Genomic DNA, 55,940 nt, shown 5'->3' on the forward strand with positions numbered 1-55,940 from the left:
TCACGGCTCTGCCCGTTCGGCAGTTCCTTGTCGATCCACGGGATCAGGCTGCCGGCCAGCGGCACGCCGAAGTTCTCGGTCGGGTAGGCTTCGCTGCGCATGGCTTCGGCAACCTTGCGATCGATGTCGAGGATCGCGCTGGCCGGGTTGGCCAGATCGTCGGCCACCGCGGCATGGGTCGCCCCCATCTGCTTGATCAGCTCGCGCATGTTCTGCGCACCAGCACCGGAGGCCGCCTGGTAAGTCATGGCGCTCATCCACTCGACCAGGCCGGCTTCGAACAGCCCGCCCAGGCCCATCAGCATCAGGCTGACGGTGCAGTTGCCGCCGATATAGTTCTTGGTGCCAGCGTCCAGCTGCTGGTCGATGACCCTGCGGTTGACCGGGTCGAGGATGATGACCGCATCATCCTGCATGCGCAGGGACGAGGCGGCGTCGATCCAGTACCCCTGCCAGCCGGCTTCGCGCAGCTTGGGGAAGACCTCGTTGGTGTAGTCGCCGCCCTGGCAAGTCAGGATCACGTCGAGGGTCTTGAGCTCTTCGATCGAATAAGCGTCCTTGAGCGGAGCAATATCCTTGCCCACGTTCGGGCCTTGGCCACCCACGTTGGAGGTGGTGAAGAACACCGGCTCGATAAGGTCGAAGTCCTGCTCCTCCAGCATCCGCTGCATGAGCACGGAACCGACCATACCGCGCCAACCGATCAGACCTACACGTTTCATCGCAACTACACCTTTGCTAAAAAGTGGGCCGCCATCGAAGGGAAACGATGGCGGGCCAGAGAGATTACAGATTCCGCAGCGCTGCGACTACTGCGTCGCCCATTTCCTGCGTACCGACCTTGGTGCAACCGGCCGACCAGATGTCGCCGGTACGCAGCCCCTGATCCAGCACCCGGCTCACAGCCTGCTCGATCGCCTCGGCAGCGGCCTGCTGGTTAAAGCTGTAACGCAGCATCATCGACACCGAGAGGATGGTCGCCAGCGGGTTGGCGATGCCCTGGCCTGCGATGTCAGGCGCCGAGCCGTGGCATGGCTCGTACATGCCCTTGTTGTCGGCATCCAGCGAAGCAGAAGGCAGCATGCCGATGGAACCGGTCAGCATGGAAGCCTCATCCGACAGAATGTCACCGAACATGTTGTCGGTCACCACCACGTCGAACTGCTTGGGTGCTCGCACCAGCTGCATCGCGGCGTTGTCGACATACATGTGGCTCAGTTCGACGTCCGGGTAGTCCTTGGCCACGTCTTCGACCACTTCACGCCACAGCTGGCTGGAAGCCAGGACGTTGGCCTTGTCCACCGAGCACAGTTTCTTGCCGCGCACGCGAGCCATGTCGAAGCCCACACGGGCGATGCGGCGCACTTCACTCTCGCTGTAGGGCAGGGTGTCATAGGCCTGGCGCTCGCCGCCTTCGAGTTCGCGCTGGCCGCGCGGAGCACCGAAGTAGATGCCACCGGTCAGTTCGCGGACGATGAGGATGTCCAGCCCGGAGACGATCTCGGGCTTGAGCGACGAAGCGTCAGCCAGTTGCGGATAGAGGATCGCCGGACGCAGGTTGGCAAACAGGCCCAGTTGCGAACGAATCTTCAGCAGACCGCGCTCAGGACGGATATCACGCTCGATCTTGTCCCACTTCGGCCCGCCGACGGCGCCGAGCAGCACGGCATCGGCCTTGCGCGCGCGCTCCAGGGTTTCGTCAGCCAGCGGTACGCCGTGCTTGTCGATGGCCGCACCACCGATCACGTCGTGCTCCAGGGCGAAGCCCAGGCCGAACTTGTCGTTGGCCAGTTCCAGCACCTTGACCGCCTCGGCCATGATTTCCGGACCGATGCCATCACCTGGGAGAATCAGAATCTGCTTGCTCATGCTTTCCTCTATTCATTCAAACAGCGCGGCCCGTTCAGCCACGCCGAAAACTCTATCGCTCGGCCCACAGCACCAGGACATCGGTGCTGAAGGAGCCATCGGCTTCGATCTGGTAATACTGTCGCACTTCCTCGCCCATCGCCTGCTGCAACTGGCGAATGGCCACACGCATCGGTTCTGGGGTTCGCATGCGCTCCACCCAGGATGCGAACTCCAGACGCAGGCGCTGACGGCTATGGCTGCGCGTGAACAGCCCTGCCTCACTGACCTGGCGCTGCCACTGGGCGGCAGAATAATCACGCACGTGGCTGGTGTCGCGCAGCACCTCGACGCTTTGCAGGTAGGTGTCGAGCAATGGGCTGCCCGGCGACATGACATCGACGAATGCCGCCACGCCACCGGGCTTGAGCACCCGTCGCACTTCACGCAGGGCCAGGCCCAGGTCGCTCCAGTGATGTGCCGAATAGCGGCTGAAGACGAAGTCGAACGATGCGTCGGCGAACGGCAGACGCTCGGCGGCGCCGCGCTCGGTGACGATATTGCCCAGCCCACGCTCGCTGGCGGCCTTGGCAACCACGTCAAGCATCGACTGGGAAAGATCGTATGCCACCACTTCGGCCACCAGTGGGGCCACGTGAAAACTGACATGACCAGCGCCACAGCCCAAGTCCAGCACGCGAGCAGCGCCCTGCCCTTGCAGCTCGGCCTGCAGCAGGGCGAACTCGCTGCCCTGGGCATGCACGGTGCTGCTGAGGTAGGCGCTGGCCTGCTCGCCGAACTGGCGCTGGACTACTTCGGTGTGGCTGGTACCCGTCATGATTGAATCCTTTTGGTTTTATTGCCTGTACCGGCCTCTTCGCGGGCAAGCCCGCTCCCACTAATACAGCATTGCCTCAGGCCTTGTGATATCTGTAGGAGCGGGCTTGCCCGCGAAGAGGCCGGTACTGTCACCTACCTGCTTCAGGCATCCCGGAACAGCCAGGGCTGCGCGGCGCGGTGCTTGCCTTCGAAGGCCTTGATCGCGTCGCTGTCCTGCAAGGTCAGACCGATGTCGTCCAGGCCGTTGAGCAGGCAGTGCTTGCGGAACGCATCGATCTCGAAGTGCAGCACCTTGCCATCTGGACGGGTGACAGCCTGCGCCTGCAAGTCGATGGTCAGCTGGTAGCCCGGGTTGGCTTCGACCTGCTTGAACAACTCATCCACTTCCTCATCGCTGAGGATGATCGGCAGCAGGCCGTTCTTGAAGCTGTTGTTGAAGAAGATGTCGGCAAAGCTCGGCGCAATGATGCTGCGGAAACCGTACTCGTCCAGCGCCCAAGGTGCGTGCTCGCGGCTGGAGCCGCAACCGAAGTTCTCCCGCGCCAGCAACACGCTGGCACCTTGGTAGCGTTCGTGGTTGAGCACGAACTCCTTGTTCACCGGGCGCTTGCTGTTGTCTTGGTAGGGCTGGCCCACGTCCAGGTAGCGCCACTCGTCGAACAGGTTGGGGCCGAAGCCGGTACGCTTGATCGACTTGAGAAACTGCTTGGGGATGATCTGGTCGGTGTCGACGTTGGCACGATCCAACGGCGCGACGAGGCCGGTGTGCTGGGTAAAGGCTTTCATGCTGCGCTCCCTTGGATCAACTCGCGGACATCGATGAAGTGGCCAGTTACCGCAGCGGCGGCGGCCATGGCCGGGCTGACCAGGTGGGTACGACCACCGGCACCCTGACGGCCTTCGAAGTTGCGATTGGACGTCGAGGCGCAATGCTCGCCGCTTTCCAGGCGGTCCGGGTTCATCGCCAGGCACATGGAGCAACCTGGTTCACGCCACTCGAAGCCCGCCTCGAGGAAGATCTTGTCCAAGCCCTCACGCTCGGCCTGGGCCTTGACCAGACCCGAGCCCGGCACGACGATGGCCTGCTTGACGGTAGCGGCAACCTTGCGGCCCTTGGCGATGTCCGCCGCAGCGCGCAGGTCTTCGATCCGCGAGTTGGTGCAGGAGCCGATGAACACGCGGTCCAGCTGGATATCAGTGATCGCCTGGTTGGCAGTAAGGCCCATGTACTTGAGCGCGCGCTCGATCGAACCACGCTTGATCAGATCGGCCTCGGCGGCCGGATCCGGCACGCGCTGGTCGACGGCGAGCACCATTTCCGGGGAAGTGCCCCAGCTGACCTGCGGCTTGATCTGTGCAGCGTCGAGTTCGACCACGGTGTCGAACACGGCATCATCGTCGGAGACCAGGTCTTTCCAGGCTTCGACGGCACGTTTCCAGTCCTCGCCCTTGGGCGCATACGGACGGCCCTCGACATAGGCAACGGTGGTCGCATCGGTAGCCACCAGCCCGACACGGGCCCCGGCTTCGATGGACATGTTGCAGATGGTCATGCGGCCTTCCATCGACAGCTCGCGGATGGCGCTGCCGGCGAACTCCATGGCGTGGCCATTGCCACCGGCAGTACCGATCTTGCCGATGACGGCAAGCACGATATCCTTCGCGGTGACGCCGACCGGCAACTGGCCTTCGACGCGTACCAACATGTTCTTCATCTTCTTGGCAACCAGGCACTGGGTGGCGAGCACGTGCTCGACCTCGGAGGTGCCGATGCCATGGGCCAAGGCCCCGAAGGCGCCGTGGGTCGAGGTGTGCGAGTCACCGCAGACTACGGTCATGCCCGGCAAGGTGGCGCCCTGCTCCGGGCTGATGACGTGGACGATGCCCTGGCGCTCGTCGTTCATCTTGAATTCGACGATGCCGTATTCGTCACAGTTCTCGTCCAGGGTCTGCACCTGCAGGCGCGACACTTGGTCGACGATGGCCTCGATACCGCCCTTGCGCTCTGGCGTGGTCGGCACGTTGTGGTCGGGCGTGGCGATGTTGGCGTCGATGCGCCATGGCTTGCGATTGGCCAGGCGCAGGCCTTCGAAAGCTTGCGGCGAAGTCACTTCATGGATGATGTGACGATCGATATAGATCAAGGACGAGCCATCGTCGCGCCGTTTGACTTCGTGCGCATCCCAGAGTTTGTCGTAGAGCGTTTTGCCAGCCATCAGACTGTTCCTCATCAGCGTCTTTCTATGCCAATAACCCCTTGGCTTGTACGGACGATGCTATGGGGTTAGATTGAATAACTCAAATTCATAATTTTTATACTTTGGATAACCAATAGGAATCCGAGCACATGGATCTCGCCAACCTCAGCGCCTTCATCGCCATCGCCGAAACCGGAAGTTTTTCCGGCGCCGGTGAGCGCCTCCACCTGACCCAGCCTGCCGTCAGCAAACGCATCGCCGGCCTGGAGCAGCAACTGGATGTACGCCTGTTCGATCGCCTGGGCCGTGAGGTCACCTTGACCGAAGCCGGCCGAGCTCTGCTGCCTCGCGCCTATCAGATCCTCAATGTACTGGATGATACGCGCCGCGCCCTGACCAATTTGACAGGAGAAGTTACCGGGCGCCTGACCCTGGCCACCAGCCATCATATCGGCCTGCACCGCCTGCCCCCGCTGCTGAGGGCTTTCACCCGACAGTACCCTTCCGTGGCACTGGATATTCAGTTCCTAGATTCAGAAACGGCCTACGACGAAGTTCTCCATGGCCGCGCGGAAATCGCAGTGATCACCCTGGCCCCCGAGCCCCATCACCTGGTCCGGGCCGTTCCAGTGTGGGATGACGCCCTGGATTTCGTAGCGGCCCCGGAGCACGCCCTGGCCCTTGATGGAGATGTCAGCTTGGCCGATATCGCCCGCCACCCCGCCGTGTTCCCCGGCGGCAACACCTTTACCCATCACATCGTGCAGCGCTTGTTCGAGAGTCAGGGCCTGACGCCGAACATCGCCATGAGCACCAACTACCTGGAGACCATCAAGATGATGGTTTCCATCGGCCTCGCGTGGAGCGTGCTGCCACGTACTATGCTCGATGAACAGGTTGCACCCATCGCCTTGCCCGGCATACAGCTGTCGCGCCAGCTAGGCTACATTTTGCATACGGAACGAACGCTGTCGAATGCGGCAAAGGCGTTCATGGCATTGCTCGACAGCCACTCAGGGTCCGCCTGACCGTCCATCAGCCAGGCATTTCACTTACAAGGACGCTTCATCCGCCAAAGGTCTGGTACCGATGCCCAAATCAGCAAACCGCTTTCCGCGCCTGCCGCGCATTCCTGCGGTCGACCCCCAGGAGTCCGAGCAGGCCTGGCAGAATGCTCCGCAATTGCTGGCGGCGCTGAATGGCGCACGCCTGGGCGCCTGGCTGTGGGATATCGAAACCGGCCGGGTGAGTTGGTCGCGAGGCACGCAGGCGTTGTTCGGTTTCGACCCCTTGCGCCCGCTACCCGCGGACATCGACTACCTGGACCTGTTGCCGGAGGAAGATCGCACCCGCACCCGCCAGTTGTTCCACGCCGTGGTCAATGGCGAGCCCGTGGAGCAGGCCATGCGTCATCGCATCCGCTGGCCGGACGGCAGCCTGCACTGGCTGGAAATCAATGGCAGCCTCACCCATGATCGCCATGGCCGTCCGCAGATGATCGGGGTGATCCGCGAGATCACTCGCCAGCGTGATCGCGAAACCGCATTGATCAACTCGGAAAAGCGTTTTGCCACCCTCTTCCACCTCAGCCCCAATGCCATCCTGCTGACCCGCCGCAACGATGGCATGATCTTCGAGGTCAACCAGCACTTCGAGGACATGTTCGGCTGGCCCGGCGCCCAGGTCGTCGGCAAGACCAGCGTGGAACTCGGCCTCTGGGTTCACCCCGAGCAGCGACAGCAAGTACTGGAGGCCACCCGCAGCAGTGGTAGCCCGGTGATCATGGAAGTCCAGTTCCGCGCCACCAGCGGCAACATCCACGATGGCATCCTCTGCACCCAGGGTATCGAGCTCGAAGGCATCACCTACCTGATCAGCACCTTTGTCGACACCACCGAGCGCAAGCGGGCCGAACAGGCACTCAAGGACAGCCAGGAGCGCCTGGACCTGGCCCTGGACTCGGCGCAGTTGGGTACCTGGGACTGGCACATTCCCAGCGGCATGCTCTATGGCTCCGCGCGCGCCGCGCAACTGCACGGCCTTGACCCGGTGCCCTTCCATGAGTCCTTCGACGCCTTCTTCGAAGGCGTGCCCGAGGAAGAACGCAGCGTCATGCGTCAAGCCTACCGTAGCCTGCGCGAAGGGCCGGCCGGCAACTACCAGATCACCTATCGCGTCCAGCTGGAGAACGGCGCATCGCGCTATATCGAAAGCCGTGCGCGGCTTTATCGCGACGAACATGGCAACCCACTGCGCATGGCCGGCACCTTGCTGGACATCACCGACCAGGTCGAGCGCGAGCAACGCCTGAGCGCCTCGGAAGAGAAGTTCGCCAGCCTGTTCCAGGTCAGCCCCGACCCGATCTGCGTCACTCACCAGGATACGGGCCAGTTCATCGAGATCAATCCAGCCTTCACCCAGACCTTCGGCTGGGAGGCCGAACAGGTCATCGGGCGCAGCGCCGAGCAGATCGGCCTGTGGGCCGAGTCGTCCGAGCGCGCCCAGCGTATCGAACGGGTGATCCGCGAGCAGGCCTTGAGCAATGTCGCGGTCGTGGTCAACCACCGCAATGGCTCACCGCTCACCTGCGTGATCTCCAGCCGTCTGATCACGGTAGACAGCCAACCCTGCAGCGTCACCACGCTACGTGACATCACCCAGCAACAGCGCGCCGAAGCGGCACTCAAGGCCAGCGAGGAGAAGTTCGCCAAAGCCTTCCACTCGAGCCCCGACGCCATCACCATCACCGAACGGCACAGTGGCCGCTATGTCGAGGTCAACGACGGCTTCTGCCGCCTGACCGGATACAGCAGCAGCGAGGTGGTGGGCCGCACCGTTTTCGAACTGGGCATCTGGGCCGACGACAAGCAACGAGCGGCCTTGCTTGCCGAACTCGGGGAGCGTGGCCGGGTACACCACCGGGAAATGCTCGGGCGCAACAAGCGCGGAGACATCCTGACCGTCGAGGTGTCCGTCGAGCCGATCAGCCTCAATGAAACCGACTGCCTGCTGCTGACCGCCCGCGATGTCAGCCAGTTGAAGAACGCACAGGCGCAGATCCGTCACCTGGCCTACCACGATCCGCTGACCAACCTGCCCAACCGTGCCCTGCTGATGGACCGGCTCAGCCAGCAGATCGCCCTGCTCAAGCGTCACAACTTGCGCGGCGCCCTGCTGTTCCTCGACCTGGACCACTTCAAGCACATCAACGACTCCCTGGGCCACCCCGTCGGCGACACGGTATTGAAGATCATCACTGCCCGCCTCGAAGCCAGCGTACGCCTGGAAGACACCGTGGCACGCCTGGGCGGCGACGAATTCGTGGTCCTGCTCAGCGGTCTCGAGGGAAGTCGCGAGCACGTCGAGGGCAAGGTTCGCGAGTTGGCCGACACCCTGCGCGAGCTGCTGGCCGAACCCATGTCGCTGGATGGCCAGCGCCTGCAGGTGACGCCCAGCATCGGCGTGGCACTGATTCCCGACCATGGCGCCACCCCGGCCGACTTGCTCAAGCGTGCAGACATCGCCCTTTACCGGGCCAAGGATTCCGGGCGCAATACCACCCAGCTGTTCCACACCACCATGCAGAAAGCGGCCAGCGAGCGCCTGCGCATGGAAAACGACCTGCGCCTGGCACTGGCGCGTGGCGAACTGGCCCTGCACTTCCAGCCCCAGGTGGACGCCCGCGACAACCGCATCGTCGGCGCCGAAGTGCTCTTGCGCTGGCACCATCCGCAACTTGGCCAGCAAGCGCCCTCACAGTTCATCCAGGTACTCGAGGAAAGCGGCCTGATACTCGAGGTGGGCAGCTGGATCCTCGACGAAGCCTGCGACGCCTGCGCGCGCATGCTCGAGGATGGGCTGATCAGTGCCGACGATTTCAGCCTCTGCGTGAATATCAGCCCCAGGCAATTCCGCCAGAATGATTTCGTCGAGCGGGTACTACGCAGCCTCGACGACTATCGCCTGCCCAGGCGCATGCTCAAACTGGAGATCACCGAGGGCATCGTCATCCAGAACCTGGAAGACACCATCAACAAGATGCGCGAACTCAAACGCTACGGGGTGAGCTTCGCCATGGATGATTTCGGCACGGGCTATTCGTCGCTGACCTACCTCAAGCGCCTGCCGGTGGATGCGCTGAAGATCGACCAGACCTTCGTGCGTGACGCGCCCAACGACCCCAATGATGCCGAGATCGTTCGCGCCATCGTGGCCATGGCGCGCAGCCTGGAACTGGCGGTGATCGCAGAAGGTGTCGAACTGACAGAGCAACTGGAGTTTCTCGAGCGCCAGGGCTGCTACCTGTACCAGGGCTACCTGCACAGCCGGCCGCTACCCTTGCCGGAGTTTCGCCAGATCTTGCAGGAAACCCCTGCAGACTATTGATAGCGCACGCCCCACAGGAGGGCGGTGTCACAGAAATGCGAAAGGGCACCCTAGGGTGCCCTTCCATTCACTTCACTGCATTCAATTCAGTGCAGCCTTTTCACCATTGATCGGAATACGCTTGGCCTTGGCTTCTTCCGGCACGACGCGCAGCAGGTCGATGCTGAGCAGGCCGTTAGCCAGACCGGCGGCTTTTACTTCGATGTGATCCGCCAGGCGGAACGACAGCTTGAAAGCACGCTGGGCGATACCCTGATGCAGATAGGTGACTTCGGCAGCGCCATTTTCGCGCTTGCCACCGGTAACGGTCAGGACGCCTTTTTCGACCTGAAGGTCGAGATCCTGCTCCTGGAAGCCGGCTGCAGCAACCACGATGCGATAGTGGTCATCGCCATGCTTTTCGACGTTGTAGGGCGGGTAGCTGCTACCGGCCTCATTACGTGCCGCGGATTCGAACAGGTCATTGAAACGATCGAAACCTACGGAATGGCGGAACAGTGGTGCGAGGGAGAAAGCGGTAGTCATGGTCATAAACTCCTGAGATTCAGCAAGTAAGTCACTACGCGACCCGACTTCGGCATCGCGTACTCAAGAGATAAGGTCAGGCAACGGACTTTCAAGGGCTCTCATGAAAAAATCTGCCCACCCCGCACGATGCAGCTGCCCATCAGGCGACGCACTCGGTGAAAGAGGCCGTTTTCACTGGCTCGACACCCAACAGCCGGCTGATGCGCGCGCAGTCATCCTCGCGCCGCAACTCGGCGAACAACAGTACAGCCTCCGGGTAGCTGCGGGTCAACATCGCCAACCACTGCTTCATCCGCCCGGGCGCATAGCGTGGCGACAATTTGGCCTGCGCCTGGCGCCAGAACTCGCGCAGCAGCGGTAACAGATCGCTCCATACCATCGGTTGGTAGTCCCGTCCCTCGCGCGCAGCGGCGATCTGCAAGCCCAGATCCGGCCGCGACACCAGTCCGCGCCCGAGCATGATGTTTTCGGCGCCGCTGACTTCGCGGCAGCGTCGCCAATCATCGACGGTCCAGATCTCGCCATTGGCAAAGACCGGCACCTTGACCACGTCCTGCACCCGCGCCACCCACTCCCAGTGAGCCGGCGGCTTGTAACCCTCTACCTTGGTTCGCGCATGCACCACCAGGTGCTGCGACCCACCCTCGGCCAGCGCGATGCCACACTCCAGCGCACCATCCGGACTGTCGAAGCCCAGACGCATCTTCGCCGTCACCGGGATCTGCGCCGGCACCGCCCGTCGAACCTCACGAACGATGGCATGCAGCAGCTCGGGCTCCTTGAGCAGCACAGCGCCCCCGCGAGACTTGTTCACGGTCTTGGCCGGGCAGCCGAAGTTAAGGTCGATTACCGGTGCCCCGAGTTCACAGGCCAGGGCGGCGTTGTCCGCCAGGCACAGCGGATCGGAGCCCAGCAACTGCACACGCATCGGCGTGCCGGCAGCCGTGCGCGCACCGTTGCGCAACTCGGGTGCCAACTTGTCGAACGACGAAGGTGGCAGCAAGCGATCACAGACACGGATGAACTCGGTGACACACCAGTCGATACCACCGACGCGGGTCAGCACGTCGCGCAGGATGTTGTCGACCAGCCCCTCCATTGGGGCCAGGGCAATTTGCATTTCAGGGTCTCGACGAGAAAAGGCGGCAGTTTAGCAAAAAATGCCCGTCGATCAGGCGCCGATCAGCGCCGGACCATAGCCTTCGAGGAACTCGGCCGGCATGCGTCTGGGCTTGCCGCTGGACAGCTCGATACAGGCAAAGGTGGTTTGCGCGCGCAACAGGGTGACCCCGTCACTCGGGCGCTTGAGCTGGAAACGACGGGTCATGCGCAGGCGCTGATCCCAGTCGATGATCCAGGTGGCCAATTGCAGCTCGTCGTCTTCGTACGCCGCTGCCAGATAATCGATCTCATGGCGGACCACGGCCATTGCCCGATCCAGACGACGATACTCGGCAAGGTCCAGCCCCAGGCGTTGTGAATGACGCCAGGCGCAGCGCTCCAGCCAGGTGACGTAGACCGCGTTGTTGGCGTGACCGAGGCCGTCGATATCCTCGGTGCCGACGCGAAGGTCGATGATGAATGGCGCTGCCAGATCCCAGCTCATGCCCGCTCCTGTAGTCAGTGAACGGGCAGAGTGTAACGGATGCTCAGGCGCTTTGCCGTGCCGGTTGGGTCGTACGTGCCAGCAACTCGAGCACAGCCTGGGTCAGACGCGGATCAGCCAGCACCCGTTGATGCCCACCCTCCTCCAGCAGCAACAGGCGACTGTCGAACCAGGCCTTGTGAATGACCTGAGCCTCACTGGCCGCAACCAGCGCATCGTCAGCCGCATGAACGACCAGCCCAGGCAACTCGAGCTGGTAGCCACTGACATCCAGCCGATCGATCTGCACGCCTACGTCGCGCTCGACCTGGCGAATGAAGGCTGCACGCGCCCGCCCAGGCATCCCCAGGCGCCGGGCAAAACCGCGCAACACCCCGAGCAATTGGGCAGGTGCAGCAATGCTCACCGCCGACTCGGCACGCAATCCCCACTGCAACGCCAACATGACGCTGGCGCCACCCATCGAATGACCGATCACCGCCCGTAAAGGCGGCAGCTCCGCCGCGGCCTCAAGCAGTGCCCGGGCGAACAGCACCACATGCGCCTGCTGCCCCGGCGAACGGCCATGGGCCGGCCCCTCGAGGGACACGACCGTATGCCCTGCCTGCACCAGGGCTTCGATCAGCGCGGCGAACTGAGTGGGCCGCCCCTCCCAGCCGTGCATCAGGAGCACCGTCGGCCCCTTGCCCCAGCGCAACGCCGAAAGACCGAAGCGCAGGGTGATCCGCTCGGCAGATGCCAATAACGGCAGTTCCCATTGCCGCGCAGGCAGGTTGCGCGGCGTCATGAAGGCGCGACGCATGCGCTCGGCGACATGCTCGGGGGCCAGATGGCCAAGGGTGCCGTTGACGCTGCGAATCCAGCTCAGGGTAGTCATCGCCTTGCTCCAGAGTTGAGGTTGCTCAGATAACCGCCGACTTGGCGGCGCGCAGAATACGGTCGGAAAGCTCGGAAGCGCCCAAGGCTCGGGCCAGGGCCAGGCCGCCGACCATCAGGGCGAGGTCGGCGAATGCCTTGTCGATATCCTCGGGACGATCGACCATCTGCGCCGTCATCAGCTCGAGGTGTTCAGCCAGCTTCTCGCGAAAGGCTTCGGGCAAACGCTGCATCTCACCCAGCGAATTAGGCAAGGGACAGGCGTGCTCATAGGCATCACGGTGCTTGCGCGACAGATAGAAAGCCGCTGCCAGCGCACGACGCTCGGCGCCAGACAGGCTGGGGTCGACTTGCGAGAGCAAGGCCCGTCGCTCACCGAGCAACTGGTCGAATGCCGCCAGCATCAACTCATCCTTGCTGTCGAAATGGGCGTAGAAACCTCCGACAGTGAGGCCTGCCGCAGCCATTACCTGGCCTACGCTGGGGTCGGCTGGCCCCTGCTGGATCAGGGCGCTACAGGCAGCATCGAGAATACGCTCGCGGGTCCTGGTCTTTTTATCGTTCATGGGCACCCCCAAATATGATGATCGAAATATTACGCATGTAATATTTTCTGGCAAGCGAAATCGCGTACCGCTGATCGGGCACTTGGAAGATGAAGGAGGTAGAAAAACAAAAGGCCCATTCAATAATCGAATGAGCCTTTGAAGTCCCGTAAAACACGGGTAAAAGTGGCGTCCCCTAGGGGACTCGAACCCCTGTTACCGCCGTGAAAGGGCGGTGTCCTAGGCCACTAGACGAAGGGGACGTAAACCTTCGCACCGATTCATTTTCACGAATCGTGGCAGATTGGTGGAGCTAAGCGGGATCGAACCGCTGACCTCCTGCATGCCATGCAGGCGCTCTCCCAGCTGAGCTATAGCCCCGAAACAAAACAAAAAGCTCACTCAACAGTCGAATGAGCCTTTCAACCCCGCAAAACGCGGGAAGAAATGGCGTCCCCTAGGGGACTCGAACCCCTGTTACCGCCGTGAAAGGGCGGTGTCCTAGGCCACTAGACGAAGGGGACGTAACCTTCGTGCCGATCCGCTTTCACGAACCGCGGCAAAATTGGTGGAGCTAAGCGGGATCGAACCGCTGACCTCCTGCATGCCATGCAGGCGCTCTCCCAGCTGAGCTATAGCCCCGGATTTCTAGCCTCTCGGCCCAGCGACATCATGAAATATCGCTTGTGCAATACTGGCGTCCCCTAGGGGACTCGAACCCCTGTTACCGCCGTGAAAGGGCGGTGTCCTAGGCCACTAGACGAAGGGGACGAACCTTCTTACCTTCAAGACATGGTTGCTGGACCAGTCTTTCTTCACGACCTTGATCATGAAGCGGAATTTGGTGGAGCTAAGCGGGATCGAACCGCTGACCTCCTGCATGCCATGCAGGCGCTCTCCCAGCTGAGCTATAGCCCCACAATGTCGCTTTGAACCGAACCACCGGCTGGGTGCCTGATGCTTCATTTTCGTTCATCGCTGTGGACGGGGCGCATATTAAGATCGGATTGCAGCACTGTCAAACGAATTCGTGAAAATATTCAAAATTTTTTTCACAGATAACAATCACTTACCGCCCTGCCCTGCTCCTGGGGAATGCCGGGTGCCGTGGCAGCGGGACAAGCCCGCTGCCACGGCATTGTGTGACAAGCCAATCAGGCAATGTTTGCCAGCAGCTTTTCCCACTCTTTGTTCTCTTTCTTCGACACACCGCCCAGCAGCTCCAGTGCCTGACGCAGACGGTAGCGGGTCAGGTCGGGGCCGAGAATCTCCATGGCATCGAGCACCGACACCGAGCTGGCTTGCCCCGAAATCGCGGCGAACATCAGCGGCATGGCGTCACGCAGCTTCAGCTCCAGGGCCTCGACCACCGCCTGGATGCAGCCGGTAATACGCTCCTTTTCCCACTGCCGCAGGCTTTCGAGCTTCCACAAGATCAACTGCATGACCTGACGCACCTGATCGGGCGACAGTTTCTTGTGCTCGAACAGCTTGGCATCGAGCTTGAGGGCGCCCTCGAAGAAGAACCCGCCCAGTGGCGCGATCTGGCTGAAGGTTTCGACACGCCCCTGTACATGCGGTGCGATCTTCATCATGTAGTCGCTGTTGAACGCCCACTTCTGCACACGCGCAGCAAACTCCTCGACCGGCAGGTCGCGCAGCCACTGGCCATTGAGCCAGGACAGCTTCTCGATGTCGAAGATCGGCCCGCCAAGGGAAATGCGCGACAGGTCGAAATGCTCGACCATTTCTGCCAGGGAGAACTTTTCACGCTCGTCCGGCATCGACCAGCCCATGCGCCCCAGGTAGTTGAGCATGGCCTCAGGCATGAAGCCCATACGCTCGTAGAACGTGACCGAAGTCGGGTTCTTGCGCTTGGACAGCTTGGATTTGTCCGGGTTACGCAGCAGCGGCATATAGCACAGCTTGGGCTGCTCCCAGCCAAAATACTCGTAGAGTTTGATCAGCTTCGGCGCCGACGGCAGCCATTCCTCGCCTCGCAGGACGTGGGTGATGCCCATCAGGTGGTCGTCGACCACGTTGGCCAGGAAGTACGTCGGCAGGCCGTCGTTCTTCATCAGCACCTGCATGTCCATGCGGTCCCACGGAATTTCGACATCGCCACGCAGCATGTCAGGCACCACGCAGATGCCCTCGCTCGGCACTTTCATGCGAATCACGTGAGGCTCGCCAGCGGCCAGTCGACGCTGCACTTCCTCGGCGCTCATTTTCAATGCGCGGCCGTCATAGCGCGGTGTTTCGCCGCGAGCCATCTGTTCGGCACGCATCTGATCCAGCTCTTCGGCGGTGCAGAAGCAATAGAACGCATGGCCGGCATCGACCAGTTGCTTGGCGTACTTGGCGTAGATCTCACCGCGCTCGCTCTGCCGGTAGGGGCCATGCGGGCCGCCAACGTCCGGACCTTCGTTCCATTCGATCCCGAGCCAGCGCAGGGCGTCGAAGATCTGCTGTTCCGACTCGCGGGTCGAACGCAACTGATCGGTGTCTTCGATACGCAGGATGAACTCGCCGCCGTGCTGCTTGGCAAAGCAGTAGTTGAACAGGGCGATGTAGGCGGTGCCGACGTGGGGGTCGCCAGTGGGCGATGGCGCGATACGCGTGCGAACGGTGGTCATGGACAGTCTCGGACGAAAGATGAAACAAAGGCGAGATGTTAGCAGGGTGCGGGCATCGGGCTCCAGCAATGGCGCTATCGTCACTTGTGGCGGTGCATTGCCGAGCTGTTAAATTTGCTTACATTTCTGGAACGATAGTCCCTATGCCTGCTCAACTCAAACGCCGCCTGCTGATCTTTCTCGCCTTGGTGGTGCTGATCGCCCTCGCCTTTCTCGCCCATTGGTACTTCAAGGGGCGCTTCTACGAAAGTACCGACAATGCCTATGTGCAGGGTGAGATCACACGCATTTCCAGCCAGCTTGGTGCGCGGGTCGACGAGGTTCTGGTAGAGGACAATCAACACGTCATGCGAGGCGACCTGCTGGTCCGCCTGGAGGTCGCCGACTTCCAGCTGGCGGTCGAGCGCGCCCGGGCGGCACTGGCGACGCGAGAAGCCGAGCGTGTCCAGGCGCAAAGCCGACTGATCCAGCAAGACAGCTTGATCGCCGCCGGTCGAGCCCAGGTTGCCGCCAACCAGGCCACTCTCGATCGCTCGCGCCTGGACCTCAATCGTGCCGAAGCCCTGCGCAAACCCGGGTTCGTCTCGGAAGAGCGAGTCACCACCCTGTCTGCAGAAAACCACGTCGCCCGCTCCCAGGTCGACAAGGCCCAGGCCGACCTGCAGAGCCAGCGCCAGCAGATAGATGCACTGACGGCCGAACTCAAGCGCCTCGATGCACAAATTGCCAACGCCCGAGCAGACCTGGCACAGGCAGAACTCAACCTTACCCGCTGTGAAATCCACGCCCCCATCAGTGGCACCATCGGTCAGCGCAGCGCCCGCAATGGCCAGGTGGTGCAGGCCGGCGCCTATCTGCTGTCGATCGTCCCGGACGAAGACATCTGGGTGCAGGCCAACTTCAAGGAGACCCAGATCGGCAACATGCATCGGGGCCTGCGTGCCGAACTGACCTTCGACAGTTATCCCGACACCCCGATCGAAGGCCGTGTCGATAGCCTGTTCGCTGCATCCGGGGCGCAATTCAGCCTGCTGCCACCGGACAATGCCACGGGTAACTTCACCAAGGTGGTACAACGCATTCCGGTCAAGCTGACCTTTGCCGCCAATAACCCCTTGCATGGCCGTATTCGCCCAGGCATGTCGGTAACCGCCACCGTCGACCTGCGCGACACGGCCGATCAGGCAGAGCGCGGCGAGCCCCACGATGGCCGGTGATCAACTGCTGCGACCGACCGCGGAGCCGAGCAGGCGCGACTGGATTGCGGTGATGAGCGTGATGCTCGGCGCATTCATGGCAGTGCTGGACATTCAGATCACCAACTCCTCGCTCAAGGATATCCAGGGGGCACTGTCTGCCACCCTGGAAGAGGGCTCGTGGATCTCGACCTCCTACCTGGTGGCGGAAATCATCATGATCCCGTTGACCGCCTGGCTTGTGCAGCTGCTTTCCGCCAGGCGCCTGGCGGTGTGGGTGTCGCTCGGTTTCCTGGCGTCCTCGTTGTTGTGCTCGATGGCCTGGAACCTGGAAAGCATGATCGTGTTTCGCGCCCTCCAGGGCTTTACCGGCGGCGCCCTGATTCCGCTGGCCTTCACCCTGACCCTGATCAAACTGCCCGAACACCATCGGGCCAAGGGCATGGCAATGTTCGCCATGACCGCGACCTTCGCGCCCTCCATCGGGCCGACCCTGGGCGGCTGGCTCACCGAAAACTGGGGGTGGGAATACATCTTCTACATCAACATCCCGCCGGGGCTGGTGATGATCGCGGGCCTGCTCTACGGGCTGGAGAAGAAACAGGCGCACTGGGAGCTGCTCAAGAGCACCGATTACGCCGGCATCGTCACCCTGGGGGTCGGCCTGGGTTGCCTGCAGGTGTTCCTGGAAGAAGGTCATCGCAAGGACTGGCTGGAGTCCAGCCTTATTGTCGGCCTGGGTACCATGGCCCTGCTCTGCCTGATCACCTTCGTCATCCTCCAGCTTTCCCGAGCCAATCCCCTGATCAACCTGCGCATCCTCGGCAACCGCAACTTCGGCCTGTCGAGCATCGCCAGCCTGGGCATGGGTGTGGGGCTTTATGGATCGATCTATCTGCTGCCGCTGTACCTGGCGCAGATCCAGGGCTACAACGCCCTGCAGATCGGCGAGGTGATCATGTGGATGGGTATTCCACAGCTGTTCCTGATTCCGCTGGTGCCGCAACTGATGAAGGTCATTGCACCCAAGCTGCTCTGTGCACTGGGGTTTTGCCTGTTCGGGGCTGCCAGCTTCGGCTCGGGAGTGCTCAACCCGGACTTCGCAGGGCCGCAGTTCAACCATATCCAGATCATTCGTGCACTTGGGCAGCCAATGATCATGGTCACCATCTCGCTGATCGCCACGGCTTACATTCAGCCTCAGGATGCGGGCTCGGCCTCAAGTCTGTTCAACATCCTGCGCAACCTGGGTGGCGCCATTGGTATCGCCTTGCTGGCCACCTTGCTGGATGCACGGACCAAAGTGTATTTCGACTACCTGCGCGAATCAGTGGTCCCGAGCAACCCGCAAGTGGCGGAGCGACTGGCCCAACTGGCCGAACGGCTAGGCAGTGACAGCGCAGCACTGGGGCGCTTGAGCGAAATCACCCACCAGCAGGCACTGATCATGGCCTACAACGATGCGTTCCACCTGGTAGGGATCGGTTTGGCAGTCAGCATGGTGGCAGTACTGCTGACACGCAAACTGCCACAGGGGCTGAAGGCCGGGGAGGCACATTGACCAGTATCTTGGCCGCTTCTGCACCGATGCGCGCGCTTAGCTGGCAATAAGCCGCTCACGCAACTGCCCGATCTCATCGCGCAACTGAGCGGCGGCCTCGAACTCCAGGTCGCGGGCCAGCTGGAACATCTTCTCTTCCAGCACTTTGATGCGCTTGGTGATCTCGCCAGGGGTCTGCAGCTCTGCCTCGTAGCGCGCAGCCTCCTCCGCCGCCTTGGCCATGCCCTTGCGCTTCTTGCTGCGCGCACCGGGCACCGTGGCACCTTCCATGATATCGGTGATGTCCTTGACCACCCCCTTGGGCACGATGCCATTCGCTTCGTTGAACGCGACCTGCTTGTCCCGACGCCGCTCGGTCTCGTCAATCGCCCGCTGCATGGAGCCGGTCACCTGGTCGGCATAGAGGATCGCCTTGCCGTTGAGGTTACGTGCTGCGCGGCCGATGGTCTGGATCAGCGAACGCTCCGAACGCAGGAAGCCTTCCTTGTCGGCATCGAGAATGGCCACCAACGACACCTCCGGCATGTCCAGACCCTCGCGCAACAGGTTGATGCCCACCAATACATCAAAGGTGCCCAGACGCAGGTCTCGGATGATCTCCACACGCTCCACGGTGTCAATGTCCGAGTGCAGGTAGCGCACACGCACATCATGATCTGCAAGGTAGTCGGTAAGGTCCTCGGCCATGCGCTTGGTCAGGGTCGTCGCCAGCACCCGCTCCCCCACCGCCACTCGCTTGCCGATTTCCGACAGCAGGTCATCCACCTGGGTGAGGGCTGGACGCACCTCTACCTGAGGATCGACCAGACCGGTCGGCCGTACCACCTGCTCGACCACGCGCCCGGCATGCTCAGCCTCGTAGGGGCCGGGTGTCGCCGAGACGAAGATGGTCTGCGGGCTGACCGACTCCCACTCGTCGAAGCGCATGGGCCGGTTATCCAACGCCGATGGCAGACGGAAACCGTACTCCACCAGCGTCTCCTTGCGAGAACGGTCGCCCTTGTACATGGCGCCGACCTGAGGAACGCTGACGTGTGATTCATCGATCACCAGCAACGCATCGGCAGGAAGATAATCGTAGAGCGTCGGCGGCGGTGCCCCAGCCGGGCGGCCGGACAGATAGCGCGAGTAGTTCTCGATACCGTTGCAATAGCCCAGCTCCAGGATCATCTCCAGGTCGAAGCGCGTGCGCTGCTCCAGACGCTGGGCCTCCACCAGTTTGTTGGCCTTGTTGAGGTACTCAAGCCGCTCGCCGAGCTCCTCCTTGATGCCGTCCACCGCCTCGAGCAGGGTCTCGCGCGGGGTCACATAGTGGCTCTTGGGGTAGAAGGTGAAACGCGGCAGCTTGCGGATCACTTCGCCGGTCAAGGGGTCGAAGGCGGCGATGTTCTCTACTTCGTCGTCGAACAGCTCGATACGGATGGCCTCGAGGTCCGATTCGGCCGGGAAGATGTCGATCACGTCGCCACGCACCCGGAAGGTGGCGCGGGCAAAATCCATCTCGTTTCGGGTGTATTGCAGGTCGGCCAGCCGGCGCAGCAGTGCGCGCTGGTCGAGCTTGTCACCGCGATCGACGTGCAGAACCATCTTCAGGTAGGTTTCCGGGCTGCCCAGACCATAGATACACGACACCGTGGTGACAATGATCGCGTCGCGCCGCTCAAGCAATGCCTTGGTCGCCGACAGACGCATCTGCTCGATGTGGTCGTTGATCGAGGCATCCTTCTCGATGAAGGTGTCCGACGACGGGACGTAGGCTTCCGGCTGGTAGTAGTCGTAGTAGGAGACGAAGTACTCCACCGCGTTGTTCGGGAAGAACGCCTTGAACTCGCCATACAGCTGAGCAGCCAGCGTCTTGTTCGGCGCCAGCACCATGGTCGGGCGCTGGACCTGCTGAATGACGTTGGCGATGCTGAAGGTCTTGCCGGAGCCGGTCACCCCGAGCAGGGTCTGGTGCGACAGCCCCGCCTCGATACCCTCGACCATCAGGCGAATGGCCTCGGGCTGGTCGCCGGCGGGCTGGAATCGGGTGACGAGCTGGAACTCGGACATGACGGGACCTCATGGATGTCGCGGCAACTGTAAATTTAGCCAGTAGTCTATACGCAAAAAGGCGCGCCGGGGTGGCCTTCGCCGCTGCAGATGTGAACGCTCATTGCAGTGGACCCGGCAATTCGACCAATGGTCGAAAAATATTTGCGCAAAGCGCCTGAAAACCTGTGCCAGAGTGTCGCAGTGACCGGTCGGTATCACTATACTGACTCCCCGTTTGCACCGCTTCAGTGCACTGGGCTGGAGGGTGCATCTCCTATCACTCTCCTATTCAGAGCCAAGGTAACAATGAGCCTGTTTTCCGCTGTCGAGCTGGCACCCCGCGACCCCATCCTGGGCCTCAACGAAGCATTCAACGCCGACCCACGTACCGACAAGGTCAACCTGGGCGTCGGTGTCTATTGCAATGAGGAAGGCCGCATCCCGCTGCTTCGCGCGGTGATCGAAGCCGAAACCCAGCGTGTCGCCCAACATGCCTCCCGCGGCTACCTGCCGATCGACGGCATCGCCGCCTACGACCAGGCCGTGCAGAAACTGCTGTTCGGCGCTGAATCCCCACTGCTGGCTGCAGGCCGCGTAGTGACCGTGCAGGCTGTCGGCGGCACCGGCGCACTGAAGATCGGTGCCGATTTCCTCAAGCGCCTTTCGCCGAACGCGGTCGTCGCCATCAGCGATCCGAGCTGGGAAAACCATCGCGCCCTGTTCGAGACTGCAGGCTTCCCAGTACAGAACTACCGCTATTACGACGCACCGAGCAACGACGTCAACCGCGCCGGCATGCTCGAAGACCTGAACAAGCTGCCATCGGGCTCGATCGTCGTCCTGCACGCCTGCTGCCACAACCCGACCGGTGTCGACCTGTCGCTCGACGACTGGAAGAACGTGCTGGAAGTGGTCAAGGCAAAGGGCCACGTACCGTTCCTCGACATGGCCTACCAAGGCTTTGGCGACGGTATCAGCGAAGATGCCTTCGCCGTGCGCCTGTTCGCCGAGTCGGGCCTGGAGTTCTTTGTCTCCAGCTCGTTCTCCAAATCGTTCTCGCTGTATGGCGAGCGCGTTGGCGCACTGTCGATCGTCACCGCCTCGAAAGACGAGAGCACCCGCGTGCTGTCGCAGGTCAAGCGCGTGATCCGCACCACCTACTCCAACCCGCCGACCCACGGTGCAACCATCGTCGCCACCGTGCTCAACAGCCCGGAACTGCGCCAGATGTGGGAAGCCGAGCTGGGCGAGATGCGTGAACGCATCCACGGCATGCGCAAGCAGATGGTCTCGCTCCTGGCCGAGTACGGCGCCAACCGCGACTTCAGCTTCGTCGGTCGCCAAGTCGGCATGTTCTCCTACTCAGGCCTGACCGTGGAACAGGTCGCGCGCCTGAAGAACGACTTCGGCATCTATGCGCTGGACACCGGTCGCATCGCCGTGGCCGCACTGAACCAGAGCAACATCCACGTGGTCACCAAGGCCATCGTCGAAGTGCTGTAACTGTTTGATTTGCCAGGGGGCGGCTTGACTTCCCCTTGGCATTCAGTAAGATACGCGCAGATTCCGCGATAGCTCAGTCGGTAGAGCAAATGACTGTTAATCATTGGGTCCCTGGTTCGAGTCCAGGTCGCGGAGCCAGACACTGAAAAACCTCCAGATGCGCAAGCACTGGAGGTTTTTTGTTTTCCGGGATCAGAAAGATCGCCGCAAGATGCGCTCAGCGGTCGCGCCCGATAGGGTAGAACACCCCACCACTCCAAACCCCCAACCACTCCTCGCCATCGATCACGCGCGGCACGGCAAGCTCCACCAGTTGGTAGAACACATTGCGGTGGATGAGCGCTTCGAGGTTGCTGCGCATCAGCAGGTAAGGCGATGGCTCATGCGTTGTCGGATCGGTCTCTACCCGAATAGGGTGATCAGGACCGGCATCGACCTGATCCTCGACATTGCTGGTAAAACGCAGGACCTGCTGCTCACCACTACCCTCCACTTCCAGGCTGACCGCCACGAACGGCGCATCATCGACACGAATGCCGACCTTCTCCACAGGCGTTACCAGAAAATAGTCATCACCGTCACGACGAATGATGGTAGAGAACAAGCGCACCATCGGCTTGCGCCCGATCGGCGTCCCCAGGTAATACCAGGTGCCGTCGCGGGCGATGCGCATGTCGATATCGCCGCAGAAATCAGGATTCCACAGGTGCACGGGAGGCAGGCCCTTGTCCTTGGGAATCTGCGCCAGAAGATCGTTGGCCTTACCCGTACCTGTCATCACCCGTTCCTTACCGACTCATTCCCAGGAGACTACGAGCGTACTCGCGCATGGGTGCCGCGAGCAAATCCTGCGGCGTGTTGTCGTGGAACGTCAACAAACCGCCACGGCTCTTGATGCGCGCTGTATCGATCAAGTAGCGAGTGCTGGTTTCGATCAGCATCATCTGCACTACACCGGTATCCCAGCCAAGGCGATCCACTGCCTGCTCGTCGTACCATTCATCGCCATTACCAATGCGGTCATCGGTGCGGGCGAAGCGGGTATAGAGCACGTAATGGGCGCCCACCGAACGCGCCTGCGCGATGGCGTCCTCCAGCCCCAACGGCGCCTTGGCGCGACGCACCAGCGGGAAATACTCGACGAAGCTCTTGAATGCCTCTTCGGCAACGGCATTCTGCTGCGGCACCGGGCCTTTTCCAGGCGGAACGAAAGCGCCCTGGCCAATGAAGATGAACGAATCAGGCTGCAGCCGGACCGACAAGGTTCGAGTGGTATCACTGTGATCGAGCAGACCGGCGTCGCTCATCTGATAGCGAACACCTTCGCCCATGTCGCTGACTTTCATGCAGCCGCTCAACGCCATCAGCGCCAGCAGCAAGACCAGGCTACGCATCTTTCCTCCAGTGACCGGTGACGAAAAACCGGCGAATAGCCGCCAGATGCAGCTTTTGCGCCAGCTCAGCCGCCGATCACCTTCATCACGGTCACACCACCCGAGAACGCCAGCTCCTGCTTGTCCGCCAGGGCCTTGACCAGCAGCCGCTGAATCACTGGAAGCGCCTGGTGACGCGGCTTGTCGAGCAAGTCGCCGATAAAGTGACGATTCCCCGAGGACAGGCAGCCATGCAGCCAGCCGGTAGACGACAAGCGCAAACGCGAGCAGGTCCGGCAAAACGGCACGCTCTCGTTGGCAATCACACCAAAGTGACCTTGGCCGGGAATCTGGTAGCGCAGGGCCGTCGCATCCAAGGCCGCTGGCGCCTGCTGGAAGTGATATTGATGGCCGATCAGTGCCAGCAATTGCTCGAGACTGACGAACTGACGCAGGAATGCATTCGAATCAAGCGCCAGATGGCCCATGCGCATCAACTCGATAAACCGCAGTTCGTAGCCTCTTGCCAGGCAGTAGTCGAGCAGCGGCACCACCTGATCGAGGTTGTGTCCGCGCATCGGCACCATGTTGACCTTGATACGCATACCCGCTGCACTCGCCTCCTCCATGCCCCTCAGCACGCTGGCCAGGTCGCCGCCCCGGGCAATGCTGCGAAACGCGGTCGGGTCAAGGGTGTCGAGGGAGACATTGAGCCGGTCGATACCTGCCGCGCGCAACACGGCAAGCTTGCGACTCAACAACTGGCCGTTGGTGGTCAAGGCGATATCCTTGAGCCCCAAGCCACCGACAATTTTCAGGAACGGCTCCAGGCGAGGGCTGATCAACGGTTCGCCACCGGTAATGCGCAGGCGCTCGATACCTGCGGCATCGACCAGATAAGCCACCCCGCGCGCCAGCGCATCGGCGCAGAGCTCATCCTGTGCAGCCACCAGGCGCTTGCCATCGGGCACGCAGTAGCTGCAAGCATAGTTGCAGGCAGCCGTCAGGCTGACGCGCAGGTTGCGAAAACGCCTGCCTTGACGATCGACGATCATGGATGACTCCGGCATGAGAAAAAGCGAGCCGGCAAAACTTGACTCAAAGATCAAGTTTTTGCAAGCCCTGTCGCCGAAGCGCGCGTGGCTGGCGGAGCCTGCCCATCATGGACAGTACCCCGCAGGGGTTTCAGGCTGCCGGTTCCGGATCGCGCTTGCGCTTGTTGCCCATGCGCACGCCGATGTCCATCAGGAACTGGAAGAAACCTTCCTGATCCTCGAGAACGTTGCTCCAGAACGGCGAGTGATACAGCGCTACAGCGCCATGCACCAGCGCCCAGGCAGCACAGTAGTGGAAGTACGGCGGCACATCCTCGAGCTTGCCTTCGCTGATACGGCCCTTGATCAACTGGGTCAGGCGCTCGAAATTGGAGGCGCGGATACGGTGCAGTTCCTCGACCATCTCCGGCACTTGGTTACCCTTGACCACCTTCTCTTCAAGACGGTCGAACAAGCGGTAGCGCTGAGGATCACGCATCCGGAACTCGAAGTAGGCACGCGACAGGGCTTCCTTGTCGCGGTCGACGTCGTCCGAATGCAACAGCGCATTCAAGTCACGCTCGTAGTCGAGCATCAGGCGCAGGTAGATCTCCGCCTTGGACTTGAAGTGCTTGTAGATCGTGCCTTTGCCGATACCGACAGCGTCGGCGATCATCTCGACGGTGACACTGTCTTCACCCTGTTCGAGAAACAGCTTGAGCGCCGTGTCGAGGATTTCTTGCTCGCGGCGGCGAAACTCACGGACCTTACGAGGTTCTTTCTGCATAGGAAGGACTGGATGACAATCGAAGCAGATTATTATGCCTAACTTGCGGCAAATTGCACGGATCATCCAACCATATCTATGTTTCATGATGAGTTTGCATGCAAACCGTGCCTGTCCGGCTTGAATCGCATGAGTGCGTGCGACGCCCCGCGCCCGGCCGACTCTCGCCTGCAACCGACGCAGCACGGCTCGCCAAGGCCACCACGCTCATCGAATTGCGCACGTCGGCACGAAGAAAGCGTATGAGTCGCGCACTCTTCAACCTTTTCACCGCACCTCTATACACATCGGCACCTGTTAGGCACAAATTCACCCAGAGTCCGCCCAATGCCATGCCCTGATGGCCCATTGGCTGTCAGGTGTATTCCAAATCTGTTTAAAAAACGACCAACTGGCGCTGGCAGTGCGAGGATACTCGCCAATACTTGAAGTGTTGGCGCGGCGCATCCCCCCAAGTGGCGCGCCGATAAAGGTGCCCAGGGACCGCGTACCTTTGTTTTACTCCTAATGGTCTTAACCCGGATTCCTCCCCCAGAACCCGGGTTTTTTTTGCCCGCCCCGCCTTATCATCAGGCGACGCGCGCCAACGGGAACAGGCGCTTGAAGTTGGCGGTCGTCTGCTCGGCCAACTGCGCATAGCTCACCCCCCGCAACGATGCGACGTACTCGGCGACCTCACGCACGTACTGCGGCAGATTGGGCTTGCCGCGATACGGGATGGGCGCCAGGTACGGCGAGTCGGTCTCCACCAGCAGGCGCTCGACAGGCACCTGGCGTGCAACCTCGCGCAGCGCATCGGCGTTGCGGAAGGTGACGATTCCGGAGAGCGAGATGTAGTACCCCAGATCGAGTGCGGCCTTGGCCATGTCCCAGTCTTCCGTGAAGCAGTGCAGCACACCCGCCTGCGGCAGGCTGGCCTCGCGCAGCAGCGCCAGGGTGTCCGCCCGCGCCGCGCGAGTGTGAACGATCACCGGCTTGCCGGTCTGCCGGGATGCCTCCAGGTGCAGGCGGAAAGATGCCTGCTGCAGCTCGGCGGCCTCCGGCTCGTAGTGATAGTCCAATCCGGTTTCGCCGATAGCCACCACGTGCGGGTGGGCCAGCTCACGCAGCAGCCACTCCAGCGCAGGCGTCTCCCCCGGAGCCAGGTCGAGGGGGTGCACGCCTACCGAACAGTCGACGTCGGCGTACTGCTCGCTCAGGGCCTTGACCGCCCCGGCGTTCTCGGCGCTTACGCCGATGCATAGAAAATGCCCGACTCCACGCTCGCGAGCCGCCTGCAGTGCGGCATCGAGCGAGCCGGCATGGGCGCTCAGGTCAAGTCGGTCGAGGTGGCAATGGGAATCTACGAGCATGGAATGAGAGCACACATGAAAATAAACGATGGGGGAATCAGCGCGCGGCCAGCATCTGCAGCCAATGGGCCAACAGGGCTTCGAGCAGCAACACGCGATTGAGGTTGGCCTTGCCCTGCACTTTCTGGCGCTGTTCGAGAATCCAGGCTTGGACCTCGAGCACCCTGCCCTGCCTGCTCTTCTGCGCAAGGTATTGTACGACCTTGCGCATGTCGGCCAAGCCTAGCCCGTCCTCGTCCTGGGTCAATTGATAGCGCAGGATCAGGTGCGACCAGTCGCAGAACCAGTCGAACAGCAACAGCAGCGGCACATTGCTCCAGGCTTCAGCCAACTGAGAGGGCGATTGCTGCTGCTTGATCAGCTTCTTCACCCCCTCGGTGACCAGCGCGCGCTGCTCGCGCACACCCTGGGACTGCAAGGTGACGGCCATCAGTGGCGATCCCGCCGCCAGGGTCAGCAGTTCGTCACGCTCGATCTGATCGAGCTCCGGCAGGGCCGTCGCCAACCAGGCGTGACTCTGCGCAAGCGTCGGCTGGGCACAGGCGACCTGCTGGCAACGGCTCTTGATGGTTGGCAACAAACGGCTGGGCTGATGGCTCACCAGCAGCAGCACGGTATCGCCCGAAGGCTCTTCGAGGCTCTTGAGCAAAGCGTTCGAAGCATTGACGTTCATCGCTTCGACCGGCTCGATCAGCACCACCTTGCGCCCGCCCAACTGCGCAGTCTGCACCACGAACGAAACCAGATCTCGCACCTGGTCGACCTTGATGGGCTTGTCGGCCTCTTCCGGCTCCAGCACGAAGTTATCGGGGTGGCTGCCAGCCTTGAGCAACAGGCACGACTTGCATTGCCCGCAGGCATCCACGCCATGCGGCTGCTGGCACAACAGGCGAGCCATCAGGCGTTCGGCCATGGCTCGCTTGCCGATGCCCTGCGGCCCGTGCAACAGGTAGGCATGGGCATGCTGGCTGCGCCCGGCCAACTGCTGCCAGAGCGCTTGCTGCCAGGGGTAGGCCTCAGCCACGGCAACGCTCCAGGATACCTGGCAGCAATGTGTCGATGGCGCGCTGTACCGCCTCGAGCGACTGCCCGGCGTCCAGCAGGCTGTAGCGCTGTGGTGCCTGGGCTGCGCGTTGCAGATAGGCCTGACGCACCGCCTCGAAGAATGCCTGGCCCTCCTGCTCGAAGCGATCCAGGCGTCCGCGAGCGGCAGCACGGGCAAGGCCGACTTCCACTGGCAGATCGAAGACCAGGGTCAGGTCCGGGCGCAGCGCACCCTGAACGAAGTCTTCCAGCACCGCGATGCGCTCCACCGGCAGGCCACGCCCACCGCCCTGATAGGCGTAGGTGGCATCGGTAAAGCGGTCGCACAGCACCACGGCGCCCCGCGCCAGCGCCGGGCGAATGACCTCGGCCAGATGCTGGGCGCGTGCAGCGAACATCAACAGAAGCTCGGTGTCGGCCGCCATGGCTTCGTCGCTGGGAGCGAGCAGCAACTCGCGGATACGCTCGGCCAACGGCGTACCGCCAGGCTCACGGGTCATGACCACATCCACGCCCTGCTCACGCAGGCGCGCGGCCAGGTACTCGCGGTTGGTGCTCTTGCCCGCGCCTTCGGGGCCTTCCAGAGTGATGAACAAACCGCTCACGGGCATTCCTTACTGTTTATCGGTGGGCGCCGGCGCTTGTGCGGGCGCGGGCTCTTCGGCGGACTGGGTTGGTGCGCCTTCAAGGGCTTCGCCGGACCGAGGCGCGGCTTCAGTTGGCGGCTCGGCGTCCGGTGCCTGATCGGCCGTGCCCTGCGGGACTTGTGGCGCCGGGCTGGAGCGGTAGTCGGCGCGGCGCTTGAGCTGATATTCGCGCACAGCCGTGTTGTGGTCGTCCAGGTCATCGGAGAATACGTGGCTGCCATCGCCACGCGCGACGAAATACAGGCTGGTACCGTCTGACGGATTCAGGGCAGCGTGAATCGCCTCGCGCCCGACCATGGCGATCGGTGTCGGCGGCAGGCCGGTCATGGTGTAGGTGTTGTAGGGTGTCGGTGCACGCAGGTCGGCACGCGTGATCTTGCCGTTATAGCGCTCACCCATGCCGTAGATCACTGTAGGGTCGGTCTGCAGCATCATGCCCAAGCGAAGGCGGCGCACAAATACACCTGCGATCTGCCCTCGCTCCTGGGGGATACCGGTTTCCTTCTCCACCAGCGAGGCCATGATCAGCGCCTGGTAGGGATCACGGTATGGCAAATCGGTTACCCGGTCTGCCCACTCCTTGGCCAGCACCTCCTCAAGGCGCATGTAGGCTTGCTGCAACAGCTCCACATCGCTCATGCCGCGCACGAAGCGGTAGGTGTCCGGGAAGAAACGCCCCTCAGGGAACACACCGGTATGCCCAAGCTTGTCCATCACTTCAGTATCGGACAGCCCGTCGAGGGTGTGCTTGATCTTTTCATGCCTGGCCACGGCCGAGCGCACCTGGCGGAAGGTCCAGCCCTCGACCAGGGTGAGGTTGTACTGCACCACATCACCACGGCGCCAGGCATCGAACAGCGCTTCGACGGTCATGCCGGGCGTCAGGCGGTATTCCCCCGTGTGCAGTGCAGTGCCAGCCATGTTGAAACGCCAGTAAAGTCGCAACCAGAAGGCGTCGTCGAGCAACCCTTCACTCTGCATGCGGTAGAACATGCGGTTGGGGTTGGTGCCATTGGGCACATCGAGCAGGCGCTCTTCGGTGACATGCAACGGCTGCTCCAGGACCGAGTTGACCTTCCAGGCCGACCAGCCTACGGCCAGGCCGGCAAGGATCAGGCCCATTTCCAGCAGCAGCAGGATTTTGCGTCTCACGAATCAGGTATCCAGTAACGTACGGGCAACGGCCTGCAGTTTACGGGTGAGCGGCCCGGCCGGCCAGTCGAGGTTGAGCGCAGCGAAGGTGCGCACAGGCCAAATTCCATACACGCTATTGCAGACGAACACTTCATCGGCCGTCTCCAGATCGGCTTGCACGAGGTCAGCTGTTCGGACCTCGATACCCAGCGCCGAGGCTTCGTCCAGCAGCGCAGCGCGCATGACGCCTGCCACGCCGCAGCGGCTCAGGTCGGCGGTCAGCAGCACGCCATCGCGGACCAGGAACAGATTACTGTAGACCCCTTCGATCAGGTGCCCCTGCACATCACGCATCAAACCCTCGGCGCAGGCAGGGTCCTGCCATTCGGCGCGAGCCATTACCTGCTCCAGACGATTGAGGTGCTTGAGCCCGGCCAGCAGCGGCTGCTGCGCAAGACGGGTCTGGCAGTCGAACAGCCCGATCCCCTGCTCCGCGTTGGCCACGGGATAAGCAGGCATTGGACTGCCCTGGAGAATGCGTCGGGCCACGGCTTCGGAGGCGGGCGCATAGCCGCGCTGGCTATCACCGCGAGTGACGATCAGTTTGGCTACGCCTTCACCGAGCTGGCTGGCGTAGCGCAGCAACTCATCGCGAACACACGCATGATCGATATCGATCGCAAGCCGCTGACAACCCTGCTTGAGTCGATCGAGATGTCGCGACAGCAGGCTGAGCCTGCCGCCGCGCACGGCGATAGTCTCGAACAGACCATCGCCGTAGGCCAGGCCGCGGTTCTGCAGGTTGACTGCAGTCGCCGGCTGGCCATCGATCCAGCTGTGCATCAATCGGCGAACCGGCGGAATACCAGCGAACCGTTGGTACCGCCAAAGCCGAAGGAATTGGACAGCACGACATCGATCGGCATGCTGCGCGCCTGGTGCGGCACGAAGTCCAGGTCGCAACCTTCGTCCGGCTCGTCCAGGTTGATGGTCGGCGGCGCCATCTGGCTGTTGATCGCCAACACGCTGAAGATCGCCTCTACCGCACCGGCAGCCCCAAGCAGGTGACCGGTCATCGATTTGGTCGAGCTGACGGCCAGCTTGTAGGCGTGCTCGCCGAACACACGCTTGATGGCCGCCACTTCGGCGATATCGCCAGCGGGGGTCGAGGTGCCGTGGGCGTTGATGTAGCTGACGTCTTCAGGCTTCACACCCGCATCGCGCAGGGCGTTGACCATGCAGCGTGCAGCGCCGTCGCCGGTATCCGGTGGCGACGTCATGTGGAACGCGTCCCCGCTCATGCCGAAACCGACCAGTTCGGCATAGATGGTCGCGCCACGTGCCTTGGCATGTTCAAGCTCTTCCAGTACCAGGGCGCCGGCACCATCGGACAATACGAAACCATCACGCCCTTTGTCCCACGGACGGCTGGCACGGGATGGCTCGTCATTACGGGTCGAAAGTGCCCGCGAGGCGCCGAAACCGCCCATGCCCAGGCCGCACGCGGCCATTTCCGCGCCACCGGCGATCATCACGTCAGCCTCGCCATAAGCGATATTGCGTGCGGCCATGCCGATACAGTGAGTACCGGTGGTGCACGCCGTGGAGATCGCATAGTTGGGGCCCTGCAGACCCAGATGGATCGACAGGAAGCCGGAGATCATGTTGATGATCGAGCCCGGCACGAAGAATGGCGAAATCCGGCGCGGCCCTTGCTCGTGCAGGGTACGGCTGGTGTCTTCGATATTGGTCAGGCCACCGATCCCCGAGCCCATGGCCACGCCGATGCGCTCGCGGTTGGCGTCGGTCACTTCCAGGCCAGCATTGCGCACCGCCTGGAAACCGGCCGCCAGGCCGTACTGGATGAACAGGTCAAGCTTGCGAGCTTCCTTGGCCGACAGGTACTGCTCGACCTCGAAGCCCTTCACCGAGCCGCCAAAACGGGTGGAGTAGGCACTCAGGTCCGTGTGTTCGATCGGACCGATGCCACTGCGGCCAGCCAGAATGCCCTGCCAGGTGCTTGGTACATCAGTACCCAGTGGCGACAGCATACCCATACCGGTGACCACGACGCGTCTACGCGACACAGCACTCTCCTTTTCTAATAACAGAGTCTCTTGCGATTGCACTCAGCACGGCCGAATGAAATGGCAACAGGCTCTCGATTGCCCGGTGAATGACGCCAATGGCTCGCAAAGAAAAAACCGCACGCCGGCAAAGGCAGTGCGGTTTTTCCCGACAAGAAGCGTCGACTGAAACGTCTTAGGCCTTGTGGCTGTTGACGTAGTCGATTGCAGCTTGAACGGTAGTGATCTTCTCGGCTTCTTCGTCAGGGATTTCGGTCTCGAATTCCTCTTCCAGAGCCATCACCAGCTCAACGGTGTCAAGCGAATCGGCACCCAGGTCTTCAACGAAGGAAGATTCGTTCTTGACTTCCTCTTCCTTGACGCCCAGTTGCTCGGCGACGATTTTCTTGACGCGTTCTTCGATGGTGCTCATACCTAGTTTTCACTCCTAATGGACATATGTCAGGCAGCTGGCCGGTGACCAAGTTTATAGGAAGACGCCTGCTTTTCAAGCGTAACGCGCCTTCACGAGAGACACCCGGCCTGCCACCTGGAATCTGGTTGCAGCTTTATAACGGATTTTAGGCTCGCAGTATGACTGTTTTTTTAAGCAATCCGTCACATTGAGTTGCTGATGTTACATGTACATCCCGCCGTTCACTGGCACGGTAGCGCCAGTGACATAGGCTGCGCCGTCGGATGCCAGGAAGGAAACCACTTTCGCGATCTCCTCGGCCTGACCCAGGCGGCCCAGCGGAATCTGGGTCTGCAGCGCTTCACGCTGCGCCTCGGGCAGCTCGCGGGTCATGTCGGTATCGATGAAGCCCGGGGTGACCGAGTTTACAGTGATACCGCGCGAACCCACTTCACGCGCCAGGGCACGACTGAAGCCTTCGAGGCCCGCCTTGGCAGCAGCGTAGTTGGCCTGGCCGGCGTTGCCCATGGCCCCGACGACCGAACCGATGCTGATGATACGACCCCAGCGCGCCTTGGTCATGCCACGCAGCACGCCCTTGGACAGACGGTAAAGGCTGTTGAGGTTGGTGTCGATGACATCGAACCATTCTTCATCTTTCATGCGCAGCATCAGGTTGTCGCGGGTGATACCGGCATTGTTGACCAGGATCGCCGGCGCACCGAACTGCTCGGTGATCGCGGCCAGCACGGCACTCACGGACTCTTCGCTGGTGACATTCAGCTCAAGACCGGTACCGGTGATGCCATGCTCCTTGAGGGTCTCGGCGATGCGCTGGGCACCCGAAGCGGAAGTGGCGGTACCGATTACGGTCGCGCCCTGGCGGCCCAGCTCCAGGGCGATGGCCTGGCCAATACCACGGCTGGCGCCGGTGACCAGTGCAACTTTACCTTGCAGGCTCATGCAAGTTTCTCCAGATATCAGGCCAGCGCCGCACGGGTGGCGGCGACGGCGTCAGGGGTATTGAGGTTGTAGGTGGTGACGCCATCGGCGCAACGCTTGTTCAGGCCAGCCAGGACCTTGCCCGGGCCGCACTCGACCAGGTTGACCGCCCCGCAGGCCGCCAGGGTCTGCACACACTCCACCCAACGTACCGGCTGGTACAGTTGCGCCAACAGGTCGTGCTTGAGTGCGTCGAGATCGGCCGCAACGGCGGCGGTGACGTTCTGCACCACCGGAATCTGCGGGGCCTTCCACTCGATGGCGTTGACCGCTTCGGCAAAACGCTCGGCCGCCGGCTTCATCAGCGCGCAATGCGACGGCACGCTGACCGCCAATGGCAGCGCACGCTTGGCGCCCTTGGCCTTGCACAGCTCGATCGCACGATCGACCGCCGCCTTGTTACCGGCGATCACGACCTGGCCCGGGGAGTTGAAGTTGACCGCACTGACCACTTCATCCTCGGCCGCCTCGGCGCAGATGGCAACCACATCGGCATCATCCAGGCCGAGAATCGCAGCCATGGCACCGTGACCCGCAGGCACGGCCTCCTGCATCAGCTGACCACGGCGCTCGACCAGACGAACGGCGTCCTTGAGCGACAGGCTGCCAGCCGCGACCAGGGCACTGTACTCACCCAGGCTGTGACCAGAGACCAGAGCAGGTTGCGCGCCGCCCTCTTCCAGCCACAGACGCCAAAGGGCGATCGAGGCTGTCAGAATGGCGGGCTGGGTCTTGTCGGTTTGATTGAGTTGTTCTTCCGGACCTTCCTGGACCAGCTTCCACAGGTCGTAGCCCAGAGCCTCGGAAGCTTCCTTGAAGGTCTCGACGATCACCGGCTTTTCAGCGCCGAGCTCGGCGAGCATGCCCAGCGACTGGGAGCCTTGACCAGGAAAGACGAATGCGAGGGATGCAGACATTGAACAAGCCCTTATGATCTTGTCGTCGGATAGGGTGCGCCCCACCAATGGCGAGGCGCGGAATCTGAAAACTTGGATGGAAACGCAGACCAAGCGGTCACATTTAACCACTTCATCGCCAATATGCCTAAAGCAACAGGTCTTCGAGACGACCATGCAGCCGCTGCGGCAGATTTTCCTGGATCTCGATCAGCGCACGCTGAATCGCACTCTGCAAACCTTGCACGCCCGCCGAGCCATGGCTCTTGATGACGATACCCTGCAAACCGAGAAAGCTTGCGCCATTGTGTCGCGCCGGCGCCAGGTCGGCCTGCAGGCGCCTGAGCAACGGCATCGCCATCGCCCCGGCTGCACGGGAAAACAGCCCCCCCTTGAACAGCGCTTCTATACGCGCCCCGATCATGCTCGCCAGCCCTTCGCTGGACTTGAGCAGGATATTGCCGACGAAGCCGTCGCACACCACCACGTCGGCCTCACCGCGATACAGACCATCGCCTTCGACAAAACCGATGTAGTTCAACCCACGGGCATTGTGCAACAGACTGGCCGCCAGCTTGACCTGCTGGTTGCCCTTGATGTCTTCGGTACCGACATTGAGCAGCGCCACGCGCGGGCGCTGGATCCCCAGCGCCTGAGCCGCCACCGATCCCATCACGGCGAACTGGTAGAGGTTCTCGGCACTGCAATCGACATTGGCACCCAGATCGAGCAACTGACAATAGCCAGCCTGGGTTGGAATCGCCGCCACCATGGCGGGGCGATCGATGCCCGGCAGCGTCTTGAGGACAAAGCGCGACAGCGCCATCAGCGCCCCGGTATTCCCGGCGCTCACACAGGCCTGCGCCTTGCCGTCGCGCACCAGCTCGAGGGCGACGCGCATCGACGAATCAGGCTTGCCGCGCAACGCCTGCGAAGGCCGCTCGTCCATGCCCACCACCTCGCTCGCCGCGACGATTTGCAGGCGCGCACGATCGGCAGCTGCAAGGCCACTGACAAGTTCTTCAAGGAGAGAGGGTTGACCGACAAGGGTCAGGTGCAGCGAGGGAGTAGCCGAAAGGCAGGCAATGCTAGCCTGGACAATGCTGCGGGGACCGAAGTCCCCGCCCATTGCGTCGATCGCGATGATCTGAGCGGACAAGGATTACTCGTCAGCGCCCTTGTCGATCACTTTGCGACCACGGTATACGCCTTCTGGCGAAACGTGGTGGCGCAGGTGTACTTCACCGGTGCTCTTCTCTACGGACAGCGCGTTTTCCGACAGGGCGTCGTGCGAACGGCGCATGTCACGGGCAGAGCGGGATTTTTTGTTCTGCTGAACAGCCATAATTGATTAACTCCTAAACGTTTGGGTCACGCTTTAACTGCGCCAAGACACTGAACGGGTTGGACCGCGATACCTCGTCCTTGCTCGATTCGGGCTCGTCTGCGCCCGCCGGCTGCTGGCATTCTTCCGGATGATGAGCAGGCACGATAGGGAGGGCGAGCAACAGCTCCTCCTCGATCAGCGCCTGCAGATCCAAAGGATCTTCGCCCAGTTCCAGCACGTCATAGCCTTTCGGCAACGACTGGGTATTCGCACCCTCCTTCACCACGGCGTAAGTACATTCGCTGTGAATCGGCAGGGTGACCAGCTCAAGACAACGCTGGCAAACCATTTTGACTTCGACGTTCAGATCGCTGTGGATAACCACAACGTGCTGCTCGTCTCGCTCAAAATCGAACTTCGCCTGCACCGTACCGACATTATCGGAAAGCGGGTCGCAGAGTCTTTCCAAATCAGCGAGTTGCAGCGAACCTTGGAGGGTTACGCCACGATCGGCCAATTTGCGCGGGTCAACGTGAGGTGGAATCGGGTCATTCAACATAGGCGCAGCATTCTAGGGATGCCCCCCGCCCCTGTCAAAGGAAATTAGGCGGCATCACGCATGTTAGAATCGGTTCAATTGCGAAGGAGTCTACCATGCTTCCCCTGCTGCTTGCTTCAAGCTCCCCCTACCGGCGCGAACTGCTCCAGCGCCTGCGCCTGCCTTTCACCTGGGCAAGCCCCGATATAGACGAAAAGCGCAACGCCGAGGAGCCTGCCACCGAACTGGTCCGTCGCCTGGCCCGACAAAAAGCCGAAGCTCTGGCAAACAGCCATCCGCAACACCTGATCATCGGCTCGGACCAGGTCGCTGTACTGGGCGAGCAGATCCTTGGCAAGCCGCACACCTTCGAGCGCGCCTGCGAGCAATTGCTGGCCGCCAGCGGGCAGCAGGTCACCTTCCTGACCGGCCTCGCCCTGCTCAACAGCAGCACGGGAAAATGCCAGGTAGACTGCATACCGTTCACCGTAACCCTGCGCGAACTGGACCGCGAACGGGTCGAGCGCTACGTGCAGGCAGAACAGCCCCTGGACTGCGCAGGAAGCTTCAAGGCGGAGGGATTGGGGGTGACACTGTTCCAGAGCACCCACGGCTGCGACGCGACGAGCCTGATCGGGCTACCGCTGATTCGCCTGGTAGACATGCTGCACGCAGAAGGTGTGCAGCTACCCTGAAAGAGGGGGCTGCCCGGCAGCCCCGCTCATGACTCAACGCAGGGATGGACCCTGGAAGCCCATGTACATGGCCAGGCGCTCGGCGACGCTGGCCCCGATACGCTTGGAGAAGCGGTCGAACGGCGATTCCTGCACCGTGAAGTCCACCAACTCTTTCTCGCCGACGATGTCACGCGCCACGTAGCTGGCACTGCCCAGTCCATCGATCAAACCCAGCGCCTTGGCCTGCTCGCCCGACCAGATCAGACCACTGAACAGCTCTGGGTGCTCCTTGTCTTTCAGACGCTCCCCTCGGCCCTGCTTGACCATGGCGATGAACTGATTGTGCGTGGTATCCAGCACGCCCTGCCAGAACGCAGTCTCTTCAGGCTTTTGCGGCGAGAACGGGTCGAGGAAGGCCTTATGCTCGCCAGAAGTGTAGGCACGACGCTCCACACCGAGCTTTTCCATGGTTCCGACGAAGCCGTAGCCGGCCGCAGTCACGCCAATGGATCCGACCAGGCTGGCCTTGTCGGCGTAGATCTCATCCGCCGCACTGGCGATGTAGTAGGCACCCGAGGCACCAAGGTCGGTGATCACTGCATACAGCTTGATCGCCGGATATTCGGCGCGCAGGCGACGAATCTCGTCATATACATAACCCGCCTGCACCGGACTCCCGCCCGGACTATTGATACGCATCACCACAGCCTTGGTCTTGGCGTCCTTGAACGCGTCACGCAGGCTCTTGATGATATTGTCGGCGCTGGCAGCTTCCTGGTCGGCGATCACCCCGCGCACTTCCACCAAGGCGGTATGATTGGCACTGCGCGAGGCCGCACTCTCCATGTCCATCAGCGGCGAGAACAGGAACAGGAGACCGAACAGGTAGAGGAAGGTCAGCAACTTGAAGAAAATCCCCCAGCGCCGCGCACGACGCTGCTCCTGAACACCTGCCAGGAGGGTCTTCTCGAGCAGCTTCCAGCTCTTGCGCTCTTCCTTGTCCTGCGCTGCGCCCTCGGGCTCAGGGGCTTTCCACTCGTCAGCCATGCTCACCTACCTTGAAATTGAAGCCGCGCGGGACCAGCCAGCCACTCACGCAACTGTGAAAAATGCTCGACGCACACCTGCGGCCCAAACTCGCTCAGCGCCTGCAGCGACATCGCGCCATAACCCACGGCAACCGAGTGCATACCCGCATTGCTGGCCATCTGCAGATCGAATGCCGAATCTCCGACCATCAGCGCGCTGCCAGGTTCGACCTGGCAATGAGCGAGAATTTCCTCAAGCATCAACGGATGAGGCTTGCCGCGGGTTTCGTCAGCGGCACGAGTGATATCGAAATACCCCTCCCAGCCATTGGCCTTTAGCACCCGATCCAGCCCGCGACGCGCCTTGCCAGTGGCCACCGCCAGACGATACCCCTCACCGCGAAAGGCTTCCAGCGACTCCACCACCCCGTCGAACAGCGGTGACGGCTGCTGATCCAGCGCTGTGTAGATATCCGCGTAGTGCTGGCGGAAAACCTCGAGCTGCCGGGCGTCCAGATGCGGATAGAGCACCGAGATCGCCTCGCTCAGGGCCAGACCAATGATGCCCTTGACCGCGGCGTCGGCACTGGGCGCCTCGCCGGCACGCTCGGCAGCGGCGTTCATCGCCTCGACAATGCGCCCGATGGAGTCGGCCAAAGTGCCATCCCAATCGAAGATCAGCAGCTCGTAGGGTTTGCTCATGACAGGTCAGGTCGCACTCAGGCGCTCCACGGTCTTGGCCCACATCTCGTCCACCGGCGCCTCGAGCTTCAATTCGCCACCATCCGGCAGGGGCACGGTCAACGCATAAGCGTGGAGGAACAGGCGTTTACCCCCCAGATCACGAATTTCGCGACTGAAGTCTTCATCGCCGTACTTGCTGTCACCGGCGATCATGTGCCCGGCATGAAGCGTGTGCACACGGATCTGGTGGGTGCGACCGGTAATCGGTCGCGCCTCGACCATGGTGGCGAACTCACCGAAGCGGCGCAGCACACGGAAAAGCGTCAACGCCTCCTTGCCCTCTTCGTCTACCTCGACCATGCGCTCTCCCGAGCGCAGGTTGCTTTTCTGCAGGGGCGCATTGACCTGTTTCTTCGAGGTTGGCCAGTGCCCGCGCACCAAAGCCATGTAGCGCTTGTCGACGCCATCGCCGCGCAGGGCTGCGTGCAGGTGACGCAGCATGCTGCGCTTCTTGGCGATCATCAGCAGCCCCGAAGTGTCGCGGTCCAGTCGGTGCACCAGTTCGAGCTCCTTGGCATCCGGACGCAACTGACGCAGCGCCTCGATCACCCCGAAACTCAGGCCACTGCCGCCGTGCACGGCGATACCGGCAGGCTTGTTCATCACGATCAGCGCCTTGTCTTCGTAGACGATCGCCGCTTCCAGCCGCTGCAACAACCCCTGCGCCACGGGAGCAGGCTCGTCGCGCTCGGGCAATCGGACAGGCGGTACGCGCACGATGTCACCAGCCTGCAGCTTGTATTCGGGCTTGATGCGCCCCTTGTTCACCCGCACCTCTCCCTTGCGCAGGATGCGATAGACCAGGGTCTTGGGCACGCCCTTGAGGGCCGTGATGAGGAAGTTGTCGATGCGTTGGCCGGCAAGTTCCGGCGCGACTTCGATCAGCTGAACGCCGGAAGTCGGGGGATTATTGGTCGTCATTGCTGGATCATAACAATTTTTTATGGAATTGAAGCACTTAATGATTACTGCTATAGTCGCGAACGCCGCCAAAAGCGGTAGGTCAGTACCGCACGGTTTCGAACCGGCCCTGACCAACGCAATTCTCGAGGACGCGAGGCCGTCCGACGGGGTTTTCGCCAGTTTACCGAAATGCCTGGAATCGCCACCAGCGCCGAGCAGAGAAGAACGAAAAAAAACGACAAGTGCGGTGTTTCACCTCCCTCCTGTTCTTTTTCGCATGCCCCTGCCCCGCCTCGTCGCTTCCGTGCAGCGCCTGGCGAATGCTTCGGAAATACCTGCCTTGGACATGAATGGCGCCAGCCCAGAATCTGCGCTGGCGAAAAATGCAACCCGTTGCGGATTCAGCGCGCGGCAGCACCCGAATTATCAGGGATACGTGCAGGGTGGAGATGTACAGCCCGGACCGTACAGCACGGCCGGCCACCGGCCCACTGTAATGGCCCGGCGAGCGGAACCGGTGTTTGCAGATGCCCCAGAGGCGTCCACGGCCCTCGGCTGATTCCTCCTCCTGACTGAGTGCGATAGGCACCGCAGCAAACAGGACGCGTCGTCGCGACAACGGCAGGCTGGGCAACCGGCTGGTGCCGAACGTCGTTTGACACGGGGGTGGCACGCTACCCTTTGCGCACCTTGGCACCGACCATGAGAAGTCGTGTGTGCCGAACGCCGTTTCCGGCAGCCCGGAAACCGACGGTACAACATGAAAAGAATGCTGATTAACGCGACTCAACCCGAAGAGTTGCGTGTAGCCCTGGTGGATGGCCAACGCCTCTACGACCTGGATATCGAATCCGGCGCGCGTGAGCAGAAAAAGGCCAACATCTACAAAGGCAAGATCACCCGCATCGAACCCAGCCTCGAAGCCGCCTTCGTCGACTTCGGCTCCGAACGTCACGGCTTCCTGCCGCTGAAGGAAATCTCCCGCGAGTACTTCAAGAAGTCCCCTGAAGGTCGGGTGAACATCAAGGAAGTGCTGAGCGAAGGCCAGGAAGTCATCGTTCAGGTCGAAAAGGAAGAACGTGGCAACAAGGGCGCAGCCCTGACCACCTTCATCAGCCTCGCCGGCCGCTACCTGGTACTGATGCCCAACAACCCACGCGCTGGCGGCATTTCCCGTCGCATCGAAGGCGAAGAGCGTAACGAGCTGCGCGAAGCCCTCAACGGCCTGACCGTTCCCGGCGACATGGGCCTGATCGTGCGCACTGCAGGCCTGGGCCGCAGCAGCGAAGAGATGCAGTGGGACCTCGACTACCTGCTGCAGCTCTGGACCGCCATCAAGGAAGCCTCCCAGGACCGCGTCGCGCCTTTCCTGATCTACCAGGAAAGCAATGTCATCATCCGCGCCATTCGCGACTACCTGCGCCAGGACATCGGCGAAGTACTGATCGACAGCATCGACGCCCAGGAAGAAGCCCTGACCTTCATCCGCCAGGTGATGCCGCAGTACGCCAGCAAGGTCAAGCTGTACGAAGACAGCGTCCCGCTGTTCAACCGTTTCCAGATCGAAAGCCAGATCGAGACCGCGTTCCAGCGTGTGGTCGACCTGCCGTCCGGCGGTTCGATCGTCATCGACCCGACCGAAGCACTGGTCTCCATCGACATCAACTCGGCGCGCGCCACCAAAGGCAGCGACATCGAGGAAACCGCCCTGCAGACCAACCTGGAAGCGGCTGAGGAAATCGCCCGCCAGCTGCGCCTGCGTGACATCGGCGGCCTGATCGTCATCGACTTCATCGACATGACCCCGGCCAAGAACCAGCGCGCCGTCGAGGAACGCGTACGCGAATGCCTCGAAGCCGACCGCGCCCGCGTTCAGGTCGGTCGCATCTCGCGCTTCGGCCTGCTGGAGATGTCCCGCCAGCGCCTGCGTCCGTCGCTGGGCGAAAGCAGCGGCATCGTCTGCCCACGCTGCTCGGGCACCGGCATCATCCGTGACGTCGAATCCCTCTCGCTGGCGATCCTGCGCCTGATCGAGGAAGAAGCGCTGAAGGACCGTACCGCCGAGGTACGCGCACAAGTGCCGATCCCGGTAGCTGCCTTCCTGCTCAACGAGAAGCGCAACTCGATCACCAAGATCGAACTGCGCACCCGTGCGCGCATCATCATCCTGCCGAACGATCACCTGGAAACCCCGCACTTCGAAGTCCAGCGCCTGCGCGACGACAATCCGGACGTGCTGAACAACCAGTCGAGCTATGAGATCGCCACCAGCGAAGCCGAGGAAGCGCCGCAACCAACCGCTACCCGCACCCTGGTTCGCCAGGAAGCTGCAGTGAAGACCGCTCCGGCTCGTACCAACGCCCCTGAGCCGAGCGCGAGCGAAGCACAACCTGCTGCAACCGCTCCAGCGCCTGTCGCCGCGCCAGAGCCAAGCCTGTTCAAGGGCCTGGTCAAGTCGCTGGTCAGCCTGTTCGCCGGCAAGGAAGAACCTGTCGTCGCTCCGGCCGCTACTCCCGAGAAGCCAACCACCGAGCGCACCCAGCGCAACGAGGAGCGCCGCAACGGTCGTCAGCAGAGCCGCAACCGCAATGGCCGCCGCGATGAAGACCGCAAACCGCGTGAAGAGCGCAGTGAGCGCGCCCCACGCGAAGAGCGCCAGCCACGTGAAGAGCGTGCGCCACGCGAAGAGCGCGCACCTCGTGAAGAACGTGCTCCACGCGAAGAACGTGCTCCACGTCAACCGCGCGAAGACCGTCGCGGTAATCGTGAAGAACGCGTCCGCGAATTGCGCGAGCCACTGGATACCGCCCCGGCGGCCCGTGAGGAGCGTGCTCCACGCGAAGAGCGTGCACCTCGCGAGGAACGCGTAGCCCGCGAAGAGCGCACACCACGCGAAGAACGTGCCCCACGCGAAGATCGCGCACCTCGTGAAGAGCGTCCAGCCCGTGAGGAACGCGCACCACGCGAGGAGCGTGAAGAGCGCGCACCACGTGAAGAACGCCAACCACGCCAGCCGCGCGAAGAGCGCCAGCCACGCGCCGCCGAACAGGCTGCCGAGGCAAGCGAGGAGCAACTGCCGAACGAAGAACTGCTGCAGGACGAGCAGGAAGGTGCCGATGGCGAGCGCCCTCGTCGCCGCTCCCGTGGCCAGCGTCGTCGCAGCAACCGTCGTGAGCGCCAGCGCAATGCCAATGGCGAGCTGATCGACGGCGACGAAGAAGCCGGCGAAGAGCAACAGCCACAGCAGCACAAAGCCACTGAGCTGGGTGCCGAACTGGCCGCAGGCCTGGCGGTCACCGCCGCCGTTGCCAGCAGCAATATCAGTGCCGACGCCGAGGCCCAGGCCAACCAGCAGGCCGAGCGCGCTACCGCTACCGTCGTCGAGACCGACGACCGTGAAGTAGTTCAGAGCACCGAGCCGGCAGAGGTTGTCGCCAAGGCCGACGAAGTCGCGATCGCGCCTGTTGTCGAGCAGCCGGTCAATGAGCCTGTGGCCGTGGTCGAACCCGGTATCGAGCCTGTCGTCGAAGCACCTGCACAACCACAGGCCGAAGTGGCCACAAGCGAGCCTGCGCCTGCAGTCGAAGCACCAGCCATCGAAGCACCGGCCGTGGAAGCGGGCGAAGCAGAGAAAGCACCGGTTGCTGAAACTGTCGTAGAGCAAGCACCTGCTGCCGAAGCCGAAGTGATCGAGCCTGTCGTGGTCGAGCCAGTGGCTGTCGAGGCAGCACCGGTCGTCGCCGAAGCAGCCCCTGCCGAGGCGCCTGCGCCTGCTGCAGCCGAAGCGGCTCCTGTCGAAGAGCCGGCTGTCGCCGAAGCGACCACCATCATGCTGCCGAACGGCCGTGCGCCGAACGACCCGCGTGAAGTGCGTCGCCGCAAGCGTGAGGCTGAAGCCGCCGCTGCTGCCGCAGCCCAGGCTGCCGCCGAAGCAGCCCCGGCGCTGGAAACCACCGAGGATGAGCACAAACCTCACCACGGCTGATTCCGACAGCTGAATGAAAAACCCAGGGAAGCAGGGCCAGCCTGACAGGTGGCAATCAGTACAGATTCGGCTCCATCTCCAACTCGACGCCGAACCGCTCCAGAATATCTGCCTGGATTCGCTGCGCCAGGGCATGCAACTGTGCGCCACTCGCCTGGCCGTAGTTGACCAGCACCAGCGACTGCAAACGATGCACGCCAGCATCACCCTCACGGTAGCCCTTCCAGCCCGCCTGCTCGATCAGCCAGCCTGCCGCCAGCTTGACCTGCCCCTCAGCCTGGGGATAAGCCACCAGGTTCGGATAACGCGCGCGAATACCCTCGGCCAACTGCGCCGAGACCACCGGGTTCTTGAAGAAGCTGCCAGCATTGCCCAGCTCCGCCGGATCCGGAAGCTTTTCGCGACGAATACTGCAGATGGCATCGCTGATGGCCTGTGCAGTCACCTCCTGCACACCCTGCTCTTGCAGGCGCTGTCGAACCGGCCCGTAGTCCAGGTGCGCACGCAATGTACGACTCAGCACGAAACGCACCCGCAGGATCAACCAACGACCTGGGTTGCGCTTGAACACGCTGTCGCGATAGGCGAACGCACATTCATCCAGCGTGAAGTCACGCAACTCGCCAATCTCACGATCCAGAGCGGTCAAGCCTGCGAACACATCCTTGATCTCGACCCCGTACGCGCCGACGTTCTGCATCGGTGCCGCGCCGACCGTACCGGGAATCAGGCTTAGGTTCTCCAGCCCGCACAGGCCCTGCGCCAGGCTCCATTGCACGAAAGGATGCCAGGGTTCGCCTGACTCGGCCTCGATCACGACACGCTCGCCATCATCACTGAGGATGCGTCGGCCACAACTGGCCATGTGCAGCACCAAGGCATCGACGTCGCGGGTCAGCAACAGGTTGCTGCCGCCACCGACAATCAGCACCGGCAGCTGCCGTTGCTCGGCCAGCTTCAGGGCCTGGCGAACTTCTTCGTCGTCATGGGCCTGGGTGAGGTAGCGCGCTGCGACGTCGATACCGAAGGTGTTGAACGGCTTGAGCGATACACGCTCCTGCCACTGCGCTGTCATAACCGCCCCTTGATTTCCACGACCAGCTCATGGCAGGCCGCTTCAATCAGGTCCAGAACCTGCTCGAATCCCTCGGCACCGCCATAGTAAGGGTCCGGCACCTCGTCCAGCGCCGCGCCATACCTGCGCAGAAACAGGTCGAGTTCGCCGCGAGCATCGTGTGGGCGCAGCGCCTGCAGATTGCCCAGATTGCTCTTGTCCATGGCCAGGATCAGATCGTACTCACCGAAGTGAGCGGCCTTGACCTGCTGCGCGCGCTGGCGCGACAAGTCATACCCCCGCGCCAGGGCAGCCTTGCAGGTGCGACTATCGGGCGCCTTGCCCACGTGCCAGCCTCCGGTCCCTGCAGACGCCACCTGTACGCGCTCAGCGAGTCCGGCAACCTGTAACTGGTGGCGCAGCACACCCTCGGCGGTGGGTGAACGGCAGATATTGCCCAGGCAAACGAACAGTACGCGCATCAGGCCTCCAGCAAGCGCCGGACGCGCTCCAGGTCTTCAGGGGTGTCGACACCCACCGCGGGCGCTTCGATGGCGTCCTCGACGTGGATCCGCACGCCATGCCAAAGCGCCCGCAACTGCTCCAGGGCCTCGGTCTGCTCGAGCCAGCACGGGCCCCAGCCGACGAAATCCTGCAGGAAGCCGACACGGTAGGCATACATGCCGATATGACGGCGATACGGCACACCCTCCGGCAGCACGTCGCGCTGTTTGGCGAAGGCATCGCGCGCCCAGGGCAGCGGCGCACGGCTGAAGGTCAGGGCAAGGCCGTTCTTGTCGCTGACCACCTTGACCGCGTTGGGGTTGAACACGCTTTGCGGCTCGTGGATCGGCTCGGCCAGGGTTGCGATACCGGCCTCGGGGTGAGCAGCCAGGTTGGCGGCCACCTGATCGATGATCACCGGCGGGATCAACGGTTCGTCACCCTGCACGTTGACCACGATGGCGTCTGGCGGCAAGCCCAGGTGCGCGACGACCTCGGCCAGGCGATCGGTGCCCGACTCATGGTCGGCACGGGTCATCAGCGCTTCGGCGCCAAAGGCCTGGCATGCCTCGAGGATGCTGGCATCGTCGGTAGCAATGACTACCCGTGCAGCACCGCTCTTGCGCGCCTGCTCCCAGACATGCTGGATCATCGGCTTGCCAGCGATCGGCAGCAACGGCTTGCCCGGCAGGCGCGTCGAGCGCAGCCGGGCAGGAATTACCACAGTGAAGTCCAGGCTCATTTGTCCAGACGCTCGTCGTCGCTCAGGGTGCGCGCCTCGCTCTCCAGCATGACCGGGATGCCGTCGCGGATCGGATAGGCCAGGCCGGCGCCCTTGCTGATCAGCTCAGTCTTGTCGGCGCTGAGCTTGAGCGGGCTTTTGGTGATCGGGCAGGCCAGGATATCGAGCAGTTTGGTGTCCATGGAGGTGTCCTTGAGGCCGAAGGCCGGAAAGTGGAAGTGATTCAAGGCAGCAGACGAGCGAGCTGCGCATCGAACCAGGCGACGAAGGATGGAGACGGTTCGGCATCTACGGCCAGGTACCACCAGTCGTCACCTGCAAAGTCACGGCATTTCACCGCGTCCTTTTCGGTCATGACCAATGGCAGTGGTGGTTCGAATGCCAGGCTCTGGGCATTGAACTGCGCATGGTCGGCGAAAGGATGCGGCACAGGCTGCCAGTCTAGCCCTTGCAAGGTGTTGAAGAAACGTTGCGGGTTGCCAATGCCAGCTACGGCATGAAGGGCCTGACCCGCAGGAAAATGTGCGAGTGGACGGCGCTCGTCGGTGCGGAGATTGACCAATGCACTCGGGCGCAGACCGAACGCGAATCCACCCGACGGATCGACGGTCGCACCGTTGTGCAGCACCGCACCGACGTCCTCCAGGCGCTCGACCGGCTCACGCAAAGGGCCGGCAGGCAGGCATCGGCCGTTGCCAAGGCCGCGGGCCGCGTCGATCAGCACCAGCTCCAGGTCGCGCGCCAGCCGGTAATGCTGCATGCCGTCATCACAGAGAATCAGGTCCAAGGACTCGCTGGCCAACAGCGCTTGCACGGCACGGGATCGGTCAGGGTCGATCATCAGCGGCACGTCGGTACGCTGCACAATCAGCAACGGTTCATCTCCAGCCTGCACAGCGCTCTGGCTGGCCTGGACCCGCCAAGGGAAATGCGGCGGCTTGGCACCATATCCACGGCTGACCACACCAACCTTCAGCCCCTGGCTTCGACAATGTTCAATCAGCCAGAGGATCATCGGCGTCTTGCCGGTTCCTCCGACAGTGATATTACCCACCACGACGACCGGCACCGGAGCCCGATAGCTGGGGCTTTCGCCACTGAGGAAACGCGCACGCTTACGCGTCACCACACGCCGGTAAAGGGCTTCGAGCGGACGCAACAGCCCCAGGGCGGGATGGCCTTGGTACCAAGCGGCGAGCAGACGATCGGCGAAAGCCATCAGGGCGTCCCCGGGGCCGCCTCGACGGTGGTCATGCGCAGGTGGCTGAAGCCGAGCTTGCCAGCAGCATCCATCGCAGTGATCACCGCCTGGTGCGGGGTCTTGCCATCGGCACTGATCGCCAGGGGCAAGGTGTTGTCTCCCCCGGATTCGCGCTCAAGTGCCTCGGTCAGGGTGGCCAGGTCACTCTTGGGTAGCAGGTGGTTGTTCACCGAATACACGCCATCGGCGCTGATCGTCACCTCCACCAGCTTGCCATCCAGCGGCGCCGCCGGTGCGCCGCTGGCAGCCTCGGGCAACTCGACGCGCAGCTGGGTCTCACGGGTGAAGGTGGTCGTGACCACGAAAAACAGCAAGAGCACGAACACCACGTCGATCAGCGATGCCAGGTTGATGTCGACGTTCTCGCGCTGTCGATTGCGCCGGAACTTCACGCCTTGCCTCCGGCCACCTCGACCTCGCGGTCGCCCTGCAGCACCTCGACCAGCTTGATCGCCTCCTGCTCCATGCCGACCACCAGCTCATCGATGCGGCGCAGCAGGAAACGGTGGAAGAATACCGCGGGGATACCCACCATCAGGCCCGCTGCGGTGGTGACCAGCGCCTTGGAGATACCACCAGCGAGCACCGCGGCGTTGGCCGTCATCTGCGAGCCCATGAACGCACTGAAAATGTCGATCATGCCGAGCACGGTGCCAAGCAGGCCGAGCAGCGGCGCCATTGCAGCGATGGTGCCCAGGGTGCTGATGTAGCGCTCGAGCTCGTGGATGACCCGGGAGGCGGCCTCCTCGATGCATTCTTTCATGATCTCGCGGCCATGGCGGGAGTTTGCCAGGCCCGCGGCGAGAATCTCGCCCAGGGGGGAGTCGGCACGCAGGGCCTTGAGCTTGTCACTGGTCAGTTGCTTGTCCTTGATCCACATCCATACCTGGCCCAACAGGTGCGGTGGCGTGACGCGACTGGCACGCAGGGTCCACAGGCGTTCGACGACAATCGCCATGGCTGCGACGGAGCTCAGAATGATCGGCAGCATCATCCAGCCGCCGGACTTGACCAATTCCCACACAGTAAGCATCCCCCTGAAAAAGGCCGCCACTCTACCATAGGCAGGCATGGGGCTCATCTGCCGAAGGTCAGCGGGCTGTCGGGTGATTCGCATATTTCAGGCCTGCACAACCTACGAAGGCGGCTCACGCCAAAAGCGCCGCTGCGCACGCAATCCCTCGACCTCTCCCCGACTGCCCAGTTGCAGGCGCAGCGCCCCGTGCAATGCCGTGTCATGCACCGCCAACCCATGCCGCCGATAGCGCTCGATTACCTGCGGGTGCGGGTGACCAAAGCCATTGTATCGCCCACGGGAAATCATCACGCCACGCGGCGCGATAGCGCGGATGAAGGGCTCGGTGGAGGAACTGCGGCTGCCGTGATGCGGTGACTGCAGCCAGTCGACACGCGCCGCATCGGCGGATGCCAGCCAGGCGCGCTCGGCGGCTGCCTCCATGTCACCAGCCAGCAGCAAGCGCTCGCCCTGAGCCTCGACCAGCAGCACGCAGGAGCGGTCGTTACTGCTCTTGCCACCCGGCCAGTGCCAAAGCGAGAAAGTCACGCCATCCCACTCCCAGCGCTCACCACTGCTGCATACCTGCGCGCCCAAGGCTACGGGCAACTCCCGTGCCTCGCCAGCCAGCACCCGCGCCACCGGCAGGCCGCGCTGCACGGCCAGAGCGCCACCAGCGTGGTCGGCATGTGCATGGCTGATCAGCATCAGATCGAGCCGGTTGACGCCCAACCCGCGCAAGGTCGGCAATACCACGCTCTGCCCAAGGTCATTGATGCCCATCGCCGACCCGGCATCGTAGAGCAGGCTGTGATGCTGCGTGCGCAGCAACACCGCCAGGCCCTGACCGACATCCAGTTGCCACACCTCCACCTCTGCGTGCGGCACCTGCTCGCGAGGCGTCCACAGCGCCAGCAGCATCACCGCACCCAGCCCTCGCAGCGGCACGCCACGTGGCAGCAGGAGCAGCACCGCACCCGCACAGACCAGCCCCCACGCCCACAGCGAAAGCGACGGGGGCGTCCAGGCTGGCCGCCATTCGGCCAGCAGGCCGAGCCCGCGAAACATCAGGTCGATCAATCCACCTGCCAGCCACAGCAATGACTCGCCCACCCCCGTCAACGGCAATGCTACCGTTCCAAGCAGGGCCAACGGCAACACCGCCAGGCTAATCCAAGGTACTGCCAGGAGATTGACCAAGGGCGCGGTCAGACTGACCGGTAGCCCCAACGCCAGCAGCGCGGGCAACAAACCGACAGCGATCGCCCATTGAGCGCGACTCCAGGCCTGCCAAGGCCGCCAGCCACCCAGGCGCGCGCTGAAGCAGTAGATCAATACCGCCACCGCAGCAAAAGACAGCCAGAAGCCCGGCATCAGGCTGGCCAAGGGCTCGAACAGCAATACGCCGACCAATGCCAGCAACAGGGGGAAAAACGCTCCTAAATGACGAAAGCGCAGACGCCAGGCCAAGACAGTGGCCAGCATCAGGCAGGCACGCTGCACCGGCACCTGAAAGCCAGCGAGCGCGCCATAAGCCAGGGCTGCCGCCATCGCCAGGCCACACGCCCAAGGCAACCAGGGTAGCCTCCCAGGCCAGGCGCCCAGCCGCGCCAACCCAGCAACCAGCCCATAGACCAACCCCGCCAGCAAGCCTATGTGCTGCCCCGAGATCACCATCAGGTGCACGGTGCCGGTCGCCTGCAGTGCCTGCCAGTCCTCCCGCGCCAGTCCAGAACCGTCACCGAGCACCAGCGCAGCCAGCACCGCCTCCCGCCCCTGGGCGTCCACCGCCAGCACGCGCTGGCGCAGCCTGTCGCGCCAGCCCCCGGTTGCCGGAGCCAGCATCTCCCCGGCCTTGACCGATCCGGTGGCACCTATTCGACGCGCCAGCAGCATCGCTTCGCGGTCGGGACCATGAGGATTGAGCAGCCCCTGAGGGCGTCTGAGGTTGACCGCGAGTCGCCAGCGCTCGCCAGCCCTGACCATGGGACCCTCGAACCAGCTCAGTTGCATCCGGCGGGGCAACTGCGCACGTCGGGACTGCGCTTCGTCCAGTTCGAAACGCACGCTGCGACCAGACTGGGTCGCCAGCCCTATCACCCTGCCCTCCAGCCACAGCGTGCGCCCATCGAGCTCGGCGACCAGACGATCATCAAGGGCCTGCTGCGCCGACCAGCAGGCCCAGCTCATCCCCAACAGGAACCACCCTATCGGCCACGCACGAGTGAACAGGCACATCAGTGCCGACAAGAACAGAAGGCACAGCCACCCGACCGACGGCAAGGCAGGCAAGAGACCCAGGCTCAACAACCCGAGCGCCAGCGCAGACATCCCTGTGCGCATGAAGTAAAGCTCCGCAGCGTAATCGCCCCGTCAGGCTAGGCCTGTTTGGCCGCCGAGCTCACTCAACAATTGTCACAAACTCTGAACGAGGCTGACGTGGAATCAAGGCATACTCGCCCTATTCGAGCCCCGGGAGCCTACATGCCGCGCCGTCTCTTCAAACGCTACATGCCGGATCCGACCAGCATTCGGGAACACAAGTCCTTACGCTTTTTCGGCCGATTGCTGCACGACCCCAACCTCTGGCACCTGAATCGCCATTCGGTGGCGCGCGCCATGGGCGTCGGGCTGTTCGCGGCGCTCATCCCCATCCCCATGCAGATGCTGCTGGCTGCCGCCCTGGCGATACCGGTACGCGGCAACCTGCCCATCGCGGTCAGCCTGGTCTGGCTGACCAACCCGCTGACCATGCCACCGGTGTTCTTCGTCACCTACATGACCGGCGCCTGGCTGATGCAGATTCCCCCGCGAACGCTACCGGAGGAACTGACCTTCGAATGGATCACTGACCAGTTGTCCACCGTCTGGCAGCCGTTCCTGCTCGGCTCGGTGGTGTGCGGCGTGATACTGGGCCTGGCCGCCTACTTCACCACCTTGCTCTACTGGCGCTGGTGGGTCGGCCGGCAGTGGCGCCGGCGCAAATGCAGGATGTCATGCACGCATGCCGCGACCACTGACCAGCAGGCGGACGCACAGGGCATAGAGCACCACGGTAGCCACCAGCATGAAGGTGATCGCCGTACCAATGCTGATATCCGACACCCCTAGAATGCCGTAGCGGAAAGAGTTGACCATGTGCAGCACCGGGTTCGCCAGCGACACGGTCTGCCAGAAAGGTGGCAGCAGGTTGATGGAGTAGAACACGCCACCCAGGTAGGTCAGCGGTGTCAGAACAAAGGTCGGGATGATCGAGATATCGTCGAAGTTGCGCGCAAACACGGCATTGACGAACCCCAGTAGCGAGAAGATCGTCGCCGTCAGCAGCACCACGACGATGGTCACACCCAGGTGATGCACCTGCAGATGGGTGAAGAACATCGACAGGAGAGTCACGATCACGCCCACCGCCAGGCCACGCAACACACCACCAAGGGTGTAGCCGACAAGAATGGTGTGCGGCGAGACCGGCGAGACCATCAACTCCTCGATCGAACGCTGGAACTTGCTGCCGAAGAAGCTCGATACCACGTTACCGTAGGAGTTGGTGATCACCGACATCATGATCAGCCCCGGCACGATGTACTCCATGTAGGTGAAGCCACCCATGTCGCCGATCTGACGGCCGATCAGGTTACCAAAGATGACAAAGTACAGAACCATGGTGATCGCCGGCGGCAGCAGGGTCTGCGGCCAGATACGCAGGAAGCGTCGAACCTCGCGATAGACAATCGTATTCAGGGCGACCCAGTTGGTGCGCAGTTCCACACTCATACCGCCACCTTCGACAGGTTCTTTTCCACCAGTGCCACGAACAACTCCTCGAGTCGGTTGGTCTTGTTGCGCAGGCTCTGCACCTCGATGTTCTGCAGCGCCAATTGGCCGAACAACGCAGTGATGCCGATATCCTTTTCTACCTGCACTTCCAGCGTATGCGGCGTGATCAGCCGGCACGGGTAGCCTTGCAGCGTCGGCGCCACGGGCAGGTCCTGCTTGAGATCGAGGACAAAGGTCTCGACATGCAGCTTGCCCAGCAACTGGCGCATGCTGGTGTTCTCGACGATGGTGCCGTGGTCGATGATGCCGATGTTGCGGCACAGCTGTTCGGCTTCCTCGAGATAGTGCGTGGTGAGGATGATGGTGATGCCTTTCTGGTTCAGCTCGGTGAGGAAACTCCACATCGAGCGACGCAGTTCGATGTCCACGCCAGCCGTCGGCTCGTCGAGGATCAACAGGCGCGGCTCATGGATCAGCGCACGGGCGATCATCAGGCGCCGCTTCATGCCGCCGGACAGCGACCGCGACTGCACGTCACGCTTGTCCCACAGCCCCAGTTGGGTGAGGTACTGCTCGGCACGCTCCTTGGCCAGCTTCGGCGGGATGCCATAGTAGCCAGCCTGGGTGACGACGATGTCGAAGGTCTTCTCGAACTGGTTGAAGTTGAACTCCTGGGGCACCACGCCGATGCTGCGCTTGAGCGCGGCAGGCTGGCGGTCCAGGTCGTGACCGAAGACATTCACCGTGCCGCTGGTCTTGTTCACCAGGGTCGAAAGAATGCCGATGGTGGTGGATTTGCCGGCGCCATTGGGGCCGAGCAAGGCGAAGAAATCACCTTCGGCGACCTCCAGGTCGATGCCCTTCAGGGCCTGAAAGCCGTTGCCGTAGGTCTTGGTCAGCTGTCTTATGGACAGGGCAGAACTCATAGCGGGTCACGTACCGAAGAAAAAGGTTCAGGACACGCCAGGTCAAGTCACTGGCGCAGTGAGTAGTGCGGCCATGGTGCAAGGCCTGACCGCACAAGTACAGTCATGTGTATCGATAGTGACTATCGAAACGGGCGGGGTATCCGCTCAAGTCAGTGCCGTCATAACCGCTTTCTGATAGGCCGGACGCGCCTTCAGGCGCTCGTACCAGGCCTGCAGGTGAGGGAGCTCGGGGCGTTCGATGGGCATCTCGAACCAGCCGTAGGCAAAGCAGCCCAGCGGAATGTCGCCCATGCCGATCTGCTCACCGGAGAGGTAGGGCTGGGTGGCCAGCGCCTTGTCGACGATCGCCAGCAACTCGCCGCACTTTTCCCGCGCAGCGTTGATCGCCGTCCAGTCACGCTCGTTCTCTGGCGTACGCAGCATGCCCCAGAACAGCGGGCGGAACGGCGCGGCGAAGGACGAGGTGGTCCAGTCCATCCATTTGTCCGCTAGGGCGCGCTGACGCGGATCGTCCAGATACCAGCCCTGCTCGGCACCATATTCGGCGCTCAGGTAGCGCACAATGGTGTTGGACTCCCAAAGGACGAAGTCGCCATCTTCGAGCAACGGCACCAGGCCATTGGGGTTGCGGTCACGGTACTCAGGCTCGTCGACCAAGCCGAACGCCCCACCGGCGTCGATCGATTCGAACTCTAGCCCCAACTCGTGGGCAATCCACAGCGCCTTGCGCACATTGCTCGAATTCTTGCGACCCCAGATCTTCAGCATGACGACGTCCTTAGTGAGTGCAGAGGGCGAACAGTCTACTCCACAGTGACGGCACCTGTACCAGCAGACAATGCGCTGAAACTCCTGTCGCCACACCCTGTCACTGTTCATAGCGAGCCATCCGGCGCATCGCGTCTAAGCTATCCGGGATGGCGCGAGCCCAAGCTTCCAAGGAGGAAGAACTATGCTGCTGTTGTGGTTGGTGGTGCTGGTGATCGGCGCCGCATATCTCACCCATCGACGTCTGGCACCGCTGCAGATCCTCGGGGTGATCGCTGCCTATGTGTTGCTGATGGGTATCTTCGCCGACGCACCCGGTTGGCTGCTGACCGTGATCTGGCTGGTGCTGGCCGCCAAGGCCGCCCTGCTGGTGCTGCCGCAGTGGCGGCGCCAGGTGTTCACCGGCCCCGTATTCAAATGGTTCCAGCGCACCCTGCCACCCATGTCGCAGACCGAGCGCGAGGCGATCGACGCGGGTACCGTGTGGTGGGACGGCCAACTGTTCAGCGGCCAGCCTGACTGGAACACCCTGCTCGACTACCCTGCCCCCACGCTCACCGCAGAAGAACAGGCATTCATCGATGGCCCCACCGAGGAACTCTGCGCCCTGGTCAGCGACTGGCAGATCGGCCAGGACCTCGACCTGCCGCCCGCAGCCTGGGAACACATCAAGCAGCACGGCTTCTTCGCCCTGATCATTCCCAAGGAATTCGGTGGCAAGGGCTTCTCCGCCTATGCCCACTCGCAAGTGGCGATGAAACTTGCCACCCGCAGCGGCGACCTGGCCTCGACCGTGATGGTGCCCAATTCGCTCGGCCCCGCCGAACTGCTGCTGCACTACGGCACCGATGAACAGCGTAACCACTACCTGCCGCGTCTGGCCCGTGGCGACGAAATCCCCTGCTTCGCCCTCACCGGCCCACTGGCCGGCTCCGACGCAGGCGCCATGCCTGACACCGGCATCGTCTGCAAAGGAGAATGGAACGGCGAGGAAGTCATCGGCCTTCGCCTGAACTGGGAGAAGCGCTACATCACCCTCGGCCCGGTGGCCACCCTGCTGGGCCTGGCCTTCAAGGCCTACGACCCCGATCACTTGCTGGGCGAACAGGAGTCCCTGGGTATCAGCCTGGCACTCATCCCCACCGACACCCCGGGCGTGCAGATCGGCAAGCGCCATCTGCCGCTGGGTGCCGCCTTCATGAACGGCCCGAACAGCGGCAAGGACGTGTTCGTGCCCCTGGACTTCCTCATCGGCGGCAAGGACATGCTCGGCAAGGGCTGGATGATGCTGATGAACTGCCTGTCGGTCGGTCGCTCCATCTCGCTGCCCGCGGTCGGCACTGGCGCTGCCAAGTACACCAGCCTGGTCACCGGCCAGTACGCCCGCATCCGCGAGCAGTTCAACGTGCCGCTGTCCGCCTTCGAGGGCATCCAGGAATCGCTGGCACGGATAGGTGGCAACGCCTGGCTGATGGACAGCGCCCGCCTGCTCACCGCAAAGGCAGTGGACCTGGGCGAAAAACCCTCGGTGCTTTCGGCAATCCTCAAGTACCACCTGACCGAACGCGGCCGTGAATGCATCCAGCACGCCATGGACGTACACGGTGGCAAGGGCATCATCATGGGCCCGAACAACTACCTGGGTCGCAACTGGCAGGGCGCGCCGATCTTCATCACCGTCGAGGGCGCCAACATCCTGTCGCGCAACCTGATGATCTTCGGACAGGGCGCGATCCGCTGCCACCCCTTCGTCCTCAAGGAAATGGCCCTCGCCGGGCGCGAGGATCGCGAGCAGGCGCTCAACGAGTTCGACGATCTGCTGATGAAGCACATCATGTTCGCCGCCAGCAATGCTGCCAGCACCTTCGTGCTCGGGATCGGGCTGGGACGCTTCGAGAAGGCGCCGGGCGACGCCCTCAGCCAGGGCTACTTCCGTGCACTGAACCGTCAGGCGGCCGCATTCGCCTTGCTTGCCGACCTGTCGATGATGCTGCTCGGTGGCGCACTGAAGCGGCGCGAACGCCTGAGCGCGCGCCTGGGGGATGTCCTCAGCTACCTGTACCTGTCATCTGCAGCGCTCAAGCGCTATCACGACCTCGGCTCACCCGAGCACATGCAACCCCTGCTGCGCTGGGCGCTGGAAGAAAGCCTGGGGCAGGCCGAAAAGGCCCTCGATCGGCTGCTCGACAACTTCCCCAATCGCTTCATCGGCTGTGCGTTGCGGGTTCTGGTATTCCCGTTCGGTCGCCGCCATACCGGGCCAAGCGATGAACTGGATAAAGAGGTGGCTGAACTGATCGGCCGACGCAAGGGTGATCCGGCTCTGGAGGAGCTGCTGGCGGGCTGCTTCCGCCCTGACGGCGAAGGTGATCCGGTAGCCGCCCTGCAGACAGCTTGCGACCTGCTGGACGAGGTGGCGCCACTGCACAAGGCGCTGCACCAGGGGCTCAAGGAGGGCAAGGTGCATCCGGCACCGGGCCAGTCGGACATCGAAGCCGCCGTGCAGGCTGGCGTGCTGCAGGCTGATGAAGGCGAGAGACTCCATGCAGCCGAAGCTGCACGTCGGACAGTGATCGATGTGGATGCTTTCGACAAGGCACAACTGCTGCCCGTGGAGGGCAAGGTGCGCTAAGTACCGTCAGTCGCACGGATCGCCGGCACCTGACGGTCCGGTGGTCAGGGCAGAGCGAGGCTGCGCCTGCCCCGGCGGGGCAAAACCTGCGTATACTCCGGCCCCCGTTTCAATACCAGAGGATCGCCCCCATGGCCAACCCCCACCTGGAGTACCACCTGCAACTGCTCCAACACCTGCGCACCATCCTGGTGGCCCTGGGCGACGCCGAGCAAGTGCCGGAAGAAAGCCACGCCCTGTTCCTCGAACGCTTCGACGAACTGCTGACCCTGCTGCCGCAGAATCCACTGGAAAGCCAGTACCTGGGCCAGGACCTGATCTGCCAGGTGATCACCCGCTACCCGCAGATCGCTCACCTGGTCCCACGCGACCTGCTGTGGTTCTTCGGCGGCGACTGCCTGCACTACATGCCCGATGAGGAACTCGAGCTGTACCAGACCCTTGAAGAGCGTCGCTACGAAGCCGAGCAGAATGACGAGCCCTTCGATTGGAACCTGGAGAAGCAGTTGCTGAGCGCGCCTGACCAGGGCGAGCGCCACTGAGCAAAAA

52 protein-coding genes and 7 tRNA genes (1 of these 59 only partly in view) are annotated in these 55,940 nt (G+C 62.4%); 11 read left to right on the forward strand and 48 right to left on the reverse strand.

Annotated elements, in window-relative coordinates:
- The 5 genes from asd to leuC all read right to left on the reverse strand — a co-directional run.
- Positions 1-722: the 5' portion of an aspartate-semialdehyde dehydrogenase gene (gene asd, locus HU729_RS01045; protein ID WP_186666781.1), read on the reverse strand. 391 nt of this gene lie to the left of the window's left edge; the window shows 722 of its 1,113 coding nt (coding positions 1-722); the start codon lies at positions 720-722; its stop codon lies off the left edge, out of view.
- 64 nt (positions 723-786) lie between these two features.
- Positions 787-1,869, reverse strand: coding sequence for a 3-isopropylmalate dehydrogenase (gene leuB, locus HU729_RS01050; protein ID WP_186707937.1), 1,083 nt, complete (start codon positions 1,867-1,869; stop codon positions 787-789).
- Positions 1,870-1,921: 52 nt separating this feature from the next.
- Positions 1,922-2,686, reverse strand: a complete 765-nt coding sequence (locus HU729_RS01055) for a class I SAM-dependent methyltransferase (RefSeq protein WP_186666783.1) — start codon at positions 2,684-2,686, stop codon at positions 1,922-1,924.
- Between the two features lie 143 nt (positions 2,687-2,829).
- On the reverse strand, positions 2,830-3,474 hold the full coding sequence (gene leuD, locus HU729_RS01060; protein WP_186666784.1) for a 3-isopropylmalate dehydratase small subunit: 645 nt from the start codon (positions 3,472-3,474) through the stop codon (positions 2,830-2,832).
- On the reverse strand, positions 3,471-4,904 hold the full coding sequence (leuC, locus tag HU729_RS01065) for a 3-isopropylmalate dehydratase large subunit (RefSeq protein WP_125930420.1): 1,434 nt from the start codon (positions 4,902-4,904) through the stop codon (positions 3,471-3,473). The genes leuD and leuC overlap by 4 nt, the downstream gene beginning before the upstream one ends.
- A gap of 131 nt (positions 4,905-5,035) precedes the next feature.
- On the opposite strand from leuC, the gene HU729_RS01070 reads away from it, so the two are divergent.
- Positions 5,036-5,914: a LysR family transcriptional regulator gene (locus HU729_RS01070; protein WP_186666785.1), complete on the forward strand. Its 879-nt coding sequence runs from the start codon at positions 5,036-5,038 to the stop codon at positions 5,912-5,914.
- Between the two features lie 61 nt (positions 5,915-5,975).
- Positions 5,976-9,272: a PAS domain S-box protein gene (locus HU729_RS01075; RefSeq protein ID WP_186666786.1), complete on the forward strand. Its 3,297-nt coding sequence runs from the start codon at positions 5,976-5,978 to the stop codon at positions 9,270-9,272.
- Positions 9,273-9,353: 81 nt separating this feature from the next.
- On the opposite strand, the gene HU729_RS01080 is transcribed toward HU729_RS01075, so the two are convergent.
- From HU729_RS01080 to gltX, 12 genes are all read right to left on the reverse strand, one after another.
- Positions 9,354-9,797, reverse strand: coding sequence for an Hsp20 family protein (locus HU729_RS01080; RefSeq protein ID WP_186666787.1), 444 nt, complete (start codon positions 9,795-9,797; stop codon positions 9,354-9,356).
- Between the two features lie 142 nt (positions 9,798-9,939).
- The gene (locus HU729_RS01085; protein WP_186666788.1) at positions 9,940-10,920 is read right to left on the reverse strand and encodes a tRNA-dihydrouridine synthase; all 981 of its coding nucleotides are present in this window, start codon (positions 10,918-10,920) and stop codon (positions 9,940-9,942) included.
- A 51-nt stretch (positions 10,921-10,971) separates the two neighbouring features.
- Positions 10,972-11,406 (reverse strand): thioesterase family protein, encoded by a 435-nt coding sequence (locus HU729_RS01090; protein ID WP_186666789.1) that lies wholly within the window; start codon positions 11,404-11,406, stop codon positions 10,972-10,974.
- A gap of 43 nt (positions 11,407-11,449) precedes the next feature.
- Positions 11,450-12,283, reverse strand: a complete 834-nt coding sequence (locus HU729_RS01095) for an alpha/beta fold hydrolase (protein ID WP_186707939.1) — start codon at positions 12,281-12,283, stop codon at positions 11,450-11,452.
- A 25-nt stretch (positions 12,284-12,308) separates the two neighbouring features.
- A complete protein-coding gene (locus HU729_RS01100; protein WP_186707941.1) occupies positions 12,309-12,848 on the reverse strand; it encodes a TetR/AcrR family transcriptional regulator in 540 nt (179 codons plus the stop codon).
- Between the two features lie 166 nt (positions 12,849-13,014).
- Positions 13,015-13,090 (reverse strand) — tRNA-Glu (locus HU729_RS01105).
- Positions 13,091-13,132: 42 nt separating this feature from the next.
- Positions 13,133-13,208, reverse strand: a tRNA-Ala gene (locus HU729_RS01110).
- Positions 13,209-13,275: 67 nt separating this feature from the next.
- Positions 13,276-13,351, reverse strand: a tRNA-Glu gene (locus HU729_RS01115).
- 42 nt (positions 13,352-13,393) lie between these two features.
- Positions 13,394-13,469 (reverse strand) — tRNA-Ala (locus HU729_RS01120).
- A gap of 53 nt (positions 13,470-13,522) precedes the next feature.
- Positions 13,523-13,598: transfer RNA gene (locus tag HU729_RS01125), tRNA-Glu, on the reverse strand.
- Positions 13,599-13,669: 71 nt separating this feature from the next.
- A tRNA-Ala gene (locus tag HU729_RS01130) sits at positions 13,670-13,745 on the reverse strand.
- A gap of 236 nt (positions 13,746-13,981) precedes the next feature.
- Positions 13,982-15,463, reverse strand: coding sequence for a glutamate--tRNA ligase (gltX, locus tag HU729_RS01135; protein WP_054893088.1), 1,482 nt, complete (start codon positions 15,461-15,463; stop codon positions 13,982-13,984).
- Positions 15,464-15,606: 143 nt separating this feature from the next.
- Here gltX and HU729_RS01140 point away from each other — a divergent pair, with 143 nt between their 5' ends.
- Both HU729_RS01140 and HU729_RS01145 read left to right on the forward strand, forming a co-directional pair.
- Entirely contained in the window at positions 15,607-16,680 is a 1,074-nt protein-coding gene (locus HU729_RS01140) for an HlyD family secretion protein (protein ID WP_186666792.1), read from the forward strand.
- A 49-nt stretch (positions 16,681-16,729) separates the two neighbouring features.
- Positions 16,730-18,220, forward strand: coding sequence for an MDR family MFS transporter (locus HU729_RS01145; protein WP_186667005.1), 1,491 nt, complete (start codon positions 16,730-16,732; stop codon positions 18,218-18,220).
- A gap of 36 nt (positions 18,221-18,256) precedes the next feature.
- Here HU729_RS01145 and uvrB read toward each other — a convergent pair whose 3' ends face one another.
- A complete protein-coding gene (gene uvrB, locus HU729_RS01150) occupies positions 18,257-20,272 on the reverse strand; it encodes an excinuclease ABC subunit UvrB (RefSeq protein WP_186666793.1) in 2,016 nt (671 codons plus the stop codon).
- A gap of 288 nt (positions 20,273-20,560) precedes the next feature.
- On the opposite strand from uvrB, the gene HU729_RS01155 reads away from it, so the two are divergent.
- Both HU729_RS01155 and HU729_RS01160 read left to right on the forward strand, forming a co-directional pair.
- On the forward strand, positions 20,561-21,757 hold the full coding sequence (locus HU729_RS01155) for an amino acid aminotransferase (protein ID WP_186666794.1): 1,197 nt from the start codon (positions 20,561-20,563) through the stop codon (positions 21,755-21,757).
- Positions 21,758-21,819: 62 nt separating this feature from the next.
- Positions 21,820-21,895, forward strand: a tRNA-Asn gene (locus HU729_RS01160).
- A 79-nt stretch (positions 21,896-21,974) separates the two neighbouring features.
- Here the strand turns inward: HU729_RS01160 and HU729_RS01165 are convergent.
- The 16 genes from HU729_RS01165 to HU729_RS01240 form a co-directional block, all read right to left on the reverse strand.
- A complete protein-coding gene (locus HU729_RS01165; protein WP_186707943.1) occupies positions 21,975-22,535 on the reverse strand; it encodes a DUF1285 domain-containing protein in 561 nt (186 codons plus the stop codon).
- Positions 22,536-22,545: 10 nt separating this feature from the next.
- A complete protein-coding gene (locus HU729_RS01170; RefSeq protein ID WP_186707945.1) occupies positions 22,546-23,151 on the reverse strand; it encodes a DUF4823 domain-containing protein in 606 nt (201 codons plus the stop codon).
- Between the two features lie 65 nt (positions 23,152-23,216).
- Complete coding sequence (locus HU729_RS01175) at positions 23,217-24,185, reverse strand: radical SAM protein (protein ID WP_186666797.1); 969 nt, start codon at positions 24,183-24,185, stop codon at positions 23,217-23,219.
- A 130-nt stretch (positions 24,186-24,315) separates the two neighbouring features.
- Entirely contained in the window at positions 24,316-24,951 is a 636-nt protein-coding gene (locus HU729_RS01180; RefSeq protein ID WP_065861191.1) for a TetR/AcrR family transcriptional regulator, read from the reverse strand.
- Between the two features lie 569 nt (positions 24,952-25,520).
- On the reverse strand, positions 25,521-26,303 hold the full coding sequence (locus HU729_RS01185) for a TatD family hydrolase (RefSeq protein WP_186666798.1): 783 nt from the start codon (positions 26,301-26,303) through the stop codon (positions 25,521-25,523).
- Between the two features lie 37 nt (positions 26,304-26,340).
- Entirely contained in the window at positions 26,341-27,327 is a 987-nt protein-coding gene (locus HU729_RS01190; protein ID WP_186666799.1) for a DNA polymerase III subunit delta', read from the reverse strand.
- Positions 27,320-27,952: a dTMP kinase gene (tmk, locus tag HU729_RS01195; protein WP_186707947.1), complete on the reverse strand. Its 633-nt coding sequence runs from the start codon at positions 27,950-27,952 to the stop codon at positions 27,320-27,322. Before tmk ends, HU729_RS01190 begins: the two co-directional genes overlap by 8 nt.
- Positions 27,953-27,961: 9 nt before the next feature.
- Positions 27,962-29,146 (reverse strand): endolytic transglycosylase MltG, encoded by a 1,185-nt coding sequence (gene mltG / locus HU729_RS01200; protein WP_186707949.1) that lies wholly within the window; start codon positions 29,144-29,146, stop codon positions 27,962-27,964.
- A 3-nt stretch (positions 29,147-29,149) separates the two neighbouring features.
- Positions 29,150-29,971, reverse strand: coding sequence for an aminodeoxychorismate lyase (gene pabC, locus HU729_RS01205; protein ID WP_186707951.1), 822 nt, complete (start codon positions 29,969-29,971; stop codon positions 29,150-29,152).
- Positions 29,971-31,215 (reverse strand): beta-ketoacyl-ACP synthase II, encoded by a 1,245-nt coding sequence (fabF, locus tag HU729_RS01210; protein ID WP_186666803.1) that lies wholly within the window; start codon positions 31,213-31,215, stop codon positions 29,971-29,973. Before fabF ends, pabC begins: the two co-directional genes overlap by 1 nt.
- Before the next feature lie 175 nt (positions 31,216-31,390).
- Positions 31,391-31,627 (reverse strand): acyl carrier protein, encoded by a 237-nt coding sequence (acpP, locus tag HU729_RS01215; RefSeq protein ID WP_186666804.1) that lies wholly within the window; start codon positions 31,625-31,627, stop codon positions 31,391-31,393.
- 204 nt (positions 31,628-31,831) lie between these two features.
- A complete protein-coding gene (gene fabG / locus HU729_RS01220) occupies positions 31,832-32,572 on the reverse strand; it encodes a 3-oxoacyl-ACP reductase FabG (RefSeq protein WP_054925392.1) in 741 nt (246 codons plus the stop codon).
- A gap of 17 nt (positions 32,573-32,589) precedes the next feature.
- Entirely contained in the window at positions 32,590-33,528 is a 939-nt protein-coding gene (fabD, locus tag HU729_RS01225) for an ACP S-malonyltransferase (protein WP_186707953.1), read from the reverse strand.
- Positions 33,529-33,655: 127 nt separating this feature from the next.
- Positions 33,656-34,666 carry a phosphate acyltransferase PlsX gene (gene plsX / locus HU729_RS01230; protein WP_186707955.1) on the reverse strand — a complete coding sequence of 337 codons (1,011 nt, stop codon included), beginning with the start codon at positions 34,664-34,666 and terminating at the stop codon, positions 33,656-33,658.
- Between the two features lie 3 nt (positions 34,667-34,669).
- Positions 34,670-34,852, reverse strand: coding sequence for a 50S ribosomal protein L32 (gene rpmF / locus HU729_RS01235; RefSeq protein WP_008096416.1), 183 nt, complete (start codon positions 34,850-34,852; stop codon positions 34,670-34,672).
- A gap of 13 nt (positions 34,853-34,865) precedes the next feature.
- Positions 34,866-35,393, reverse strand: a complete 528-nt coding sequence (locus HU729_RS01240; protein WP_081255215.1) for a YceD family protein — start codon at positions 35,391-35,393, stop codon at positions 34,866-34,868.
- A 95-nt stretch (positions 35,394-35,488) separates the two neighbouring features.
- On the opposite strand from HU729_RS01240, the gene HU729_RS01245 reads away from it, so the two are divergent.
- On the forward strand, positions 35,489-36,067 hold the full coding sequence (locus tag HU729_RS01245) for a nucleoside triphosphate pyrophosphatase (protein WP_186707957.1): 579 nt from the start codon (positions 35,489-35,491) through the stop codon (positions 36,065-36,067).
- 33 nt (positions 36,068-36,100) lie between these two features.
- Here HU729_RS01245 and HU729_RS01250 read toward each other — a convergent pair whose 3' ends face one another.
- Genes HU729_RS01250 through rluC form a run of 3 tightly spaced genes read right to left on the reverse strand, consistent with a single transcriptional unit; the run spans position 36,101 to position 38,742 of the window.
- Complete coding sequence (locus HU729_RS01250) at positions 36,101-37,096, reverse strand: S49 family peptidase (RefSeq protein WP_186707959.1); 996 nt, start codon at positions 37,094-37,096, stop codon at positions 36,101-36,103.
- A gap of 2 nt (positions 37,097-37,098) precedes the next feature.
- Positions 37,099-37,779, reverse strand: a complete 681-nt coding sequence (locus HU729_RS01255) for an HAD family hydrolase (protein WP_186707961.1) — start codon at positions 37,777-37,779, stop codon at positions 37,099-37,101.
- Between the two features lie 6 nt (positions 37,780-37,785).
- Positions 37,786-38,742 (reverse strand): 23S rRNA pseudouridine(955/2504/2580) synthase RluC, encoded by a 957-nt coding sequence (gene rluC, locus HU729_RS01260; protein ID WP_186666811.1) that lies wholly within the window; start codon positions 38,740-38,742, stop codon positions 37,786-37,788.
- 742 nt (positions 38,743-39,484) lie between these two features.
- Here rluC and rne point away from each other — a divergent pair.
- Positions 39,485-42,709 (forward strand): ribonuclease E, encoded by a 3,225-nt coding sequence (rne, locus tag HU729_RS01265; protein ID WP_186707963.1) that lies wholly within the window; start codon positions 39,485-39,487, stop codon positions 42,707-42,709.
- A gap of 55 nt (positions 42,710-42,764) precedes the next feature.
- On the opposite strand, the gene murB is transcribed toward rne, so the two are convergent.
- The 8 genes from murB to HU729_RS01305 form a co-directional block, all read right to left on the reverse strand.
- On the reverse strand, positions 42,765-43,784 hold the full coding sequence (gene murB / locus HU729_RS01270) for a UDP-N-acetylmuramate dehydrogenase (RefSeq protein ID WP_186707965.1): 1,020 nt from the start codon (positions 43,782-43,784) through the stop codon (positions 42,765-42,767).
- Positions 43,781-44,245: a low molecular weight protein-tyrosine-phosphatase gene (locus tag HU729_RS01275; protein ID WP_186666814.1), complete on the reverse strand. Its 465-nt coding sequence runs from the start codon at positions 44,243-44,245 to the stop codon at positions 43,781-43,783. Before HU729_RS01275 ends, murB begins: the two co-directional genes overlap by 4 nt.
- Entirely contained in the window at positions 44,245-45,009 is a 765-nt protein-coding gene (kdsB, locus tag HU729_RS01280) for a 3-deoxy-manno-octulosonate cytidylyltransferase (RefSeq protein WP_186666815.1), read from the reverse strand. Before kdsB ends, HU729_RS01275 begins: the two co-directional genes overlap by 1 nt.
- Positions 45,006-45,191, reverse strand: a complete 186-nt coding sequence (locus tag HU729_RS01285; protein WP_054893060.1) for a Trm112 family protein — start codon at positions 45,189-45,191, stop codon at positions 45,006-45,008. The genes kdsB and HU729_RS01285 overlap by 4 nt, the downstream gene beginning before the upstream one ends.
- A gap of 41 nt (positions 45,192-45,232) precedes the next feature.
- The gene (lpxK, locus tag HU729_RS01290; RefSeq protein ID WP_186707967.1) at positions 45,233-46,228 is read right to left on the reverse strand and encodes a tetraacyldisaccharide 4'-kinase; all 996 of its coding nucleotides are present in this window, start codon (positions 46,226-46,228) and stop codon (positions 45,233-45,235) included.
- Complete coding sequence (locus HU729_RS01295; protein WP_186666817.1) at positions 46,228-46,662, reverse strand: biopolymer transporter ExbD; 435 nt, start codon at positions 46,660-46,662, stop codon at positions 46,228-46,230. Before HU729_RS01295 ends, lpxK begins: the two co-directional genes overlap by 1 nt.
- Positions 46,659-47,294, reverse strand: a complete 636-nt coding sequence (locus HU729_RS01300; protein ID WP_054893125.1) for a MotA/TolQ/ExbB proton channel family protein — start codon at positions 47,292-47,294, stop codon at positions 46,659-46,661. Before HU729_RS01300 ends, HU729_RS01295 begins: the two co-directional genes overlap by 4 nt.
- Positions 47,295-47,405: 111 nt before the next feature.
- Positions 47,406-49,628, reverse strand: coding sequence for a DNA internalization-related competence protein ComEC/Rec2 (locus HU729_RS01305; protein WP_186707969.1), 2,223 nt, complete (start codon positions 49,626-49,628; stop codon positions 47,406-47,408).
- Positions 49,629-49,769: 141 nt separating this feature from the next.
- Between HU729_RS01305 and HU729_RS01310 the strand changes: the two genes are divergently transcribed.
- Complete coding sequence (locus HU729_RS01310; RefSeq protein ID WP_186666819.1) at positions 49,770-50,396, forward strand: DUF2062 domain-containing protein; 627 nt, start codon at positions 49,770-49,772, stop codon at positions 50,394-50,396.
- Here HU729_RS01310 and HU729_RS01315 read toward each other — a convergent pair.
- The 3 genes from HU729_RS01315 to HU729_RS01325 all read right to left on the reverse strand — a co-directional run bounded on the left by HU729_RS01315 (position 50,280) and on the right by HU729_RS01325 (position 52,759).
- Entirely contained in the window at positions 50,280-51,059 is a 780-nt protein-coding gene (locus HU729_RS01315) for an ABC transporter permease (RefSeq protein WP_186666820.1), read from the reverse strand. The two genes, HU729_RS01310 and HU729_RS01315, sit on opposite strands and share 117 nt — an antisense overlap.
- Positions 51,056-51,988, reverse strand: a complete 933-nt coding sequence (locus tag HU729_RS01320) for an ABC transporter ATP-binding protein (protein WP_186666821.1) — start codon at positions 51,986-51,988, stop codon at positions 51,056-51,058. The genes HU729_RS01315 and HU729_RS01320 overlap by 4 nt, the downstream gene beginning before the upstream one ends.
- A 147-nt stretch (positions 51,989-52,135) precedes the next feature.
- On the reverse strand, positions 52,136-52,759 hold the full coding sequence (locus HU729_RS01325) for a glutathione S-transferase (protein ID WP_186666822.1): 624 nt from the start codon (positions 52,757-52,759) through the stop codon (positions 52,136-52,138).
- Positions 52,760-52,943: 184 nt separating this feature from the next.
- Between HU729_RS01325 and HU729_RS01330 the strand changes: the two genes are divergently transcribed.
- Both HU729_RS01330 and HU729_RS01335 read left to right on the forward strand, forming a co-directional pair.
- Positions 52,944-55,391 (forward strand): acyl-CoA dehydrogenase, encoded by a 2,448-nt coding sequence (locus HU729_RS01330; protein ID WP_186707971.1) that lies wholly within the window; start codon positions 52,944-52,946, stop codon positions 55,389-55,391.
- A gap of 131 nt (positions 55,392-55,522) precedes the next feature.
- Positions 55,523-55,933 (forward strand): PA2817 family protein, encoded by a 411-nt coding sequence (locus tag HU729_RS01335; protein WP_186666824.1) that lies wholly within the window; start codon positions 55,523-55,525, stop codon positions 55,931-55,933.
- Positions 55,934-55,940 lie beyond the last annotated feature (7 nt).

Source organism: Pseudomonas sp. RW10S2 (genome assembly GCF_014268985.1).
GTDB lineage: Bacteria > Pseudomonadota > Gammaproteobacteria > Pseudomonadales > Pseudomonadaceae > Aquipseudomonas > Aquipseudomonas wayambapalatensis.

What these genes read in the sequence shown, in the direction of transcription:
- leuB (WP_186707937.1), bottom strand. Translation starts at nt 1,869, where the DNA reads ATGAGCAAGCAGATTCTGATTCTCCCAGGTGATGGCATCGGTCCGGAA.
- HU729_RS01055 (WP_186666783.1), bottom strand. Translation starts at nt 2,686, where the DNA reads ATGACGGGTACCAGCCACACCGAAGTAGTCCAGCGCCAGTTCGGCGAG.
- leuD (WP_186666784.1), bottom strand. Translation starts at nt 3,474, where the DNA reads ATGAAAGCCTTTACCCAGCACACCGGCCTCGTCGCGCCGTTGGATCGT.
- leuC (WP_125930420.1), bottom strand. Translation starts at nt 4,904, where the DNA reads ATGGCTGGCAAAACGCTCTACGACAAACTCTGGGATGCGCACGAAGTC.
- HU729_RS01070 (WP_186666785.1), top strand. Translation starts at nt 5,036, where the DNA reads ATGGATCTCGCCAACCTCAGCGCCTTCATCGCCATCGCCGAAACCGGA.
- HU729_RS01075 (WP_186666786.1), top strand. Translation starts at nt 5,976, where the DNA reads ATGCCCAAATCAGCAAACCGCTTTCCGCGCCTGCCGCGCATTCCTGCG.
- HU729_RS01080 (WP_186666787.1), bottom strand. Translation starts at nt 9,797, where the DNA reads ATGACTACCGCTTTCTCCCTCGCACCACTGTTCCGCCATTCCGTAGGT.
- HU729_RS01085 (WP_186666788.1), bottom strand. Translation starts at nt 10,920, where the DNA reads ATGCAAATTGCCCTGGCCCCAATGGAGGGGCTGGTCGACAACATCCTG.
- HU729_RS01090 (WP_186666789.1), bottom strand. Translation starts at nt 11,406, where the DNA reads ATGAGCTGGGATCTGGCAGCGCCATTCATCATCGACCTTCGCGTCGGC.
- HU729_RS01095 (WP_186707939.1), bottom strand. Translation starts at nt 12,283, where the DNA reads ATGACTACCCTGAGCTGGATTCGCAGCGTCAACGGCACCCTTGGCCAT.
- HU729_RS01100 (WP_186707941.1), bottom strand. Translation starts at nt 12,848, where the DNA reads ATGAACGATAAAAAGACCAGGACCCGCGAGCGTATTCTCGATGCTGCC.
- gltX (WP_054893088.1), bottom strand. Translation starts at nt 15,463, where the DNA reads ATGACCACCGTTCGCACGCGTATCGCGCCATCGCCCACTGGCGACCCC.
- HU729_RS01140 (WP_186666792.1), top strand. Translation starts at nt 15,607, where the DNA reads ATGCCTGCTCAACTCAAACGCCGCCTGCTGATCTTTCTCGCCTTGGTG.
- uvrB (WP_186666793.1), bottom strand. Translation starts at nt 20,272, where the DNA reads ATGTCCGAGTTCCAGCTCGTCACCCGATTCCAGCCCGCCGGCGACCAG.
- HU729_RS01155 (WP_186666794.1), top strand. Translation starts at nt 20,561, where the DNA reads ATGAGCCTGTTTTCCGCTGTCGAGCTGGCACCCCGCGACCCCATCCTG.
- HU729_RS01165 (WP_186707943.1), bottom strand. Translation starts at nt 22,535, where the DNA reads ATGACAGGTACGGGTAAGGCCAACGATCTTCTGGCGCAGATTCCCAAG.
- HU729_RS01170 (WP_186707945.1), bottom strand. Translation starts at nt 23,151, where the DNA reads ATGCGTAGCCTGGTCTTGCTGCTGGCGCTGATGGCGTTGAGCGGCTGC.
- HU729_RS01175 (WP_186666797.1), bottom strand. Translation starts at nt 24,185, where the DNA reads ATGATCGTCGATCGTCAAGGCAGGCGTTTTCGCAACCTGCGCGTCAGC.
- HU729_RS01180 (WP_065861191.1), bottom strand. Translation starts at nt 24,951, where the DNA reads ATGCAGAAAGAACCTCGTAAGGTCCGTGAGTTTCGCCGCCGCGAGCAA.
- HU729_RS01185 (WP_186666798.1), bottom strand. Translation starts at nt 26,303, where the DNA reads ATGCTCGTAGATTCCCATTGCCACCTCGACCGACTTGACCTGAGCGCC.
- pabC (WP_186707951.1), bottom strand. Translation starts at nt 29,971, where the DNA reads ATGCACAGCTGGATCGATGGCCAGCCGGCGACTGCAGTCAACCTGCAG.
- acpP (WP_186666804.1), bottom strand. Translation starts at nt 31,627, where the DNA reads ATGAGCACCATCGAAGAACGCGTCAAGAAAATCGTCGCCGAGCAACTG.
- fabG (WP_054925392.1), bottom strand. Translation starts at nt 32,572, where the DNA reads ATGAGCCTGCAAGGTAAAGTTGCACTGGTCACCGGCGCCAGCCGTGGT.
- fabD (WP_186707953.1), bottom strand. Translation starts at nt 33,528, where the DNA reads ATGTCTGCATCCCTCGCATTCGTCTTTCCTGGTCAAGGCTCCCAGTCG.
- rpmF (WP_008096416.1), bottom strand. Translation starts at nt 34,852, where the DNA reads ATGGCTGTTCAGCAGAACAAAAAATCCCGCTCTGCCCGTGACATGCGC.
- HU729_RS01240 (WP_081255215.1), bottom strand. Translation starts at nt 35,393, where the DNA reads ATGTTGAATGACCCGATTCCACCTCACGTTGACCCGCGCAAATTGGCC.
- HU729_RS01245 (WP_186707957.1), top strand. Translation starts at nt 35,489, where the DNA reads ATGCTTCCCCTGCTGCTTGCTTCAAGCTCCCCCTACCGGCGCGAACTG.
- HU729_RS01250 (WP_186707959.1), bottom strand. Translation starts at nt 37,096, where the DNA reads ATGGCTGACGAGTGGAAAGCCCCTGAGCCCGAGGGCGCAGCGCAGGAC.
- HU729_RS01255 (WP_186707961.1), bottom strand. Translation starts at nt 37,779, where the DNA reads ATGAGCAAACCCTACGAGCTGCTGATCTTCGATTGGGATGGCACTTTG.
- rluC (WP_186666811.1), bottom strand. Translation starts at nt 38,742, where the DNA reads ATGACGACCAATAATCCCCCGACTTCCGGCGTTCAGCTGATCGAAGTC.
- rne (WP_186707963.1), top strand. Translation starts at nt 39,485, where the DNA reads ATGAAAAGAATGCTGATTAACGCGACTCAACCCGAAGAGTTGCGTGTA.
- murB (WP_186707965.1), bottom strand. Translation starts at nt 43,784, where the DNA reads ATGACAGCGCAGTGGCAGGAGCGTGTATCGCTCAAGCCGTTCAACACC.
- HU729_RS01275 (WP_186666814.1), bottom strand. Translation starts at nt 44,245, where the DNA reads ATGCGCGTACTGTTCGTTTGCCTGGGCAATATCTGCCGTTCACCCACC.
- kdsB (WP_186666815.1), bottom strand. Translation starts at nt 45,009, where the DNA reads ATGAGCCTGGACTTCACTGTGGTAATTCCTGCCCGGCTGCGCTCGACG.
- HU729_RS01285 (WP_054893060.1), bottom strand. Translation starts at nt 45,191, where the DNA reads ATGGACACCAAACTGCTCGATATCCTGGCCTGCCCGATCACCAAAAGC.
- lpxK (WP_186707967.1), bottom strand. Translation starts at nt 46,228, where the DNA reads ATGGCTTTCGCCGATCGTCTGCTCGCCGCTTGGTACCAAGGCCATCCC.
- HU729_RS01305 (WP_186707969.1), bottom strand. Translation starts at nt 49,628, where the DNA reads ATGCGCACAGGGATGTCTGCGCTGGCGCTCGGGTTGTTGAGCCTGGGT.
- HU729_RS01310 (WP_186666819.1), top strand. Translation starts at nt 49,770, where the DNA reads ATGCCGCGCCGTCTCTTCAAACGCTACATGCCGGATCCGACCAGCATT.
- HU729_RS01315 (WP_186666820.1), bottom strand. Translation starts at nt 51,059, where the DNA reads ATGAGTGTGGAACTGCGCACCAACTGGGTCGCCCTGAATACGATTGTC.
- HU729_RS01320 (WP_186666821.1), bottom strand. Translation starts at nt 51,988, where the DNA reads ATGAGTTCTGCCCTGTCCATAAGACAGCTGACCAAGACCTACGGCAAC.
- HU729_RS01325 (WP_186666822.1), bottom strand. Translation starts at nt 52,759, where the DNA reads ATGCTGAAGATCTGGGGTCGCAAGAATTCGAGCAATGTGCGCAAGGCG.
- HU729_RS01330 (WP_186707971.1), top strand. Translation starts at nt 52,944, where the DNA reads ATGCTGCTGTTGTGGTTGGTGGTGCTGGTGATCGGCGCCGCATATCTC.
- HU729_RS01335 (WP_186666824.1), top strand. Translation starts at nt 55,523, where the DNA reads ATGGCCAACCCCCACCTGGAGTACCACCTGCAACTGCTCCAACACCTG.